Below are 56264 nucleotides of genomic sequence, written 5' to 3'. Positions count from 1 at the left end.
AGCGTGATCAGGAGTCCGATCTGACTGCCGACGGCGAACAGGACGACGAAATCGAGCAGGGCGAAAAACGTGAAAAGCAACAGGAACGGCATGATGCCTCCGCGGATCAGAACTCCTGATTAAATGGTGATAAGCGATGCGATTTCAACCGCTATTTGCCCAATTGGTCGTGTTGGGCGCAGGGGTGTGTCGTGCTATATTTGACATGTTGCGGTGCACAACGCTGCTTGATATGGAACGAAACCCGAGGAACTGACATGCAGATGGACAAGGCGGTGATCGCCATCACGGGGGGAGCGCGCGGGTTGGGGCTTTCCATGGCGCGTCTACTGGGAAAGAAGGGAGCTCGCTTGGCGTTGTTGGATCTGGAGCGGGAATTGCTTGATGTTGCCATCGGCACCCTGTGTGATGAAGGCATCGAAGCCAGAGCCTATGCCACCGATGTTGCCGACGAGGCATCGGTCGCTCAGGCCTTCGCTGACATCGCCGCAGAGATGGGGTCGGTCACTGGCCTGGTCAATAATGCCGGTATTACTCGCGATGGCCTGCTGGTCAAGGTCAAGGAGGGCAAGATCGAGAAGACCATGTCGCTGGCCCAGTGGCAGCAGGTCGTCGACGTCAACCTGACCGGTGTGTTCCTGTGCGGCAGGGAAGCGGCCTGCCAGATGGTGGAATCCGGCCAGGGTGGTGTGATCGTCAATATTTCCAGTATTTCACGTGCTGGCAACATGGGACAGAGCAACTACGCGGCGACCAAGGCCGGTGTGGCGGCACTGACCGTCACTTGGGCCAAGGAACTGGCGCGCCATGGCGTGCGTGTGGGTGCGGTGGCGCCGGGTTTCATCGAGACCGAGATGACATCCGCCATGCGCCCCGAGGTATTGGAGAAGATCGCGCGCGGCATTCCCTTGGGGACGCTGGGTAAGCCGAACGATATCGCCGAGAGTGTGGCGTTCATTTTCGAGAACGACTACTTCACTGGGCGGGTGATCGAATGTGATGGTGGTCTGAGGATCTAAGGGTTTGTCTGAAAACAATCTGCACTAGGCGACTTTTCGGACAAACCCCAGGATTCAAGTATGCACCTGCCCAAGTGAAAACCGGGCTCCCGAACGGGAGCCCGGTATCATCAATACTCCACCTGGTCGCGTAGATTGGCCACGGTAGCTTCGCCAATGCCATTGACGCGAGTCAGGGCGTCGGCATCGGTGAAAGGACCGTTGGCGTCACGTTCATCGACGATTGCCTGGGCCTTGGCGCTACCGATGCCAGGCAGTTCAGCCAGTAGTTCGGCGTCAGCCGTATTGATGTTGATCGGGGCGACTTCCTGGGCCAGTGCCATGCTTGCGGTGCCGAGCAGCAGGCTCAATGCCAAGGCTTTGAGAAGTGTCTTCATGGTTCCCTCCGTAGAGTTGTCCTTTGGTTGTCGGTGCCCGCGATGGGCAATTACAAGTTATCACTAAAAAAGCAATTATTGGTTAAGAGATTGACCATGAAATGTGTAAGACATTGCCGACAAAAAGGCGACGACATCGGCTACATCCAAGGGGCAGGGAGCAGGCGGGGGCCTGTGATATACTGTGCTGACATTTTCCGCCGACAGGAACTTACTCGACCATGTCGACCGCATCACCCTTGATCGTTGCCCTCGACTACACTTCCATGGATGCCGCTCTGTGCTTGGCCGACCGTCTCGATCCGGCGCGTTGTCGTGTAAAGGTCGGCAAGGAGCTGTTCACCCGAGGTGGCCCCGATGTGCTAGAGGCCTTGCATGGGCGCGGCTTCGAGGTTTTCCTCGATCTCAAGTTTCACGATATCCCGAATACCGTGGCCGGGGCCGTGCAGGCGGCTGCCGAGCAAGGGGTGTGGATGGTCAATGTCCACGCCAGTGGCGGCAGCCGCATGATGGAGGCGGCACGCGAGCGCCTCGATCGCCATGGTTTCGACACTCTGCTGATCGCGGTTACGGTGCTGACCAGTCTGGGGGATGAGGACCTGGCCGAGATTGGACTGCCAGCATCGACCGCCGCCCAGGTCGAGCGTCTGGCACGTCTGGCGCACAAGAGTGGCATGCATGGCGTGGTGTGCTCGGCGCAGGAGTCGGCACGCTTGACCGAGATCTGCGGTAGTGACTTCCTCAAGGTCACGCCGGGGATCCGGCCAGCCTTTGCAGCGGCCGAGGATCAGCGTCGCGTTCGTACGCCCGGCGAGGCCATGGCCGCGGGCAGTTCTTATCTGGTGATCGGGCGGCCAGTGACGCAGGCCGAGGATCCCATGGTGGCGCTGGCGGCCATCGAGAAAGAGCTAGCTATCCTGTAGCGTCCGCTCTTAGGAATCGCTATCCCTTATTCCCCTTCGATACCGGTAATCGGTTTGGTCGTGCCCCAGCTACGACAACTGGGGCACCGCCAGTGGAGTTGGCTACCGGCAAAGCCACACCGTCGGCAGCGGTAGCGCGGCCTGGCTTCCAGCAAGGTATGCGTATGCCGCTTGAGGAGGTCGATGCGGGTGCGCTCCTCGCTATCGGCGCTTTGGCGGTACAAATCCATCAGATAGTCGACGCCACGCAAACTGGGCTCGGTGGCAAGCTGCTCACTGATGAACGCCATGGCTGCGTCATTGCCTTCCCTGTGTCGCAGTGTCTCGGCGAGCATGATCACTGCGCTGGTGAAGGGGGTGGGGTGAATCAGTTCGCGCAGCGACTTCTCGAGTCCATCTTCGTCGTCGAGCATCCGATAGGCATTGCGTAGCGGTTCCAGGATGATCGGGGCAAAGTCGCTGTCCTGCTGGGGAATCCGCTTGAGAATCCGAATCTCGGCCTTGTATTGGCCGGTATCGTGCTCCATCTTCGCCAGCAACCAGTTGGCGCGTACGCAGTGTTCGTCGATGGATAGGGCCTGTCGCAGGCGTTTGCGGGCCAGTGCGGGACTTGCCGACTGTCGGTCCTGCTCGGCGAGTTCGCACAGCCAATGAGCCGCGGCTCGACGAATGTCCTGGTATCGATTGATCAACGTCGGCTGGGCAACCTCAAGTGCCGCTTGCCACTCCTGTTCCTGCTCGAGCAGGTCGACCAGCAGGCGTTTGGCCGACTGTCGGATATCGTCGTCGTGGGTATCGCGGACCACACTCTGCAGCAGCCGTTCGGCGCGATCGAGCAGGCCCAGGTGCAGGAAGTCGCGCGACAGCTCGAGTTGGACCAGGCTGCTCTGGGCCGCACTCAGGGAAGGGCGAGCCAGCAGATTCTGGTGGATCTTCACTGCACGGTCGGCTTCTCCCCGCGATCGAAACAGGTTGCCCAAGGCAATGTGCGTTTCGATGGTATCGCTGTTGACCTCGAGGGCGGCCACGAAGGTCTCGATGGCTCGGTCGGGCTGCTCGTTGAGCAGGTAATTGAGGCCCACGAAGTAATCCCGCGACAGGGAGGGCTGCTGCGAAGCGGGAAGGTTTTGCCCTCTTTCGCGGCGGCCCAGCCACCAGCCGATGGCGACCGCTGCCAACAACAGGGCCAGCAGCAGGAGATCGGGCATTCAGGGGGTTTCCTTGAGCTCCTGGATCCGCAGGCGGTCGAGTTCCTTACGCTGTTGCTGGTTATGGCGCTGGGCTCTGGTCAGCATGGTACGTAGGCGCAGATAAACACCTGTCATGGCCAGCATGCCCAGCACGACACCGCACGCCAGGGCCGCCAGCAGCCAGACCGAGAGGGAAGCCGGAGGCAGTTCGACCCAGATCAGGTTGAGTGGCAGCGTCTGCTGGTTGTTGACGGCGAACAATATGCCGAGCAGTAGAACCGCCAGCAGGATGATGGCCAGGATCAGGCCTTTGAGCCAACGCATGATGGTTTCCTTTGTCGATACGGTGAAGCCCTACCTCAATAGCCGAGGGCGCGGCTGGCATTGACCTGTTCGCGCAGTTCCTTGCCCGGCTTGAAGTGTGGCACGAACTTGCCATTGAGTTCGACTGGGTCGCCTGTCTTCGGGTTGCGGCCGACTCGTGGCTCGCGATAGTGCAGGGAGAAACTCCCAAAACCACGGATTTCCACTCGTCCGCCATCCGCCAAGGCATCGGTGATGTCGTCAAGGATGATACGGACGGCGGCCTCGACTTCCTTGATCGACAGCTCTGGCTGTCGCATTGCAATCTGCTCGATCAACTCGGATTTGGTCATCGGCTTTCTCCATGCGGCGTTGCCTGACAGGTAACGGCAGTCCCGGTGTTGTTGTTTCCCCTCAGCATACTGTGTAAACCGTGATAAAACAACGCACTAGAACGACCTCCGCGTATCGATGCCGACACCGGATCGTGCGCGCCTGGATGCCTGGGGCCTGAAGCTCGGGTATACTGCGCCCACATCCACCGAGATTTCCCCCCGAGGTCAACGTTGAGCGAAGATATCTCAGCCGATGAGATTACCCGCAAGCGGCTCCATTGGCACTCCCGACGCGGCATGTGGGAGCTCGATCTGCTGCTGGTTCCCTTTCTCGAACATTGCTATGACGGGCTCGACTCCTCCGATCAGGCGGCCTATCGCGCCTTGCTCGACGAAGAGGATCAGGACCTGTTCATGTGGCTGATGCGCCGCCAATGGCCCGAGGACCCGACGCGCCGCCGGATCGTCAAGATGATCGTCGAATATGCCGAGAGCACCGGTAACGACCAATATCGTACCCTCTAGACTGGCGGGTGGCGTGCACCTCTGTGTGGCGCTGCTGATTTGCCTGTCGATGTCGTTCTACGCACCGCCGTGGCTTCTGGTCGCGGCGGTTTCGCTTCTGGCCTTCGTATTGTGGCGGCACCGGGAGCGGCCCTGGCAACTGCGGTGGGTGCCTCAGGCTGGTCGTACGGGACGCTGGCAGTACCGCGATGCCGCTATCGAACCCTGGCGCGACACGGACCTCGGGGTATCCTACCTGGGCCCTTGGCTGATCGCCTTGACGGTTGGCGATCGCCGCTGCTGGCTATGGCCGGATAGCGCCTCGCCGGAGGCATTGTATGACCTGCGGCGTATTATTCTGCTAAGTCATGCATCGCGCGATGACGCGCAATCGAGATAGCTGAACGACGGTCTTGCCGGCCCCGGGGCGTGTGCGGGGCAGTCGCGGTTGTAATGCAGGCCACGTGACTCGCGGCGTCGGCGGGCCGCGTCGACGGTGAGCTCCGCCAGGCGTGCCGCTCGCCAGATACTGGCCAATTCGTTGCTGGGGGCATGCTGTCGCCACAGATTACGACACTGCTCGACCAGTTGGTGCAAGGTGGTGGCGGCTTCTGCAAGGCCGGCATCATGGCGCACGATGCCGGCATTCCGGCTCATCTCCCCACGTATATGACGCAGTAGGTCGGCGACAATCTCAGGGTCGACCTGGCGGTTGTGCCGGGTGAAGGAAGGCGCTCGCAATGGAGCCGCGTCGTGTGGCTCGGCGGAGCGCAGTACCTGGGCGGCGGCACGGGCGAAGACCAGGCATTCCAGCAGCGAGTTGCTGGCCATGCGATTGGCACCATGCAGGCCGGTACAGGCGACTTCGCCGATGGCATATAGATGCGGGACATCGGTAGCGCCGTGATGATCGGTCGCCACGCCACCACAGCTGTAGTGAGCGGCGGGCACTACCGGAATGGGTTCGCGAGTGATGTCCAATCCCCGGGCCAGGCAGTGCGCGTGGATGGTAGGAAACAGTTCGCGCAGTGTGTCGGCTGACAGATGTGTCATGTCGAGCAGCACATGAGTGCTGTGGCTGTGCTGCATTTCGGCATCGATGGCTCGGGCGACGATGTCGCGTGGGGCCAGCTCCGCCCGAGGGTCGATCGCCGGCATGAAGCGTTGGCCGTCAAGATTCCTGAGAATTCCGCCTTCGCCGCGCAGGGCCTCGCTGATCAGGAAAGGGCTGCCCGTGGGGTCGTAGAGACAAGTGGGATGAAACTGCTGGAATTCCAGGTTCATCAGGGCGGCGCCTAGCTCGGCGGCCATGATCATGCCTTCGCCACAGGCGGGTATCGGGGTGGTGGTATGTTGGAATAACCCACTGGCGCCGCCGGTTGCCAGGACCGTGTCGTTCGCCAGCAGGGTCTCGAATTCGCCGTCGACGGTCAGACCGTAGGCGCCGCGGCAGTTTCCGCTCGCGTCGGCGATCAGTTCGATGGCGTTGACGTCCTGGCGCAGAGCGATCGCCGGGTGCCGCGTGACATGAGTGAGCAGGGTGTCGATCAGCGCGCGTCCGGTGGCGTCGGCGGCATGGATCACGCGCCGTGCCCCGTGTCCCCCTTCACGAGTGAGGTGGAAGGGGTAGGTCGCGTGGGGGCTGGGATCCGGTGTAAAAGGCACTCCCAGTCCCACCAGCCACTCGATGGCTGCAGGCCCCTGAGTGACGGTAAAGCGCACGGTCTCCTCATCGCACAGTCCGTCGCCAGCGTCCAAGGTGTCTTCCACATGGGCCTGGATATCGTCATGCGGCGAGAGTACCGCTGCGATTCCGCCCTGGGCCCAGCGACTGGCGCCATGGTCGTCGCTGGCAGGTCGCAACAAGGTGACGCGGCGGCTGTCGGCCAGTTCCAGGGCCAGGGTCAGGCCGGCAACGCCGCCACCGATGATCAGCACATCATGTTCGCTGGATGTCACGGCCACCCTCCTTCAGTTCGTCCTGGTCTTTGCCGATACCGTCCTGGGCCTTGCTGACCAAGGTGTGTCGTGCGGCACGACGGCGCAAGCGCTTGCTGGGCAGGCGACGCAGGCTGCCCAGCCGCCCGACCAGCTCCCCGGTCAGCCTTGCCAGTTCGCGATTGAGCCACAGATATCCTCCGGGACTGAACAGAGTACGTCCATCCTCGGCACGAGCTCCCTCGATCTTGCCCGCATAACGCTGGAGATCGAATGGACTCGCCTCGACATCGATGGGTTGGCCGGTGCGTACCTGGAAGGCCAAGGTGCCAAGTGTACGTGCTAGTTGGTGTTGCTGGTCACGTAACCCTTCCAGGGATTCGATGCGCTCGTGGCCGGCGCGGGTCGTCCAGTGGGTCTCCAGTAGCAGCTCGACGGTGGATAGCATGCGTCGCTGCAGGGAGATGATGTCATCGAGTTCGTCGCGCCGCAGGCGCCGTTCGCGATGAATGGCATCGATCAGGCCGCGTTGCTTGACCAGTAGAGTGCTGGTGGCTTTCAGTAGCTCCCGAGCATCGATGCTCAGTCCCGATGAGGAAGACGTGTGGGCATGGTAGAGCCGGGCTAGTTTGTCGAGGTTCTCGGCGAGCAGGAAGCGCAGGATATCGGTAGCCTTCTGCGGCAGGACCAGCATGGTCACCGAGATCCCCACCAAGGTTCCGAGTAACACGTCGAAGGAGCGCCACAAGGCGACGGACAAATCCTGATGACCGCCGCCGACTACCAGCAAGAGGCTGATGCTGAACATCAGGCCGCTATAGCCATGGCGATTGGCGAAGGTCACATAGTTGGCCACGGCAATACCGGCCAGGGTGCCCAGCGGTATCAGGCCGGGCAATGGCACTGGAAGCAGAATCAGCAGGATCCCCCAACTCGCGCCGAGCAATGTGCCCAGCAGTCGCTGACTGGCCTTATCGAGTACCCCGCCGATATGTGGCAGGTTACCCATCACCATGATGGTGCTGACCAGCGCCCAGCCGCTATGGGGAATGGGGAACAGGTGAATGATGCTGAAGGTGATTGCCAGCGCCAGGGTGATGCGCAGGACGTACAGCTTGTGGCGATGCCGGTAGTTGAAGTAAGGATCGCGCAGACGCGGCAGTTTCATGAAGGAACGTCCTGGTTAGAGGCCAGGAAAGCCGCCGATTGGATTGGTGCCCGGAGCCGGGCTCGAACCGGCACGGTGTTGCCACCGAGAGATTTTAAGTCTCTTGCGTCTACCAATTTCGCCATCCGGGCGGAGTTCGAACGGGCAAGAAAAGGGGAGTGTCAATGGAGGCTGGAGTCGGAATCGAACCGGCGTACACGGAGTTGCAGTCCGCTGCATAACCACTCTGCCATCCAGCCTCATCGAGTCGTTTTTCCATAGGAATGGAGCGGGAAACGAGATTCGAACTCGCGACCCTCGCCTTGGCAAGGCGATGCTCTACCACTGAGCTATTCCCGCTCGACTCGAGAGCGCATTATACGGATAAGTGCGTATCTGTCAATTGGTTATTGACCTGGTTGGCTGGCTTTACATCGAACGGCTCAGGTGTGGCCAGGCCGCATTCAAGTACTGGAACATCGACCACAGCGTCAGCACGGCGGCAATGAACAGGGTGACCACTCCAAGATGGGCGATGAGGGTGCCCGGCGCAAATCCCAGCAGCAGGAAGATCGACACCATCTGCAACGTCGTCTTGATCTTGCCGATCCACGAGACGGCGACACTGCTGCGCTTGCCCATCTCGGCCATCCATTCGCGCAGGGCGGAAATCACGATTTCGCGTCCGATGATCACCAATGCCGGCAGTGTCAGCCAAATGGCTTCGTAGCGTTCGATCAGCAGTGCCAGTGCCACGGCAACCATCAGCTTGTCGGCCACCGGGTCGAGAAAGGCGCCGAACGGGGTGCTCTGGTCCCAGCGCCGGGCCAGATAGCCGTCGAGCCAGTCGGTGATGGCTGCCAGTGCGAACAGCAGGGCGGCCAGGAGCATGCTCCAGGAGAAAGGCAGATAAAAGACCAGCACTAGCAACGGTATGAAAGCGATCCGCGCCAGGGTCAGAATGTTGGGGATGTTCATGGGTGTACCGCTTGTCCTTGCCGGTGGTCGAGAGGGGCTATTCTATCCCCCTTGAGCGCGATCATCCATGCAGTGCCTGGTGGATCGCCGTTGCCAGGTTGGCGCTGATGCCGGGGACGCGGGCGAGTTCCTCGCGTGTGGCTTGTCGTACGCCTTGCAGGCCGCCGAAGAAACGCAGCAGTTCGCGGCGGCGCTTGGGGCCGACACCGGGGATGTCCTGCAGGCTCGATGTCCGGCGTTGCTTGTCGCGTCGAGCGCGGTGGCCAGTGATGGCGAAGCGATGAGCTTCGTCGCGGATATGTTGGACCAGATGCAGTGCCGGAGAGCCGCTGTCCAGGTTCAGACTGCGATCGACGGTTTCGACGAACAGTGTTTCCAGGCCGGGCTTGCGAGTGGTGCCCTTGGCGACCCCAAGTAGCTGCACGTCGCTGACGCCGAGCTCGACGAAGACCTCGCGTGCCATGTTGAGCTGGCCCTTGCCGCCATCGACCAGCAGGATGTCGGGACGCTTGCCTTCTCCGCTTGCCAACCGCTTGAAGCGACGGGTCAGTGCCTGGCGCATGGCGCCGTAGTCGTCGCCGGCGGCGACGCCCTCGATGTTGAAGCGGCGATAGTCCGACTTGACCGGCCCTTGCTGGTCGAAGACCACGCAGGAGGCTACCGTGGCTTCACCGTGGCTATGACTGATGTCGAAGCACTCCAGGCGCTCGGGTGTTTCCTCGAGAGCCAGGGCTTCGCGCAATGCCTCGAAACGTCGCGACAGTTGCGTCTGGTTGGCAAGCTGGCTCGCCAGGTACTGCTCGGCATTGGTGCGTGCGAGTTGTAGCCACTGGGCGCGGTGGCCACGCACCTGGTGTGCCACGCGGATGCGCTTGCCGGCCTGCTCCGACAAGGCGGCCTGCAGTAGGGTGGCGTCGGGCAGGGGGTGGGAGGTGAGCACCTCCTGGGGTGGTTCGCGGCCCTGGCCGAGATAGAACTGGCTGACGAATTCTCCCAGCAGAGCTTCGGAGCCCAGGTCGAGTTCGTTGTCGGGGCTGTGATGACGGGCGCCCAGCATGCGGCCCTGGCGCACCGTGACTACCGAGATGCATAGGCCTCCCGGGCGTTCGGCCAGAGCGAAGAGGTCGGCGTCGCCGGCATCGGTGTCGACGATCTGTCGCTCCTGCAGGCGGCGAAGTTGTTGGATCTGGTCGCGCAGCCTGGCGGCTTCCTCGAACTCGAGAGCCTGGCTGGCGGCTTCCATCCGCTCTGTGAGCTGGGAGGTGACCTGCTCGCTCTTGCCTTCCAGACACATCACCGCGTGCTCTACGTCGCGTCGGTAATCCTCTTGGCTGATATAGCCGACACAGGGCGCGCTGCAACGCTGGATCTGATACTGCAGACACGGGCGCGAGCGATTGGCGAAGACGCTGTCCTCGCAATTGCGAATACGGAAAATCTTCTGCATCAGCGACAGACTCTCGCGCACCGCGCCACTACTGGGGTAGGGGCCAAGGTAGCGACCATCGTCGCGTCTGCTGCGGGCGCGTTTGTGTTCCAGGGCCGGGTAGGGATGGCGGTCGCTGACGAATACGAACGGGTATGACTTGTCGTCGCGCAGCAGGATGTTATAAGGCGGTCGCAGCTCCTTGATCAGCGCCTGCTCCATCAATAGCGCTTCGGTCTCGCTACGGGTAACCGTGACCTCGATATCGGCAATACGTGCCACCAGGGCCTGGGTCTTGGTGTTCAGTGCACCGCGAAAGTAGCTGGCAAGGCGGGCCTTGAGGCGCTTGGCCTTGCCAATGTAGAGCGTATCGCCCTGGTCGTCGAGCATGCGATATACGCCGGGCGCCGCGCTTACGGTCTTGAGAAAATGCTTGGCGTCGAAAGTCATGGATGATCAGGCTTCTTCACTTCGATAGCCGTCCACCAGTCCATGGCGCAATCCCAGATGGGTCAGCTCGACGTCGGAATGTACGCCAAGCTTTTCGAAAATACGGTAACGGTAAGTATTGATTGTCTTCGTGCTCAGGAACAGGTGGTCGGAAATTTCGCTGACCGTGAGACAGTTGACGATCATCAGGGCGACTTGCAGTTCCCGGTGCGACAATACGTTGAATGGGTTTTCCTGGGAGTCCACCTTGGCCAGCACCACTCGCTGGGCGATCTCGGGACTGATATAACGCTGCCCGTCGAATACGGCGCGAAGCGCGGACACCATGACCCCAAGCTCCGTGCCCTTGCTGATGAAACCGCTGGCACCGGCATTGAGCAGGCGTTCAGCAAAGTTCTCCTCGAGAAACGCCGTCAGCACCACGACCTTGATATCGGCCATGCCTCGGGTGATCTTGCGAGTCGCCTCCAGGCCGCTGACACCGGGCATGCGGATATCCATCAGCACGATATCGGGACGGTGCTTGCGTGCCATGGCAATGGCTTCCTCACCGTCGGCGGCTTCGCCGACGACGGAAAAACCGTCTTCAGCGTCCAGCATGCGAGCGATGCTGGTGCGCACCAAGTGATGGTCATCTGCGATAAGGACCTTGATCAAGGGTGCTCCCGGTTAGGCTTTCATTACATTAGGTATAAATGACCTAAGCCGTTAAGCTTAGCGTCGATTGCCCCCTCTAATCCAGCATTGGCATGGTTACGACATTTTCCTATGCTCGTGGCGCAATGCAAGTACTTGACCTGGTGAATAATGTTGCGTATATTGCGCTTCGTCTTCGGGGCGGCACATGCCCTGAAGAGTGTGGCAACATGCCGTCGTTACCGACATGTGGCATGGTCGTGGGGCCTTAGCTCAGCTGGGAGAGCGCAACACTGGCAGTGTTGAGGTCAGCGGTTCGATCCCGCTAGGCTCCACCAACAAGTTTAGTGGAATCAGCCGCCTGGAGTCTTCACTCGGGCGGCTTTTTCGTGTGGCGCCGAGAAGCTCATGGAGCCTCAGAAGGTAGGGTTGTCGTCAGTGGCGAGATGTATAGGCACGCGGCGGCGTCCCCAGTGCCCGGGCGGGCCTGCGAATACACCGGCGCAGCGAGTACCGCATTGCCGGCAATGGTCGTCTTCGGTGAGGTTCCACTCCGACAGGGCGTGCCAATCCCGCTTGATCAAGCGCTCCCCGCAGTGGTGGCAATAGGTACTGCCGCCGGTGGGGTCGTGCACATTGCCGGTGAAGGCGTAGCGCACTCCGTTGGCCATGGCGATTTCCCGTGCCCGGCTCAACGTGGCGATTGGAGTGCACGGTTTGTCGCGCATCTTCCAGTCCGGATGAAAGGCTGTGAAATGCAGCGGCACGTCCGGGCCAAGCCGGTCCGTCACCCAGCGGCTCAATGCCTCGATTTCTTGTGGGGAATCGTTTTCACCCGGGATCAGCAGAGTGGTGATTTCGAACCAGACGTCGGTCTCGTGACGCAGGTACTCCAGGGTTTCCAGCACCGGTCCCAGGCTGCCGCCGCAGATATTGCGGTAGAAGCCTTCGGTGAATGCCTTCAGATCGACATTGGCCGCGTCCATATGGGCAAAGAATTCCCGTCGGGGCGCGTCACAGATATAGCCCGCAGTGACGGCCACCGAGCGTACGCCGCGCTCGCGACAGGCATCGGCCACATCCATGGCGTACTCCAGGAAGATCACCGGATCGTTGTAGGTATAGGCGACACTATGGGCACCCCAGGCCACGGCGGCCTCCGCCAGCGTCCCGGGGCTTGCGGCGTCGGCCAGGGTGTCCATCTCCCGGGACTTGCTCATGTCCCAGTTCTGACAGAATTTGCATGCGAGATTGCAACCCGCAGTACCGAAGGAGAGTACCGCGGTTCCGGGAAGGAAGTGGTTGAGTGGCTTCTTCTCGATGGGGTCGATGCAGAATCCGCTCGAGCGCCCATAAGTGGTGAGTACGACCTGATCGCCTTCGCGGGCGCGAACGAAGCACAGTCCTCGCTGGCCTTCGCGCAACTTGCAAGCGCGCGGGCAAACGTCGCACTGGATACGCCCATCGTCAAGCGTGTGCCAGTATTGCGTCGGAACGACCGAACTTTCGAATCCGATTGCCATGATCGTTGACGGGCAGTACCCGCTTTTCCGGCAATTGGGCCCCGCGGCACCATGCACGCGGGGTGAAGACTAGCTTCCGCTTTCAGGCTGCGCGTACGCTTGGCGCCTGTCAAGCACACTCATCAAGCGTCGACGCGTCCCAACAGCAGGAATTCCAGCAGTGCCTTCTGGGCATGCAAACGGTTGCCTGCTCCTCTTCCTTTCCTTGCCCATCGAGGCCCACACGTCGGTCGTGATCAGGTCGGCACCGCTTGCCGCTTGCCTCTTGCCGCTTGCCGCTTGCCGCTTGCCGCGGTATCGCTTATCGGATTGAGATATTTTCTTGAACTCATTTTTCATAAATATTCTTGTGTGGCCCAGCGTGTTCTTTATTAGTCTGAAAAAAGAAAATGAGAAGCTGATGGGGTCATTAATTGGTGCGGCGTTTCTTTCTGCTTGCGAATGAAATAAATATGCCGTGAAGCGGAAATAATATTTCTGTCATACCCGATCATAGTGAAGTGAGTGTGTCGTAGTGTGTTTCGTTGACATTATCAAGTGGTGCCCGGTGTCATTGTTCCGGTACATGGCATGATTTGGTCCCGGGGGCCCGGTTTTTCAACACCATTGCGCTTGAAACGTGTCTCGCCAGGTTAAGGCGAACCCAATCCTCGACTGATGATGGGGGCCAACAGTAAGGAGAAAGGCTTTTCAGTCTCCGTCCATGAAAGTTTGATAATTGTCGCCGGGATTTTCCGAGCTGTAGAAAAATCGTCGTGATCTGGCAACAGGAGTCTTGGCGAGAAGGCCTTGCCGCGTCAGTTGCCCAATTGTCATGTAAAGGGTGGCCCAGATATTTCCCCAAGTTCACACGAACTGGGCACTAGTGGTGCACAACGGAGGTCCCGATGGACGAAATCAAGCTCAAGCGAGGCAGTCGCGACGTCATTTTCCGGAAGTTGCCCCACCACTTTGCCGTCCGGCTCAAGCAAGGCAAGGCCTCCAGCGATGCCGCCCTGGAATCAGCCTGCGGTGCGCCCAAGGCCGAAACCCACCATATCGATTCGGCGACTGTCGAGAAAATGGATGTCTTTGCCGTGCGGGATGCCAATCAGTTGGAAGGCACCATGGACGAGCTGCGCAAGGCTCCGCTCAGCGATGTCGTGACCCACCTTTACGCGCTGGACGACACCCCCGGTGGTGGGGCGATTCCCACTGGCACCATGACGCTTCAATTCAAATCCGACGTGAGCCGGGAAGAGCGGGAGAGGGTTCTGGAGACATTCGGCCTGGAAGTCCTGGAGGAGCTGGATTTCTTGCCCAATGGCTATACGGTGAGGCTCACGGACGCTTCCACCGAGAACCCCCTCAAGATCGCCGCCAAGCTCCAGTCACGCCCGGAGATCGAGGTGGCTGAGCCGGATCTCAGCGTTCAGATCTCCTTCAAGCATATACCCGCCGACACCTTGTATCCCCAGCAATGGCATCTCAAGAACCGGGGTGACCGCATAGGGTTGACCGCAGGTGCTGATGTCAAGGCGGAGGAGGCCTGGGACCATACCCGAGGGAGTCGAGATATCGTCATCTGCATCATGGACGATGGCTTCGACCTCGAGCACTCCGATTTTCAGGTATCTGGCAAGATCGTGGCGCCCCGCGACTTCGGTGATGAGGATTTCGACCCGAGCCCGGGACTCGAGGACGACAATCACGGTACCGCCTGTGCCGGCGTGGCTATTGCCGAAGAGAACGGGGGCGGGGTAGTGGGACTGGCGCCGCGTTGCGCGTTCATGCCGATACGCACTTCCAGGTGGATTTCGGATGAGTCCATCAAGACGCTCTTTCAGTATGCCATCGACCACCACGCCGATGTGATCAGCTGCAGCTGGTCGGCGGGGGCCTGGAATTTTCCCCTGTCGGCCAAGATGCACGGCATCATCCGCAAGGCGGCCACCCAGGGCAGGCGAAATGGCCGAGGGTGCGTGGTCCTGTTTGCGGCCGGCAACGAGAGTCGGCCGCTGGACGGGGAGAAGGACGGCCAGGTGTCCCATCAGGGGTTCGCCATGCATCCCAACGTGATGGCGGTGGGAGCCTCTAACAGTCTGGATAAGCACTCCTCGTACAGTAACTTCGGACCGGAACTTGCCTTCTGTGCTCCCTCCAGTGGCTCTCCCGGACGGCGGATCGTGACCACCGATCGTCGCGGCGTCAGGGGCTATTCTGCCGACGATTACACCCTCGGGTTTGGCGGCACGTCGAGTGCCACTCCCCTGGCGGCAGGCCTGGCTGGCTTGATCCTCGCACTGGACCCCGACCTTGGCTCAGCCGAGGTCAAGCGGATCATGATGGACACGGCCGACAAGATCGATGAATCGAACGGCGATTACACCGAGGGGCACTCCCCCCTTTACGGGCACGGTCGCATCAATGCCGGGCGGGCGGTGGGCCTGGTCACTGGCGAGAGCGAGGCAAGACTGCCTCGGGTGCTGTATATGGAGCATCGGGTCAACCGGTCCATTCCCGATCAAGGGGAGATAGACGACATCATCACCTTTCCCCTGGAGGTTGACTGCCGGGAGTTGGAAGTCAATGTGCAGATCCGCCATACCTGGCGCGGTGACCTGAGGGTACTCCTGATGTCCCCCCAGGGCGCGGAGATCCTCCTGGTCGACCGGACAGGGGGAAGTCAGGACGACATCACCCTCAGCCTTCGCTCCAGCGACGACCCCGGATTGTTCAGTACCGTCCTTGGGGCATCGGCGAGTGGTGAATGGCGGCTGAGAGTCATGGATATGGCCCGACAGGATGTGGGGGTTCTGGCCAGGTGGGGATTGGCGGTGACCTATGGCTAGACAGGCGCGAAATATGTTGGCCCCGTGCGACCTGAGGACCGGCTCATGTCATTGAAGCTTCCGTTCTTATCATTATCACCAGGGGCATTATTCGGTATCGGCCTCTGTGCGCTCCTGTCGTTAACGGCGGCACCGTCCCGAGCGGATTATGAGCCACTGGGATTGCATGAGTTGTTCGGGCAATCCGAGCTTATCGTCCGTGGAACCATCGAGGAAGTGAAAGACAAGACGTTCTTGCTCGGGGAGTTTGAGGTGTTGCATGGACCAAACCCCGATAAGCCACTGGAGATCAAGCGTTTCATCGACTGGAGCGGCAACTCGCGTTGGAGCGGGTACCGGGTGGGGCAAGAGGTGCTGCTCTTTCTCGCCGGGCCAGAGGACGCTTCCAATGCTGACTCACCCCCATGGAATATTCGCGGATATGGAGGGGAGGGGGAAATGCCGGTGGAGCATGGATTCGTTTACCTTCATGGACTCTTCCTGGAAGGGTTCCAGCGCCAACGCTTCACGGTTCAGCATGGGACTCTGGATGGTTACCGTTTTCACCTTGATGCCTTCCTCGCGGCCTTGAAGGGATACAACCGTTGCTTTCGGTTCGCGGAAGGACCGCAGACTGAGCGCTCCCCCTCCATCGTACAACAATGTGACGATGAAACACTGGCGATCTTTTGCCGGCAATCGGCCCTGAATCGCTACCTGGTCGAACTAACCCTCCAGGACATTCAGACCCGGTCATGACATGCATCGAGAACGGCGTCTTGGAGCCGATCAACTTCCACCACCGTGGTGAGGGTGGTCAACAACGGAGACCTCCATCATGACAGCAAGCATTGGTCGACCGAAAAGGAGAAGGGTGGCAGCTCTTCCCGTTCGGTATCTTCTGGGTGGGCTGAGTGGGTGTTTCGTTCTGCTTTGGGGAAGCATGGAGCCGGCGAACGCGGCAGTCGTCAACTGTCAGGCCAATCGGCCAGACGCCGGTAACGTGATCTACCTCTACTATCCGACGACAAGTGACAGCAACTTTCCGGACGATGTGGGGGGTATAGGAGAAACGACGTCGCCACTGGCGCCATTCGATGTTTCCGACCTGGATTCGGGGATAGGAACGACCGCCGAACTACGCTCGGCGATCACCGAGCGCGTGAAGACCGATTACTGCGAGTTCGATGTGCGGATCGTTCAATCCACCAACGATAATGGCACAACCAACCCCACGCCAACGGATCCTCGTTGGCAGGTCATCGGGATCGGTTCGGACGGCAACAACGGGCTTTTCGGCATCGCCGATGATGTCGACATCGGGGACAACGATCTCACTGACTTCGCAAGGGTGTGGGCGGATAGCTTCGGCAATCAATACGGCGGATCCGGTCAGGCCCTCGGCGGTGCGAACTCGACGTTCGAGCGGTGGACGAATGCGATTGCCGGCACGGTGTCTCACGAGGCCGGGCACAATTACGGTGTGGCGCACAACGACTCCGCCTCGCAACCTACGGAAGACCCTCAGAGCAATCACCTGCTGGCGACCGGCAGCACCGGCTTGACCGGGGATGACCGGGTCGAGGATCGCCACTTCAGCGATACCAGCTTCGAGGTCCTGGCGGCGAATATTGGACTATTCGAACAGACGGTCAGCAACTGGGATTTCATCAACCCGAATGACGGCTCGGCTGACGGCTTCCGGATCACCGTGCTGGTCCTGCCATCCGACGGTGCGCCCAGCAAGGCATCGATGTATACCGGTGGTTTGAGCCCATGGTCAGATGTGGACATCTCCGACGACGGGTCCGAGACGTTCAAGGGTACGAACTATAATCGCTACACGATCGATTTCATCAGTCCCAAGAGCTGGAACAACGGTCCCGATGGTCAGGTGCCGGCAGGGGAGGAGTTCCATGTCGGGGTGGGGCTGACGACCGACTATCTCGTGCGTGACACCTCGCTGAGTTCGGGGGGCAGTACGCTGGAACTCAACCCCAGGGTGGTGGGTTATACCACGGGAGGATCCTTCGACCCGGGGAGTGGTGATTTCCATGTCACCTTCACCAACCCGCAGCCCGAAGAGGGGCCGCTGGTGCTGTCGGACTTTCGGATTCGCTATATCCCGCGCACGATCGACATCAACGAGATGGTGCCAGGAGGCAAGCTGCAAGGCATCGATGGACTGCCCGTGGAACCCTGGGATGTACGCGAAACGGAACAGGAAACCTTCCAGGTCGTCGACACGACGGATGTCACCGTTGGCAATCTGGCCGAGGATCGGGCGGTCAATTACATCCACGAACTGGATCCTCAATGCGAGCGAGGGATCACCGGGCCCCCGCCTATCGGCGATATCGATGCGCCTTTCGCCATCGAATACTGTCCCGAAGGGCACGTACTGGGGCTCTTTCCCGCGACGCGGGTCTATTTCGAGGCGACCCTGACCGACCCCGAAGCGCGGTATTTCGACAAGGACCTTCAAAGGTTCGTCGAGGGGCCGTTGAAGTCTCGTATCTTTGTGCAACTGCCGGGCGTAAAGCCCGACCTAAATGACAACGGCATCGATGACGCCATCGATATCGATACCGGCGAGTGCGAGGATGTCAATCGGAACGGGGTTTGCGACAACGTGGAGCCGAAGTTCAAGTATTCGGCAAAACTGATCTGCGGCGTCCAGAAGGATCCCGAGGGCATGCGGCTGGCGCAGGGGCAGTACGCGACTGCGATCAACATCCTGAATCCTGGCGACCGCAAGGCGATCCTGACCAAGAAGCTGTCCTTGACCTTCCCGCCTGAGGAACAAGGTCCGGGTGAGGTGTTGCCGATCGGCAGGGATACGCTGGGACCGGACGAAGCGCTCGAGGTGGATTGTCTCGATGTGCGTCGTCGCCTGTTTCCTGACGGGTTCCAGACCTCATATATCAAGGGGTTCGTGGTGTTGAGGAGTAACGAGAGCCTGGATGTCACCGCGGTATATACGGTCAAGGGGGTTGAGCGCGAGCAGGATCACCACCGCCGTTCCGGGAGGCATGACGGTTGCAAGCAGGAACATGGCAACGATCCTTGCCATGGAATGGGGCATCGTGACAGGAATGGGGCCAAGTGTCCCGAAGACCGACCTCGGGACTGCGAAGTCGTTGAGCCCCCTGTGCCCGTCAGCATCGATGTTGAGGTCGTTCCCGAGCGAAGGATTGCCGTTCAGGAACCGCCGGTGAAGCAGTGCCCGGATCTCGTCGTGCGTGAGATCGGGCGCCCCTCGGTACGTTGTCCAGGCGGAAGTGGCAACTGCAGAACCACGGTGCGGGTGGTGGTGGCAAATATCGGCGACGCTGATGCCGGTCCCTTCGAGGTGCAATCGGTACTCGATCCATCACAATCGGTTGCCGTCACGCGTCAGGTGTCGGATGGGCTACAGGTTGGGGAGGAGCGGACTCTGCCCGTCGTGACGCCCCCGGGCGGCAACTGCTTCGATCCTGACTGCACGATCAGCGTACGGGTCGATAGCGGCCAATCCGTGAGGGAGTGTGACGAGGGCAACAACGAGAGCAGTGAAACGACACCCGGCTAATGGAAGCGTCACCGTCTTCTTGCTGCATGAATCCCCCACGCCAGCCTCCAGGGGTTGGCGTGGGGCGAGAGTATCGGTGGCGTGACTGTCCGCTTCGTGACGTGATGGCGCTCAACCGTCGACGCGGCCCAGTAACAGGAATTCCAGCAGTGCCTTCTGGGCATGCAGGCGGTTGCCGGCTTCCTGCCAGACCACGGCGCGCGAGTCGTCGAGCAGGGTTTCGCTGATCTCCTCGCCACGATGTGCCGGCAGGCAGTGCAGGAACAGGACGTCCTTGGCTGCCTGGTCGAGCAATGCCTCGGTGACCTGGAAACCGGCGAAGTCTGCCTCGCGCTTGGCCTGCTCCTCTTCCTGGCCCATCGAGGCCCACACGTCGGTCGTGATCAGGTCGGCACCGCGTGCCGCCTGCTGCGGGTCGCGCAGGATCGTGACGCGATCGCCAGCTGCGGCGGCGATGGCAGGATCGGGGTCATAGCCTTCCGGGCAGCAGATGCGCAGTTGGAAGTCGAACTGGCGAGCGGCATTGATCCACGAATGGCACATGTTGTTGCCGTCGCCGATCCATACCGCGGTCTTGCCGCGTACGCTGCCGCGGCACTCGGTCCAGGTCATGACGTCCGCCAGCAACTGGCAGGGGTGATAGTCGTCGGAGAGGGCGTTGATCACCGGCACCGAACTGGCAGCGGCGAATTCCTCCAGGCCAGCATGTGAGAAGGTGCGGATCATCACCGCATCGACCATCTCCGACAGCACGCGAGCGGTATCGCCGATGGGTTCGCCGCGGCCGAGTTGCGTGTCCCGAGGAGACAGGAACAGCGCATGGCCACCGAACTGGGCCATGGCGGTCTCGAAGGAGACACGGGTTCGGGTCGATGACTTCTCGAAGATCATCGCCAGGGTGCGGTTGGAGAATGGCGTATAGGTCGGACCGTGGGTCTTCAGGCCGTTCTTGATGGTGATGGCCCGGCGAATCAGGTAGGCCAGCTCGTCCGGCGAAAGGTCCAGCAGGGTCAGGAAATGGCGAGTCGCCATGATGTCACTCCGCACGCAAAAACCCACATCCTAGCCAGCCGCTCAAAGTTGCGCAATGCACACAGTCCAGGTCGGGCCATTCTTCGGGGGCTGTTTTCGATGCGCCGGCATCAGTAGAATGGGGGCAACTTCAAGCGTCACGCCATAAGGATTTCATCATGAGCACTACGACCGAGACCATCCAGAAGCAGATCCGGGAGAACCCGATCCTGATCTACATGAAGGGTACGCCACAGTTGCCGCAGTGCGGTTTCTCCGCCCAGACGGTCCAGGCCCTGATGGCCTGCGGGGAGCGCTTCGCCTTCGTCAACGTTCTCGACAACCCGGATATCCGTGCCGAACTGCCCAAGGTCGCCAACTGGCCGACATTCCCGCAGCTTTGGGTCGAAGGTGAGCTGGTCGGCGGCTGCGATATCGTCGTCGAGATGTACCAGAACGGCGAACTCGAGCCTCTGATCAAAGACGCCGCCGCCCGCGCCCAGGCAAGTGACGAGCAGAGCGATAGCTGAGGCGGACGAGATTCAAGAAGAAAAAGACATAAGCAAGAAGAAGAAAGCAGACAAGGGGTGCAGCCTCTTGTGACTTTGGGCCCTTGCGGCGGCAAGCCGCAAGGGCCTTTTCATGTCCGCTTGTCCTGAGAGTCGTGGCGATCGTCAGTCCTCTTCCAGCCCCTGTTCGCGTTGGGCCAGGTTCCAGCCCCCCAGGTCCTTGAAGCGGTTGACGATGGAACAGAACAGCTCGGCGGTACGTTCGGTATCGTAGCGTGCCGAATGGGCCGAGGAGTTGTCGAATTCGATGCCGGCGGCACGACAGGCGCGAGCCAGCACCGTCTGGCCATAGACCAAGCCTGAGAGAGTAGCGGTATCGAAGCTCGAAAAAGGGTGAAAGGGATTGCGCTTGATACCGCAACGGTTCACCGCAGCGTTGAGAAAGCCATGGTCGAAGGCGGCGTTGTGGCCGACCAGAATCGCTCGCGTACAGTTGTTGGCCTTGATTGCCTTGCGCACTGGGCGAAAGATCTCGCCCAGCGCTTCGGCCTCGGAGAGAGCGACTTTCTTGCGCAGTGGATCGTCGAGCTTGATCCCCGTGAAGTCCAGCGCCGACTGCTCGATGTTGGCGCCTTCGAACGGTTCGAGATGGTAGGCGTAGGTGGCGTCCGGTATCAGGTTGCCTTCCGGATCCATGCTCAGTGTCACCGCCGCGATCTCCAGGATCGCATCCTGCTGGGCATCGAACCCTCCGGTTTCCATGTCCACCACCACCGGTAGGTAGCTGCGAAAGCGTTGGGCCATCAGATCGCGGGCGCTCGCCTCGCTCATGCACCTCTCCCTTGTCATTGGATCATATGTTTCCTGGCGGTTGCTGCCCGCGCTGAGTGCACGAGAGTTTAGCATCTTTGTCCCGCGCCCGTCCTGAGGTGGCGGTATTCGCCAGGCATCAACGGCGCTATAATGATGGGCTATCGAATTGCTTTTCGACGTGCGGCCAAGGCCGCCGTACTTTCCATAGCGTCATCTAGCGAAGGAGCCCAGAATGTCCGATGTCAAGAAGGTCGTTCTCGCCTATTCCGGCGGCCTGGACACGTCCGTTATCGTCAAGTGGTTGCAGGAAACCTACGACTGCGAGGTGGTGACCTTCACGGCCGACATCGGTCAGGGCGAGGAAGTCGAGCCGGCCCGGGCCAAGGCACAGGCGTTGGGTGTCAAGGAAATCTACATCGAGGACCTGCGCGAAGAGTTCGTGCGCGACTACGTCTATCCGATGTTCCGCGCCAACACCATCTATGAAGGCGAATACCTGCTGGGCACCTCCATCGCGCGTCCGCTGATCGCCAAGCGTCTGATCGAGATCGCCAACGAGACCGGTGCCGACGCCATCTCGCACGGCGCCACAGGCAAGGGCAACGACCAGGTACGCTTCGAACTCGGTGCCTATGCGCTCAAGCCCGGGGTCAAGGTCATCGCCCCGTGGCGCGAGTGGGACCTGACCTCGCGCGAGAAACTGATGGCCTACTGCGAAAAGCACGAGATTCCCGTCGACTTCTCCAAGAGCAAGAAGAAGTCGCCGTACTCCATGGACGCCAATCTGCTGCACATTTCCTACGAGGGCGGCATTCTCGAGGATCCTTGGGCCGAGGCCGAGGAAGACATGTGGCGCTGGAGCGTATCGCCGGAAGCCGCGCCGGACGAGCCGACCTATGTCGAGCTGACCTTCGAGCAAGGCGATATCGTCGCCATCGACGGCGAGGCCTTGAAGCCCCATGAGGTGCTAACCAAGCTCAACAAGCTGGGTGGCGACAATGGCATCGGCCGTCTCGACATCGTCGAGAACCGCTACGTGGGCATGAAGTCGCGTGGCTGCTACGAGACGCCGGGGGGCACCATCATGCTGCGCGCCCACCGTGCCATCGAGTCGATCACCCTGGATCGCGAGTCCGCCCACCTCAAGGATTCGCTGATGCCCAAGTATGCCGAGGTGATCTACAACGGCTACTGGTGGAGCCCGGAGCGCAAGGTGCTGCAGGCCGCTATCGACGAGACCCAGAAGCATGTCTCCGGGGTGGTGCGCATGAAGCTGTACAAGGGCAGTGCCACCGTGGTCGGCCGCAAGTCCGAACAGTCACTCTTCGACGAGTCCATCGCCACCTTCGAGGACGATGCCGGCGCCTACGATCAGAAGGATGCCGAAGGCTTCATCAAGCTCAACGCGTTGCGCCTGCGGATTGCCGCCAGCAAGGGGCGCAATGCCAGCTGAGGAGGCGCCATGCTGAAGAAACTGTTTTCCGGCCTGTTCGGTGGCGGCGATGACCGATCAGCGTCCCGCGAAGCCGACCCGGTGGATTACAAGGGCTATCTGATCATCTCCGACCCGCAGGATGTGGGCGGCCAGTACCGCGTCAGCGGTTGGATCCGCAAGCCGGTGGAGGGGGGCGAGATGCTCGAGCACCGTTTCGAGCGCTCCGACGTGGTATCCGGTCGCGAGGCGTGCGACGAGTTGATGGTCAGCAAGGCCCAACGATTCATCGACGACTTGGGAGATGACATCTTCAAGAAATGAGTCGATGTGGGATGGATGGTGATGGAACGGCGCCCGAGAGGCGCCGTTCGTCTATACACCTTTTGCCAAGCGGCTGGGCACGCCTGGAGCGCTACACTTCAGGGATGACTTATTGAGGATCCCCGATGCGATTGTTGCACCGTGCCTCGCCCTGGCGCGATCTTTTCACCAACGATTCTCTTGCCGATACCCGGTCGTGGCCGACGCTGCTCGCCCCCTTGGCGGATGCCTTCGAGAGGCTGGGGCCAACACCGAACCTGGCCGAAGCCAAGGCATGGCAGGTGACGCTGGTCGAGGCCTTGCAACGCCTCGATCTTCCCGCCTGGCGCATCAGCCAACTTCTCAGTGACCATAACGACTGGATCTATCGCCGTGCCATCGTCGACTCGCTCAACGACATGCAAGGCACGGGGTGGGGCAAACCGCCGGTGGGATTCTGCGTGTTGATGCTGGGATCGGGGGCGCGTCACGAAAGCTTGCTGGGCCCCGATCAGGACAATGCCATGATCGTCGAGGAGTATCCGGATGCTCGGCATCGCGAGATCGATGGTTACTTCCAGGCCTTGGGCGAGCGCTTCACGGCGCGCCTCGATACGGCCGGGATTCCCCTGTGCCAAGGGCATGTGATGGCGCGTTGGCCAATGTGGCGCAAGCGATTATCGGAGTGGTGCGAACAATTGCGGCTATGGACGGCCGATCGGCGCGTCAAGCGCGTGCAGCAATCGAATATCCTGCTCGACTTCTCGCCGGTCTATGGCGATGCGACCCTGGCCGAGGCACTGCGTGACGAAGTAGCCAGCCTGATGCCCCGGGCCGGGCTGTTTCTCGACGAAATGGCGGCCTTACTCGATGAAGCACCGGTAGCTCTCGACCGACGGGGGCGGCTGAGAGGCGATGACGAGGGCGCACCCCACGAACGGGCCATCAACCTGAAACGGCAGGGGGTGATGCCACTCGTCGCTGCCACTCGACTGCTGTCGCTGACTCAGGGAGTGCGCAGTGTCGATACCCGCTCACGACTGGCCGAACTGGTCGGCGCTGGTAGCCTGGACGCGTCACATGCTCAGGCCTTGAGCGCGGCCCTGGACCGATTGCAAGCGATCATCCTCGACTCCCAGCTCGCAAGTCTGGCCGCCGGTCGCGCTGCCGATGGCTGGGTCGATGTTGCGGCCCTCGACGAGGGCAGCCGTTTATTGCTGCGCCATGATCTGCAGACGATCCATGCCTTGGTCAAGCTGGCAAAATCCGCCTCTTCGAGGAAGTAAGCAAGAAGCTTGAAGAGCGGCGCTCCGCGGCTGGAAGTCATAAGCTAGAAGCTTGAAGAGCGGCGCTCCGCGCCTGGAAGCTTGAAGAAAAACCTTGGCTAGATTCCGGCAAGGGCCGAGCCTTGGCTTCGAGCTTCGAGCTTCGAGCTTCGAGCTTCGAGCTTCGAGCTTCGAGCTTCGAGCTTCGAGCTTCGAGCTTCGAGCTTCGAGCTTCGAGCTTCGAGCTTCGAGCTTCGAGCTTCCAGCTTACCGCTCCGGCGGTGTCTTGTTCGCCTTCGCCACTTCCTGTCGTTCGCTGTCGGCGGGCGCCACCGGCAGTTCCATCACCAGACAGGCTCCGCCCAGGGTGGGGGCATTCTCGACCCACAGCCGCCCACCCAGGTGAGCGACGATGCCGCGGCTGATAGGCAGGCCCAGGCCGCTACCACGCGGTCGCCTGCGGGTCTGGCCACTGCTGGCACCATGCTGCTCGATCTGGTGGAATTTCTCGAACACCTGCTCGCGCTCTTCCTCGCCGATGCCGGGGCCGTTGTCCTCGACACTGAGGCGATAGTGCCCCTTGTGGTGTTCGAGGCGTAGTAGGACCCGCGGATCCTCGTCGGCGGCGAACTTGCCGGCGTTGTCGAGCAGGTTGATGATCACCTGTTCGAGTCGGTCCGGATCACCGATCACCGGTGCCTCGTCGGCTGTGATCTCGACGTCCAGCGCCACCCCGCGATCCTCCTGGACGCGATGCACGGCATCCACGCTGTGACGAGCCAGCGCAGCCAGGTTCAGGCGCTGGGGATGAAGTGTCAGGCGGCCGCTTTCCAACCGCGCCAGGTCGAGGATCTCCTCGATCAGGCGCGACAGTCGCTGACTTTCCAGTACCACAACATCGAGGAAGTGGCGCTGCTTGTCTTCGGGCAGATCGCGGGAATCTCGCAGGATTTCGGCGAAGGCGCGAATCGAGGTCAGGGGGGTACGCAGCTCGTGGCTGACCATGGCCACGAATTCGTCCTTCAGGCGGTCGAGTTCGCGCAGACGTTCGTTGGCACTGCGCAGCTCTTCGCCGATTTCTGCCAGTTCCCGGGATTTCTGCTCCAGTTGGCGGTTGTATTCGAGCATCTGGGAAGTGGTGTCGAGGATGCTGAGTACTGCCTCCAGATCCAGCGCCTCGCCACGCACCACCGAATTGATCAGGACCCGCGCCGAGGCATTGCCCAAAGCGCCCGCCAGGGCCTGTTCGGCGCGGGCGATGACTTCCGGAGGTACGGCCTGGTCCTTGCTCGCTTGCCGCTCCAGGCCGGCAAAGACCCGTGCCGTGGCGGGCGCGCCCAGGTAACGATTGAGCAGCGCTTCCAGCTCGCCGCGAGTGGTCTGGCCTTGCCACAGCGAGGGATATACCAGCGAGGTGTGTAGGGCTTCGGTGAATAGCGCCGCCTGGGTCTGCTCGAGCCGGCTCTGGCGTGTGAACAGCGAGACGCCAACCAGGGTGCCGACGTTTGCCAGTTGGCTCCACAGCAGCGAGTGGCTGTAGATGTCCCAGCCCTCGAGGCCGAATAGGGCATAGGGACGTAGCCACGCAAGCCCCATTGGGCCATGTGTCAGAAAAGCATCGTCGAGCCAACCGGATTGGGCAAAGCCCGGCAACAGAAGGGTATAGACCCATACCGAGAATCCCGCGATCAGCCCTAGACTGGCACCGACTCGGGTGGCACCGCGCCAGTACAGGCCGAGCAGCAGCGCCGGGGCGAACTGGGTGGCGGCGGCGAACGACACCAGGCCGATGGTCACCAGGCTGTAGGAGTCGCCGATCAGGGCGTGGTAGAGATAGCCCAACAGCAGGATCATCACGATCGCCACGCGCCGGATGCCCAGCAGCCAGCCCGACAGATCGCCTCGCGAGCCCAAGTGCAGACGTGGCGAGCGCAGCAGCAACGGCATCACCAGATGGTTGCTGACCATGGTCGACAGTGCGATGGTTTCGACGATGACCATACCAGTGGCCGCCGACAGTCCGCCGATGAATACCAGCAGCGGCAGCCCCTCGAGACCGGCGGACAGCGGCAGGGTCAGCACGAAGCTATCGGGGTCGCCGCCGGGGTCGCCGAGCAATACGCCGGCCAAAGCGATCGGTATCACGAACAGGTTGATCGCCAGCAGGTACAGCGGGAACAGCCAGCTAGCGCGTTTGATATGGCGTTCGTCGACGTTCTCAACCACCAGCACCTGGAACTGGCGGGGCAGGGAAAGAAAGGCCAAAAAGGCCAGTACCAGGGTACCGACCCAGCCCACCCCGCCGCCTGGCACGGCCTCGAGACTCAACGCGCCGTTCAGTTGGGGATGGGCAGCGGCACGGGCGAACAGGTCGCCGGGACCGTTGAACAGCACGAACACCGTGAACACCCCCACCGCCAGGAAGGCGAACAGCTTGACCAGCGACTCGAAGGCGATGGCGGCGACCATGCCCTCGTGACGTTCGCTGGCGTCGAGGTAGCGGGTGCCGAACAGGATGATGAACACCGCCAATACCAGCGCCACCCAGAACGACTTGTCGTCCCAGAAGGCTTCCTCGACCAGGCGTAGGCCCGGCGGCTCGGGATAGTTCATCAGTACCGCATGGCTCAAGGTGATGGCCTTGAGCTGCAGCGCGATATAGGGGGTGATGCCGATCAGCGCGATCAATGCCACCAGGGCGCCCAGGCCGCCGCTCTTGCCATATCGAGCACTGATGAAATCGGCGATCGAGGTAATGCGCTGGGCACGGGCGATGCGCACCATCTTGCGGATCACGAACGGGCTGGCAAGCATCGCCAGCGTCGGGCCCAGGTAGATAAGCAGGAAGCTGGGGCCGTATTCGGCAGCACGGCCGACACTGCCGTAGAATGTCCAGGCGGTGCAGTAGACGGCGATGGACAACGCGTAGACAGTCGGCGAGCCGATAACCGAGCGCCCCTGCTCGGCACGCCGGTCGCCCCAGGCGGCGATCACGAACAACAGTGCCAGATAGCCGAAGGCTATCCCGAGGACCATAAGATCAGTCCTCATGCTCCCCCCTGGTCGTCATGTCGGTGTTCCATCAGCCAGGCGGCCAACGCGATCACCACCCCCCAGGCGAGGAACAGGTAGAGCGGCAGCCACGACAGGCCACCGTTCGTTGCACGGTCGAACGGCAGGATCAGCGGTGGCGAGAACAGCAGGACTGCTAGCACGATCAAGGCGACCAGGCGCTCGCCAAGGCGGGGTGTCTTCATGCGCTGGCATCCTCCCAGTCGAAGGCGCCGGCCTGCAGCGTGAGGAGTTCTTCCAGGGTCGTGATGCCACGCGCCTCCAGGCGCGGCAACAGGGTCAGCCACAGCTCGGCGGTGAGCCGCGCATCGCCCAGCGCGGTATGCCGGGCGCCGTCGGGGATGGTCAGGTCATAACGGTCGGCCAGCGTGTCGAGGTTGTGGCCGTCGAGGCCTTCGTCCAGGGCTCGCGAAATCAGCAGGGTGTCGAGCACTGGCATTCGGAACTCGATGCCGGCGCCCGGCGGTTGCAGGGCCAGAAGGTCGAAGGCGGCATTGTGGGCCAGCAGCACCGCCTCGCCGATATAGTCGCGAAAGCGTGGCAGCACCACCGGCAACGGCGGTGCGCCGGCCACGTCATTGTCGGTCAGGCCGTGGATGGCGGTGCTGGCGGGAGGGATGGGACGTCCCGGGTCGATCCGCTGGTCGAAGGTATCGTCAGCCAGCAGCCGCGCATTGACGATACGGCAGGCACCGATGCTGATCACGCTGTCGCCACGGCGCAGTTCGAGGCCGGTGGTTTCAGTATCGAAGACGACGACTTCGAGCTGACGTAACGGGCAAGCGGCCAACTCGGCATCCGGTGGCGGCAGGTCGGCGATGCCGAAATCGTGGAACTCCGGGCGTGGTGCTGGACGCGACGGTGGCGCTCCGACGCGCTCTTCCGCCGGTAGCGGCAAGCGCAGTCGAGCGTGGTGGCCATCGGCATCGGCCAGGCTCCAGACATCGCTGGCGTGCTGGCGCAGCAAGTCGCCGACGCAGGGCGATAACGGCAAGGCTTCCAAGCGCTGCTCGCACCACTGGGCCAACTGGTGTTGTCGCAGCGGTGTTCCGGGCCAGATCAGATCGAGATAGACGCGTTTGTTGCCGAGCAGGATTTCGCCCTCGAAGCACTGTGTGCCGCTATGCTCGGCCAGGCGCTCGACCAGGGTCTCCAGCATGGTCAGCAGGGCCGGAGCATCTCCCTTCAGCCAGGCCGGCATGCCGATGGGCACCAAGTGTAGGGAGACCGAGGCCAGGCGCTCGTTGAGGGCCTGGAAGAGGTCGTTGGACCACATTGGTACCAACCGCTCGCCCTGGCGCTGCATGTCATCGAGCAGGTTGCCCAGTTGGGTGATGCCATCGCCCATGGCCTGACTTTCCTCGGCGATCACGGCCTCGAGCCGCTCGCGCAGGGCGTCGTGATCCGGGGTCGTATCGCTGATGCTGCTCAAGGCCTCGGCGGCGCTGGTCAAACTCGCGCCATGGCGACGCAGGCTGGGCAGCACGTCGACGAGGTTGGCACGGGCGCCCATCTCACTGGTCCAGGCTGCGGTGGCGTCGGTCAAGGTCAGCAGGGTTTCGCCATGGCTGCGCGGTACGCGGCGCAGTACACAATGCAGCCAGCGATCGTCGTAGGGCAATAGCAGTTCGCGGGGCGAGCCGTCGTTCGGAACGCGCCGCAAGGCCTCCCTCAGGCTGCTGGCGCTCAGCAGGGCTTCCAGGCGTTTGCCCAGCCCCAAACCCGGGTGTCCCTCGAACAGCGTCTCAGCGGCATGGTTGAATAGCATCAGCCGATGGTGATGGTCGCATAGCAACAAGGGGGTATCGAGGACCTGCAGCAGGGCTTCCAGTTCCTGGCGAATACGCGCAGCACTGCGCGCTCCTTCGGTATGCGCGGTGGCGAGTCGCTCGCGATCGGCGCGCCAGCCGTCACGAATGCGGTCGAGATCCGGGCCTAGGTCACGCAGCCAACCTTCCGGGGGATAGTCGGCGCGGGCATCGGGGCTGCCGGCGAGGCGGGCAAGCAGTACATGCAGGTGGCGCAAGGGGGCGAACAGGCGCCGGGCGAGCACGGCACCAAGCCCGAAGGTCAGCACGCTGGCGGACAGGCAGGCAAGCCAAATGGCGAGCCGCGCGGCGCCGCTGGGTGACAGTTCGGCTTCCAGCCACAATGCCAACAAGGCACCACCGAAGAAGGTGACACCGCCGATCGCAAGCCACAGCCCGATCAGACGTTGTCGCTTGGGTAAGGCACCGCGTGCCATCTAGCTCGCCTCGTCCAGCAGTGTCCGGACCTTGTCGACTAGTGCCTGGGTGGAAAATGGCTTGGTGACATAGTCGTCGGCACCCAAGGCCATGCCTTTCTCGCGCTCCACCTCGCGACCATGGGCGGTCAGCATGATGATTGGCAACCGCGCCCTGGCCGGGTCGGCGCGCAACTGCTCGAGGACATCGAAACCGCTGATGTCGGGCAGGCTGATATCCAGCAGCACCAGGTCGGGCGCTTGTTCGGCGACGCGCGCTAACGCCTGCTCGCCGTCTTCGGCGGTCACTACCTCGAAGCCCGCCTGCTGCATCAGGAACTCCAGAGACAGGACGATGTTGGGTTCGTCGTCCACCACCAGTACCCTGGCCATCCGCGTCTCCTTTATCTTTGTTAACTGGAAGTCTAGCGGTGTCGGTCGAGAGGGGAAAAGACGACCTTGGCAGAAGAGGGGGAAGAAGCACTTGCCGTAGCAGCCACTTATTTCACAAAAGAATATGCTATTTCATATTGATTCTTCGCGAATATATTGAAGTCGCCACACTGGACCGCATAATACTGCCTCAAATACCCGAGTAAAGAGGTCAAGATTATGTTCAAGGCACTGATCATGACAGTGGGGCTATTGGCATTGGCCTCGCGCGCCGTTGCCGCCGACCCGACGCCGCTGGTCGAGGCCAAGTGGCTGAACGACCATCTGGGTGACGACGACCTGGTGGTACTCGATGTGCGCTCGGGCATCGATGACGGTGGCGATCGCGACAGCTTCGAGCAGGCCCGTATCCCGGGTAGTATCTACAGCAGCTACACAGACGATGGCTGGCGCGAAACCCGCGACGACGTGGTCGGCTTGCTGCCGCCGGTGGAAGATCTCGAGCAACTGATCGGTGGGCTGGGGATCGGCAACGACGATACGGTGGTGATCGTGCCCGCCGGCACCGGCCCCACCGACTTCGGTAGTGCCGCCCGGGTCTACTGGACTTTCAAGGTGCTCGGCCATGACCAAGTGGCGATCCTCAATGGCGGCTTCGCCGGTTGGCAGCAGCAGGGCTACGAGGTTGCCAGCGGGACACCGGCGCCCCGCGATGCGGTCGATTTCGAGGCCAGCCTGCGCGAGGAGCTGATCGCCACCACCGACGAGGTCGAAGCGGCTCGCGAGTCCCAGGCCCAACTGGTGGATGCCCGTCCCGTGGACTACTTCCGCGGCGACACCAAGTCACCGGTCGTGCGAGTGGCCGGGACCATTCCTGGATCGATCAACCTGCCGCACCATACGTTGCTGCAGGATCGCAACAATGCCTTCTATCTGGATAGCGAAGGCTTGCAGTCGCGCATCAACGAAGCCGAACTGGACCCCAGTGCCCGTACCGTATCGTTCTGCAACACCGCGCATTGGGCGGCGACCGACTGGTTCGTGCTCAGCGAAATCGCCGGTTTCGACAATGTGACCCTATACGATGGCTCCATGGCCGAGTGGACCATCAGTGACAGCCGTCCGGTCGAGACGGTCAAGCGTGGGCTGGGTCGCCTGCTGGACTTCTTCAATTAATATCGCACTAGCATCGTTCGCCCCTGCCTCCACTTGCGTGAGTGGCAGGGGCGGTGCACCTTCCATAGTGATGACTAATGGGAAAACAGCATGAGCCAAGCAAGTACGCTGCAGGCACCTGAACGTGCCTGGGGCATCGACCGCTTTGTGGTCGGTGTCGCACTGGCAGGGTTGGCGATACTCGGTGCCTTGATCTGGCTGGAGACTGCCCCCTTCCTGCTGGCGCTTTTCGGCGTCGGGACCCTGCTGGGGGGGGCGCTCTACCATGGCGCCTTCGGCTTCACAGCCGGTTGGCGTAATCTGGTGACCAAGAAACGCGGCGCGGCCATGCGTGCCCAGTTGTTGCTGTTCGCCCTGACCTCGCTGCTGATCGTGCCGATCCTGGGCAGTGGTCAGGAGGGCCTGATCGGTGCGGTGGCCCCAGTCGGAACGTCACTGGTGGTCGGTGCCTTCCTGTTCGGGGTCGGTATGCAGCTCGGTGGTGGGTGCGGGTCCGGCACATTGTTCACCGTGGGGGCGGGCAACCTGCGTATGGTGGTCACGTTGATCTTCTTCATCGTCGGTAGCGTGATCGGTACGCTGCATCTGCCATGGTGGCTGGATCGGCCCGGGGTCGACCCCGTCAGCCTGATCGAGGGTTTCGGCGTCCCCGGGGCCATCCTGCTGCAATTCGCCGCGCTGGGTGTCATCGCCTTGTGGATCGATCGTGTCGAGCGCAAGGCACACGGCCAGGTCGAGCGCGACGAATGGAAGATACGCAATGGCGACAAGGGCATCCTGCGTACCTTGTTGACTGGTCGCTGGCCGTTCACCTGGGCCATCGTGGCGTTGGCGGTGGGCAGTGTCCTGACCCTGGTGATCGGTGGGACTACGTGGGGCATCACTTTCGCCTTCGCACTATGGGGTGCCAAGGCGCTGCAGGCGGTGGGCGTCGACATGAGCCAGTTCGAGTTCTGGACCTGGGACTACCCGGCCATGGCGCTGGCCGATTCGGTGCTGGTCAACGTCACCTCGGTGATGAACTTCGGCTTGCTGCTGGGAGCCATGCTTGCCGCTGGCCTGGCCAATCGCTTCAACGAAGCGAGCCGCAAGCGCCCCGAAGGGCGCCAGTTGCTGGCGGCGGTGATCGGTGGTCTGCTGCTCGGTTACGGCGCGCGGCTGGCATTCGGTTGCAATATCGGCGCATTGTTCTCGGGCATCGCCTCGGCCAGTCTGCATGGCTGGATCTGGTTCGCCGCGGCCTTCGTAGGCTCGTTGCTTGGTGTGTGGTTGCGTCCGTGGTTCCGATTACCCAATTGAGCGGAGGAAACGCATGCAGGCCGCCTACAAACGCAGCAGCGTCATTCTCGTGATGCTGGCGATCCTGGCACTGATTCTTGCCGATCACCTGCACAGCCCGACGTTCGCTTTCAACATGGGGCAGGGCAATGTCGAAACCACGCTGATGCAGCGAGACGGCGCCGCTTGTGCGCCCTGTGGCGCGCCTTGTCCTTCCTCTCGCGACTGATCGACGAGCGCCCCCACCCCTAACGCCGCGAAAATCTCGCGGCGTTCGTGTCTCTAGCCGGGACACGGGTGACCCGCTCTTCACTCCTTGCTGCGGCGAAACCTGAGGTTGGAGCGGCCCAGCCACAGCCAGATCAGAAGCACGACCAGTGCCGGCAGCAGCCAGTTCGGCGCATTGGCGATCCATGTCAATGCCTGATGGATGAAGAACGCCATGATACCGGCCACCACACCCAGCAACGGGAACATGAAAGGACGCTCGTGCCCCGGCTTGTCACTCAAACGGAACAACAAGCCGGTAAAGGCGCCGAAGATGGCGGCCATGCCCAGCGGTAACCAGAACCCTTGCATATGGCCTCGACTGTACGATGTCATGAAAAGGATAGCCGGTTGGCAGCATATCCGCGCCGCCTGGTGACTCGTATCTCTCGACTTTTGATGTGCGTGGGACGGAAAATATCCACTGCCCACCATGAAGCTGGTGATGTGGATTGCATGGCGTCCGTCAGCTGAGAAAATGACTGGCAGGGATGGGGTCGCACAAAGCCAGTCACTCCGAAGATAGGATTCTAATGAAAGGTTTGTTGTTATCGGCCTATGCCGCTGTCAGCCATCGGCATTGGGCACAAGGGATCTGTCGCCATGTCGACGCCATTGACTGGCAGGTCCTGGAGCTGCCGCCGCGCCATTTCAGTTGGCGGATTCGCGGCAACCCGTTGACCTGGATGCTCGAGGCATCCGAGGTGCTGGAACGGCACTACGATGTGGTTCTTGCCACCTCGATGGTGGATCTGGCGACGTTGGTAGGGCTCCATCCGCACTTGGGGCGTGCCCGCAAGATCATTTACTTCCATGAAAACCAATTCGCCTACCCGCTTTCCGTCGAACGGAAATCCGCGGTCGAGGCGCAGATGGTCAATCTTTATTCGGCCTTGACGGCGGACAGGGTGGTATTCAACACCGCCTATAACCGCGACAGTTTTCTCGACGGCGTTCGCCGTTTTCTCAAGCGCATGCCGGAGAAGGTGCGCATCGAGGCCACGCTGGAGAGGCTGGCGCGCGACGCCCAAGTATTGCCGGTGCCCATCGACCCGGCGGCCGACGAGTTGCCACCCCGGTGCGGGCGACGCATCGTCTGGAACCACCGCTGGGAATACGACAAGAACCCCGAGGACTTCTTTCAGGCCTTGCACGGACTGAAGACGCGTGGCATCGACTTCGAAGTGGCGGTGATGGGGCAGCGCTTCCGCCAGCAACCCGAGATCTTCGAAGAAGCCCGCGTCTGGCTGAATGGACACCTGCTGTGCTGGGGGCCTCAGCCCGAAGCCACCTATCGGGAGATACTCGAGGGCGCCGATATCGTGGTTTCCACCACGTTCCACGAGTTCCAGGGGCTGTCGATCATGGAAGCCGTGCAGCGGGGTTGTGTGCCATTGGTACCCGACCGGTTGTGCTTTCCCGAACTCTACCCGTCGGAGTATCGCTATGACGGAACACGAGAGAACCTGGAAGCGCGCCTGGAACGCTGGCTGACGAGGCCCGATACCCGCCCGGCACCGCCCGATGCCAGTGCCTGGGAATGGCCGAATCTGAGCAGGGCGTATCGTCGGTTGTTCATGGAGTGAAAACTCGACAGGGCGGGGGCAGGCATTTATTCAGCGTCTTCCGAGCGGAAGAGCGTGTTGCGTAGCTCATATACCCCTCGCCCCAGCCACTCATGCAGCGCCTGGCTGCTATGGCGCAGGTGGTAGGCTCGGGGCAGCCAGGCATGCAGGCCCGGCGGGGGAGAGCTGGCGAATTCGGTGGGGGCGGGTATCACTTCGAGCCCGGCACGTGTGAACTCCGGCATGGCGCGTGGCAGGTGCCATGCCTGGGAAACCAGAGCCACTCGCTGGAGCCCTTCGCCCTGCAGGATATTGGCACTGTAGCGGGCATTCTCGGCGGTGGTGCGGCTCTGTCCCTCTTGCCAGGCAACCGGGACGTCGAAAACCTCGCGCAACGCTGCGGCCATCAGTTCGGCTTCAGGGACATTCTCGTCATGCAACCGCCCGCCACTGACCAGAATCGGCAGGCCACTGTCGCGATGCAGTTTGGCGCCGTAAGCCAGGCGTCGCCAGGTGGCATTGTTGGGGGCATCGCCCCAGCCGAATTCCGGGGCCTCGAAATCTCGCCCGCCGCCCAGGATCACGATCGCTTCGGCCTGCTGCAATTCGGCGGTGTCGATCGGCCGCTGGGGCTCCAGTCCCTGGCGTAGCCAATAGCTCGCCGTCGGCGTGGCCAGTACCAGCAGCCCAACCACTCCCACGATTACCAACAGGCCGCCAAGCCAAGGCATGTGTCGCCACAGCAACGCACCGAGCAATGCCAGCAGTACATTGACCAGAGGGGGGAGCAGCAGGTACTTGAGCCAGTTCATGGTCAGGCGATATCCACCTTGTCGGGATACTCGCACAGATCCTCGATGACGCAGCTACCGCAGCGCGGCTTGCGCGCCACGCAGGTGTAGCGTCCGTGCAGGATCAGCCAATGGTGGGCATCCTGGCGGAATTCCTTGGGCACGTGACGCATCAATTTCTGTTCGACTTCGATCACGTTCTTGCCCGGGGCGAGGCGCGTGCGATTGGAGACACGAAAGATATGCGTGTCCACGGCGATGGTCGGTTGGCCGAAGGCGGTATTGAGGATCACGTTGGCGGTCTTGCGACCCACGCCGGGCAGAGCCTCCAGAGCGGCCCGGCTCTGCGGCACTTCGCCATCGAACTGGTCGACCAGGATCTGACAAGTCCTCATTAGGTTCTCGGCCTTGGTGTTGTACAAGCCGATGGTCTTGATGTACTCCTTGAGACCGTCGAGACTGAGCTCGAGGATGCCTTGCGGGGTGTTGGCCACCGGGAAAAGTCGTGCGGTGGCTTTGTTGACACCGACATCGGTGGCCTGGGCGGAGAGCAACACGGCGGTCAGCAGCTCGAACGGCGTGCTCCAGTTGAGCTCGGTGGTTGGCTCGGGCATGTGATCTCGCAGTCGCGCGAAGATCTCGTAGCGTTTCTGGGCGTTCATCAAGGGTCCATGTCTGACAAGCAAAACAATATGATAGCCAACATCGCTTATCTGTGAAGTATGGCAGCTTACCGGGACGAGGACTCGGCCATCTCAGCGGTTCCTGCCGCCGTCTTGCCTATGACCGCTACAGCCCGACAGCGTTTACCGTATGGTGCCGGTCACGCGTACACGGCGGCTTTCTCGGGGTTGGTCGGCCTGGCGTAGCCGGCGGCGACGTTCCAGGCGATCGTCGATGACGTTCTTCAGCGCGATCAGCAGCCCGGTGGCGAAGAAGGCGCCGGGCGGCAGGATCAGGAACAGGAATTCGTAATTGGGGAACACCGTGATTTGCCATCCGGCGGCCACCGGGCCCAGCAACAGGTCCATGTCGGCGAATAGGGTGCCTTGGCCGAACAGCTCGCGCAGACTGCCCAGCACTACGAGCACGCCAGCGAATCCCAACCCCATCATCAGGCCATCAGTGGCCGAAGGCAGGATGGGATTGCGGGAGGCAAAGGCATCGGCGCGACCGAGGATCGCGCAATTGGTGACGATCAACGGAATGAAGATGCCGAGGATCTGGTGCAGCTCGAAGGTGTAGGCCTGCATCAACAGGTCGGCGCAGGTGACGAAGGCGGCGATGATCATCACGAAGGCCGGCAGGCGCACGTTGCTGGTGACATGGTGGCGAATCAGCGACACCGACATATTCGAGCCCATCAGCACCAGCAGGGTCGCCAGTCCCAGACCCAAGGCGTTGACCACACTGCTGGTCACCGCCAGCAGTGGGCACAGCCCCAACAACTGCACCAGGGCTGGGTTGTTGGCCCACAAGCCATTCCTGACGAGTTCGTTGAACTGGCTCATGGCTGGTCCTCCTGGTCGGCCTGAAACAGGCTATCACCCTCCGCCTCGACATATTCCAGGCTACGCTTGACCGCCCTGACTACTGCGCGGGGGGTGATGGTGGCGCCGGTAAACGCATCGAACTCGCCACCGTCCTTTGTCACCTCCCAACCTTCGGGAGCGGGATCTTCCAGCGAGCGGCCATTGAAATCGGTGATCCAATCGCTCTTGCGCCGCTCGATCTTGTCGCCAAGCCCCGGGGTTTCCTGATGGCGGGTCACCCGCACGCCGCTGACGCGGCCATCCTGGTCGACACCGACCAGCAAGTGAATGTCGCCGTTGTAGCCACCCGTGGCCACCACCGGCATGAGCAGCGCCGCATTATCGCCGCGCTTGACCCGCCAACCGCGGAAAGGTTGGTGCTGACCCATGGCCTCGCTGGCCGGCAGCATCACGGCATTGTCCAGCAGTGCCTCGATCGGTACATCACGCAGTGCTTCGGGGAGTACCTCTTTCAGCACGCGGTACTGACTGGCTTGGCGGTTGTCGGCGATGCGATCAAAGGTCAAAGTCCGAGTTCCCGCCACCACGCCGGCAGTGACGATGGCAAATAGCCCCAGGCTCAGCGCGGAGCGCAGGATGGCGCGGCCCATGGGGCGCTTGGGCGGTTGGGTGGGGGCTGTCATCGCGGTTCCTCCGTTTCATCCTCGAGCCGCTTGACCTTGATGCCACGGGTGGGTGCGTGGTGCCCATAAGTGCGGGGTTGGGTGTAGTAGTCGATGAACGGTACGGCGAAGTTCATCAGCAGCACTGCGAAGGCCACCGCGTCGGGGTAGGCGCCGGTGGTGCGGATCAGCATCACCAGCACGCCGACGCCGGCGCCATAGTAGAGCTTGCCCTTACGGCTGGTGGCGGCACTCACCGGGTCGGTGGCGATGAAGAAGGCGCCGAAGATGGCCGCTCCTCCCAGCAGGTGGAACAGCGGCGAACCGTAATGGCTGGGATCCACACCGTAGAGTAGTGCGGCGATCACGGCCATGGCCCCTAGCATGGCGACCGGGATGTGCCAACCGATCAGACGCTTGTAGAGCAGTAGGGCGCCCCCGACGAGCCAGGCCAGGGACACCGAGTGCCAGGCATTCATGGTGCCCTCCGGCAACGGCGACGAGGCCCAGAATTCGCTGGCCATCACCGCTTCGGGTTTGTGCTTGAAGGCGTCCAGCGGGGTGGCACCACTCATGCCATCGAGGGCTAGGGGATCGGTGAGCCCGGCCAGTAGGCGCAACGCATCCGGCAACGTGGTGGCCTCGGGGCCGAACAGACCATGCGGCGCTGCCCACTGGGTCATTGGCAGCGGAAAGGCGACCAGCAGTAGGGCATAGCCGACCATGGCAGGGTTAAAGGGGTTGTGACCCAAGCCGCCGAAGAGCTGCTTGGCGATGACGATGGCTGCCACCACGCCGACCAGGATCAGCCACCAACTCGAACCGGGTGGCAACGAGACCCCCAGCAGCACGCCGGTTACCAGGGCGCTGTTGTCACTCAGGGTGGCGGTGGGAGAACGGCCACGCAGCTTGAGCACCAGCGCCTCGAGCGCCACCGCGAAGGCGGTGGCGGCCAGCACGTTGGTCAGCACCCCCCAGCCGAAATACCAGGCGAGCGTGGCGATGCCAGGAAGCGTGGCCAGCAGCAGCCAGGCCATCACCCGGCCGGTGGAGGTCGGCAAGCGTGCCGGCTCGGCACTGGCATGCATCAGACTCATCGGCGTGTTTCTCCCTGCTGTTCGGCTTGCTGGGCGGCGGCCAGGCGTGCTTCGGTGGCTCGCAGATTCTCCTGGGCGGTGGCGACTTGTAGCTCGAGATCGTCGAGATCATCTTGGTCGGCCTCACCTGCCTCGCTGGCCCTGGCTAGCGCCTTCTCGGCCTTGCGCAGCGCCGCCTTGGCGGCGGCTTGAGCAATGCGCAACTGCTTGACCTGTTCCTTGGCCGCCGCCGCATCCTCGCCCTGGGCGGCCTCACGCGACGGTTGCGCGGTGCGTGTGGCGACGCGTGAGGCCGCCTGGGCACGGGCCTGGCGCTTGGCTTCCTTCTCGGCCGCCTCGCGGGCCAAGCGCGCCTGCCGGAACTCGAAGCGGTGCCGTGCATGTTCGGCCTTGTGGGCCTCGTGACGGCGCTCGCGAATCTCGCCCTTGGCGGCCTGGTAGTACTGCACCAGCGGGATGTGGCTGGGGCATACATAGTTGCAGGCGCCGCATTCAATGCAGTCGAACAGGTTGAACAGTTCCGCCTTGTCGTGCTCGCGGGATTTGGAGAACCAATAGAGCTGCTGGGGCAGCAGCGAGGCGGGACAGACCTGCTCACAAGCGCCACAGCGAATGCAGGGCTGTTCGGGAGGCGGGGCGGGCAGTTCACGCTCGGTGGCGGCGATCAAGCAGTTGGACTTCTTGACCAACGGCAACGCCGTGCTGTCCAGTGCCATCCCCATCATCGGTCCGCCCATTACCAGCCGCGCCAGTTCGTGTTCCTTCAGGCCGGCGGCGGTCAGCAGTTCATGCATGGACGTGCCCAGGCGCGCCTCGACGTTGCCGGGGTGGTCCAATGCCTCACCGGTCAAAGTGACGATACGCGAGATCAGTGGCTCGCCGTCGCGCACCGCGCGCAGTGCGGCACGCAGGGTGCCGGGGTTATGACACAGCACCCCGACATCGGCCGGCAGGCCATGGCTGGGCACTTCGCGGTTCAGCAAGCGCTTGATCAGTTGCTTCTCGCCACCGCTGGGGTAGCGCGTGGCGATGACCTTCAGCTCGAAGGGAGGCTCGCTCTGCGTGTCGCGAGTCACGACGTTGTCGATGGCCTGTTTCAGGGTGTCGATGGCTTCGGGCTTGTTGTCCTCGATACCGATCAGGATGCGTTCGGCTCTGCATAGGCGAGCGAATAGCCGGGCCCCTTCGAGAACGTCATCGGCGTAAGTGCGCAGTGTCAGGTCGTCGGCGGTGATATAGGGTTCGCACTCGGCGGCATTGACCAGCAACGTGTCGATGGCATGCAACTCGCGCACGCGCGCCTTGATCTGCGAGGGAAAGCCCGCTCCACCCAGGCCGACCACCCCGGAGTGCATGAGGCGCTCGAGCAGGGTGTCGTCATCGGCCTGACGCCAGTCGAGAGGCGGCATCAGGCACCATTCGTCGTCGCCGTCTGGCTCGCGTTCGATCACCACGCATAGCCGCTTGCCCTGGGAGGGGTGTGGCACGGGGCGCTCTTCGATAGCGGTGACGGTGCCAGTGATGCTGGCGTGGACATCCGCCGATATCAGGCCTTGGGCCAGGGCTACCCGCTCGCCGGTACGCACTCGCTGGCCGACCTCGACGCAGGGTTCGGCGGGGGTGCCGATATGCTGATCCATGGGCAGCACCACCCGCGTTGGCAGTGCGGCCTGAATCAAGGGGGTACGGGTTGAAAGCGTCTTGCGCTGTGGCGGGTGGATGCCGCCGGGAAAGTCGAAGGCCTTAGCCATGCCCCGCCTCCTGACCGACGGCCGGTGCGCGGTCGGTGGCGATCAGTGACGGGGTAACGGTAGCGGGACGGTGACCGGGGCCGTCGGGCAGCGGCCAATACCACTCATCCAAGCTGCGCTCGCGGGGCAGCATGTCGATGCAGTCCACCGGGCAGGGATCCACGCACAGGTCGCAGCCGGTGCACTCGGACTCGATCACCGTGTGCATGTGCCGGGCGGCGCCCAGGATGGCATCCACCGGGCAGGCCTGGATGCACTTGGTGCAGCCGATGCACTCATCTTCGCGGATATAGGCGACCTTGGGGACGTCCTGGGCCTCACCGTCGAGCGGCTTGACCTCGCGGCCCAACAAGTCGGCCAGGGCGGCGATGGTGGTTTCGCCACCGGGCGGGCACTTGTTGATTTCGTCGCCCTGGCTGATGGCCTCGGCGTAGGGGCGACAGCCTGGGTAGCCGCACTGGCCGCACTGGGTCTGCGGCAGCAGAGCGTCGATCTTTTCCACTACCGGGTCGCCTTCGACCTTGAAGCGCTCGCCAGCGAAGCCCAGCAGCGCGCCGAAGCTGGCCGCCAGGACCAGCAGTGCCACGATGGCGGCGAGAATCCCGTTGTCGGCGATCAATTCCAGCATCACGATCCTGCCCGTTGCCTATCCGGGTCGTTCATATTTGCACCAGGCCAGAGAAGCCCATGAAGGCCAGCGACATCAGGCTGGCGGTGATCATGGCGATGGCCGCGCCGCGAAACGGGCGAGGCACATCGGCCACCGCCAGGCGTTCACGCATGGCGGCGAACAGTACCAGTACCAGAGAAAAGCCCACCGCCGCACCGAAGCCATACAGCGTGGCCTCCATGAAGCTCGACTGGCGGTTCAGCGACAGCAGTGCTACCCCAAGTACTGCACAGTTGGTGGTGATCAGCGGCAGGAAGATGCCCAGCACCTGGTGGAGCAGTGGACTGGTCTTCCTGACCATCAGCTCGGTGAATTGGACCACGGCGGCGATCACCATGATAAAGGCGATGGTGCGCAGGTATTCCAGCCCCAGCGGCGCCAGCAGATAGTGGAAGACCAGATAGCTGGCAACCGACGACAGCGTCAGCACGAAAGTGGTGGCCATGGACATGCCCATCGCCGATTCCAGCTTGTTGGAAACGCCCATGAAGGGGCAAAGGCCAAGGAACTGCACCAGCACGAAATTGTTGACCAGTGCCGTGCTGACGAGAATCAGGAAATATTCGGTCATCGCGCGCCATTGTCGGATGAATCGGCCCGTTATTATACGCTGCCAGGCGGGCCTACGAATACCGCCGCTGCTCTGATCCTAGTGTTGGGAGTCGGTCTCGCGATTGCAAACGCGATTGCGGCCGGACTGCTTAGCGGCATACAGCACTTCGTCCGTTGCGCGCATCAGCACCGAGGGGGTCGCGGAACCTCCAGTTCGCCCGGGGGAACAGGCCTCCACCCCGATGCTGACGGTCACCGTCTTGGCTACGGGGGACATCGCATGCGGCAGTGCCAAGCGTTCGATGGCGGCGCGCAGCCTTTCTGCACGTTCGGTGGCGGCGTACAGCGACATCCCCGGCAGCAGGATACTGAACTCCTCACCTCCGGTCCTGGCCACCAACTGGTCGTGGGCGCTGAAGCATTGGTTCATGCAAGTGGCCAACTTTACCAGGCACTCGTCGCCAGCCTGATGCCCATAGTGGTCGTTGTAGGCCTTGAAATGGTCGACATCGACCATCAGCGTGGCCACGCTGGCACGTTTCCAGCGTGCCTCGTTGAGCGCCTGGCCGAGGCGTTCGTCGAACAGGCGCCGATTGGCCAGGCCGGTCAGGTGGTCGTGCTGCGACAGCTCCAGCAGCAGGTCCTGCTGATGCTGCTGGTGTTCCCGCAGGTGCTGGAATTCGCGCATCAGGGTGCCGATCTCGTCGCGGCGAGAGAGCAGGCCCCCGGGGGTGACACGATTGTCGTCGTGGTGCTGGAGCTGCTGCGTGAAGTGGGCGAACTGGCGCAAGGGGCCCAGCACCATTCGCTCGAGTAAGAACAGCACCACGATCAGCGTCACGATCAGCACGCCACTGGTCCAGTACAGCGCGAAACGAAAGGTCTCCTGGCTGGCCTGGTAACGTTGGCGTGGCAGGAGCGCTTCGAGTCGTAGGACATGACTGGGTGGAATGGCATCGAGAATGCGGCTTGCCTTCATCTGGCTGAGCGAAAGTCGCTCGAGGGTATCGGCGTGCGATGCAGCGTCGTCTTCCAATATGTTGAGGGACAGATCGATGCCGGAGGTTTCACGCAGTCCCATGAGCCACGCTTCCGAGAGTGGTTTAACCATGACCAGCCAGCCCTCCGGTGGAACCTCGTCCTGGCTCATGTAGATGGGCGACATGCCGACCATGGCGAGTAGGGGGTAGGTCATCAGCCAGGTGTGGGTGTCTTCGTCGCTGTGGTCGATCTTGCCTTGGATCAGGGCAATGATGTCGTTCGCCCAGTTGCACTCGTCTCCTTCGCCTCTGCACGAGGTAAAATCGCCATCGTCGTCGAATCCCGAGATCCAGTAGGGCTCGTTGTCGATGGTGAAGAATGCCATCAACTGCAGGTCGAGGGTCTCGAGCGATTCGTCGTAGAGATTGGAGTCGACGTATTCAGGTCGTTGGCCCTGCACGAACTCGTAGGAGTCGTCCCACCATGCCCAGTCCTCGACCAGGCGCCGCATATGGTCGAACTCACTCGCAAGCGCACGTTCGGCACGGTCGAGTTCCGCGCTGGCGTACTGGTCTTCGTTTTCCAGCAGGATAGGGGTGATCTGGTAACGGGCAATCAGCACCAGTGCCAGCAGTGCCAGACACAATACCCCGCAAAGCGCCAACAGGAATCGATTGCGCAGGGAAGAGATTGCTGCCGTCATCGTGCCTTTGCCATAGGATAACTCCCACCACGGTATCCAATGAATTTGTGGGACGAGTAGGGCTATCGGCGAGATGACGTGAGACTTTAGGAAAGCGTGGTATGAAGCAAGCGGAAATGGCTTGAAACGACCCAGGGCGCGGCATGCGCCGCGCCCTGGGTCGTGGATGGGCATCAGGTCACGCGCTGGCCCGGTTCCGCACCGGAGTGCGGCTCCAATAGGTAGATGCCACCTGACTTGTCGCCGGCAGCCAATACCATGCCTTCTGACACGCCAAAGCGCATCTTGCGCGGTGCCAGGTTGGCGACCATCACCGTCAGGTGGCCCTCCAGGGCTTCCGGGGCGTAGGCTGAACGGATGCCGGCGAACACGGTGCGCGTCTCGCCGCCCAGGTCGAGGGTCAGCTTGAGCAGCTTATCGGCACCCTCGACGTATTCCGCCTTGGCGATACGCGCGATGCGCAGGTCGACCTTGGCGAAGTCGTCGAACGAGATCTCTTCGGCAATGGGGTCCTCGCTCAGCGGGCCCTTGGCCGCATCTTTCATCTTCTGTTCCTCCGCCAAGTCTTCCTTGGAAGCCTCGATCATGGCGTCGATCTTGTCACGCTCGACGCGGGTCATCAGTGGCTTGAACTTGGCGATCTCGTGGTTCAGCAGCACGTCATGGCGGCTATGCCAGGCCAGCGAATCGAGCTGCATGAAGGCCTTGGCGTCGCCGGCCATCTTGGGGACCACCGGGGCCAGGTAAACCATCAACTGGCGGAACAGGTTGATGCCCACCGAGCAGATGTCCAGCACCTCCTGTTCGCGGCCTTCCTGCTTGGCCAGCACCCAGGGTTCCTTCTCGGCGATATAGGTGTTGGCCTCGTCGGCCAGTTCCATGATCTTGCGCATCGCACGGCCGAACTCGCGGCTTTCGTAATCCTTGGCGATCTCGTCGCCGGCGGCGATGAAACGAGCGACCAACTCGGGCTCCGCGCAGTGGCTGGAAAGCCGGCCATCGCCCAGTTTCTTGACGAAGCCGGCGCAGCGACTGGCGATATTGACCACCTTGCCCACCAGGTCGGAATTCACGCGGCTGGCAAAGTCCTCCAGATTGAGGTCGAGGTCGTCGACCCCGGCGGTCAGCTTGGCGGCGAAGTAATAGCGCAGATACTCCGGATTCAAGTACTCGGCGTAGGTCTCGGCCTTGATGAAGGTGCCGCGGGACTTGGACATCTTGGCGCCGTTGACCGTCACGAAGCCGTGGCAGTTGATGCCGGTCGGCGTGCGCAGGCCGGCGCCTTCCAGCATGGCCGGCCAGAACAGCGCGTGGAAGTAGACGATGTCCTTGCCGATGAAGTGATAGACCTCGGCTTCCGAGTTCGGCTTCCAGAAGCTGTCGAAGTCGATCCCTTCACGGTCGCAAAGGTTCTGGAAACTGGCCAGGTAACCGATCGGCGCATCCAGCCATACGTAGAAGAACTTGCCCGGGGCATCGGGAATCTCGAACCCGAAGTAGGGCGCGTCCCGGGAAATGTCCCACTCGTTCAGGCCCGACTCGAACCATTCCTGCAGCTTGTTGGCGATCTGCGACTGCACGTGGCCGGCGCGCGTCCAACGCTTCAGGAAGTCCTCGAAGTTGGGCAGCTTGAAGAAGTAGTGGGTGGAGCTTCTCACCTCCGGGGTGGCACCGGAGATCGCCGACACCGGGTCGATCAGCTCGGCCGGAGTGTAGGTGGCCCCGCAGGCCTCGCAGTTGTCGCCGTACTGGTCGTCGGTCTTGCACTTGGGGCAGGTGCCCTTGATAAAGCGGTCGGCCAGGAACAGCCCCTTGACCGGGTCGTACATCTGCTCGATGTCACGGGTGGCGATATGGCCGGCGTCGCGCAGCGCGGTATAGATCCGCTCGCTATGAACCCGGTTCTCCTCCGAGTGCGTGGAGTGATAGTTGTCGAAGGCCACGCCGAAGCGCGCGAAATCGCTCTGGTGCTCCTTGCTGACCCGCTCGATCAACTCTTCCGAGGTAATGCCTTCCATCTCGGCACGCAGCATGATGGCGGTGCCATGGGCATCGTCGGCACACACGTAGTGGCATTCGTTGCCACGGCTCTTCTGGAAGCGCACCCAGATATCGGTCTGGATATACTCCAGCAGATGGCCCAGGTGGATCGAGCCGTTGGCGTAGGGCAGGGCACTGGTGACCAGGATCTTGCGCGTAGCGCTTTCGGTATTCGACATATCGGCTCTGGAATTCCCCATGAAAATCAGCCCTCGATTGTATCCCTGTTGAGGCGCGACTGCATCCGCTGGCTTTGGGCTCGATCAGGGGCGGGTAGCCTTCCCGCTGCGACTAAGGTAGGATCCCGTTCGGACTCGGGCGCAGGTCGATTGGATTGACGTACAGTACCGGGTTCGCTCATCGCCGCCGACGGTCATGCATGGTTGAACAACGTTTGTTCTTAGAGGATGAATGACACCATGGCATTCCGTTTCCTGCTGCCCCTCACGGCAGCCGCTTTACTCGCAGGCTGCGCCAGCAGCGCCATTGCCCCGAAGTACGCCACCGACAACCCCGACATCATGCGTATCGGCAACGAGCGCCCCGCCAACCCCGAAGTCCAGGTCGAAAATCTCGGTTCCTACTGTGTCGAAGTCCGTGAAACCTGGAACGAACACGGCAAGACCCCCGACGGCCAGATCCTCTGGGCCAAGGACACCTCTCGCAAGGTCGTGCCCTGCGACTGATTGCAACAAGGTCCCATGGTTTCGTGGGAACGCACTTCAGTGCGCCATGGGGCCGGTGCGACGTCAGGCCGCCGGCCTGACGGCCGGATCGCTCAGCAGAGCTGCGCTCCCACCACTGCCGAGGATGGCACGGTGCTGTTGTGGGAGCGCAATTCATTGCGCGATGGGGCCGGTGCGACGTCAGGCCGCCGGCCTGACGGCCGGATCGCGCAGCAGAGCTGCGCTCCCACCACTGCCGAGGATGGTACGGTGCTGTTGTGGGAGCGCAATTCATTGCGCGATGGAGGCTGTCACGACGTCAGGCCAGCCGACCGGCCCTTGGCTATGAACTGGGCACGGGAATCTCATTGACCTTCTTCGGCACATGGTAGCCGCGCTGAACGGCGGGACGTTCGGCGATCTCCACATACCAGCGCTTCACGTTGGGGTAATCATCGAGATCGATTCGCTGCCACTCGTAGCGCGAGATCCACGGCCAGGTCGCCATGTCGGCAATCGTATAGTCATCGACGATATACTCTCGCTCCTCCAGGCGCTTGTCGAGCACGCCATACAAGCGTTGAGCCTCGGCGAAGAAGCGCTCCTCGGCATATGGCGCCTTGCCGGGGTTGAACTTCAGGAAATGGTGCGCCTGGCCAAGAAACGGGCCGATGCCACCCATCTGCCACATCAACCATTCCAGGGTACGGTAGCGGCCCTCCGAATCCGTGGGCAGGAACCGACCGGTCTTCTCCGCCAGGTAGATCATCATGGCGCCGGACTCCATCAGCGTCATGCCGGTCTCGTTGTCCACCATCGCCGGAATCTTGTTGTTGGGGCTGATCTTGAGGAACTCCGGCGCGAACTGCTCCTTGTTGGTGATATCGACGGCATGCACCCGATAGGGCAGGCCCAGCTCCTCGAGCATGATGGAAACCTTGCGGCCATTGGGGGTAGTCCAGGTCCAAAGATCGATCATGGCAGCTCCTTGTGGAATAGGACGTATATGCCTGAGTACAGGCTCTCACACAGGTATGACAATGTCATACGAGCAAAGGGGAAACGCTGTTCGGAAAAGTGTTGACGCTAAAGTGCAGAAGCCTGCAAGAGTGCGCCTTGCGACTGACCTTTACATGGCTGGGCGAATTGCCCGGCTCTTTGTTGGAGCGGCTTCAGCCGCGATGAAAACGCCACCGACCTTGAATCACGCACCCCAGCCTGCGTAGGAGCGGCCGTGGCCGCGATCCGGCCGCCAGGCCGGCTGATACTGCACATGGATTGCCTCTCCGGCCTAGTGTTCCTGGCTCCGGGCTTTTTCATGCCCCCACGTAGCCGTTATCCAAATTACGACTCTTTGCTAAAGCTGCTACTTGTTCAAGTCGATAGTTTCCTTAGCAAGCTAAAATGTCAATCGATGTATCTGTAGCGTAAGTATGGTGTTGCCAAAAGGTGGAAGTGAGTGGGCGCTGCGCCAGGCCTGCCTCCAGGGCCGGCAATGGTTGGAGGCTGGCCTGAGCTTCGGCTTCATCGCCCCCAACCTTGCCACTTCCCCGCCGATAGTAAACAGGCAACCTTTCCGCCTCAGCCCGCTACGACTTTTTTCTCACGCTTCGACTGCGCATTCCTAAGCATTCTTGAGTAAGCTCAGGTAAGAGGGTGTTTCTTCTTGGTACGCCGGCGTCTCTACAAGGAGACGAATGGCGCTCCATACGGCCAGGATGGCGAAGCTCACGCGGCATCGTCCCGGCGGTAGCGTGGGCGGAGGGAAATTCCAACGCATTGTGAATCCAAGCATCGACTCCATTGCCATGACCCAACTGACCGAAACCGACATTCAGCACCTGCGTACCTGTTTCGACATCGCTAGGGCCGCCAAGCAGCGCGGCGACACGCCTTTCGGTGCCTGCCTGGTCGATCAGAATGGAAAGGTGCTGCTGGAAGCTGGCAATGCCACGGTCACCAACCAGGACGTCACCGTGCATGCGGAGATCGAAGTTGTCCGCGCCGCTTCCAAGCACTACTCACCTGAAGAGCTCGATAAAATGACGCTCTTCTCCAGCGCCGAACCCTGCGCCATGTGCGCCGGCGCTATCGCCTGGAGCGGCATCGGCCGAATCGTCTTCGCCCTTGGCTCCGAGCGCGTAGAGAAACTCGACCAGCCCGAGCCGCATATCCCCACGGTTTCAGGACGAGTGATAATGAAAACGGCAGTTGGGGCACCGGTGGTAATAGGCCCCGTGTTGGAAGACGAGGCAGAAGATGTTTTCTCAGGATAAAGCCATAGCGGTTGGTGAGTAAACGCTTCAGTTTTCCGATGATGTGAACGATATCTAGCATATCGTGGTCACTGTCAAGAAACAGAAAAGTAAGTTTGTAATGGAAAACGCATATTTTATATGGAGGATGTGAGAGCGGTCAGAAAGGATGCGTCATTTAAAAGGAGGGGTTGATGGAGCCCAAATCAAGGGACCCTATTAGTGGTGTCGCTGCCGAGATCATGATATCGGATGCGCACTCCCCAGATCGTATTCTGAAGCGAATGCTATCCGTGATTCGCGAGCACATGGAAATGGATGTGGCATTCATATCCGAGTTCACGAATGGACAAAGGATCTTCCGCTATGTGGATTCGCCATATCCTGATCAACCCATTCAAGAGGGTGGGGGAAACCCACTTGAAGATACCTATTGTCAGCGGGTTATCGATGGTCGATTGCCAGAGCTTATTCCCGATGCGAATCTGAATAACGAAGCGAAAGAGATACCCGCCACGGCGGCCGTGCCTGTTGGAGCTCATCTAAGCGTTCCCATCAAGCTGAGCGATGGTAGCGTTTACGGGACACTTTGCTGCTTCAGCTTCGAACCCAACGTCTCACTAAATGAGCGCGATCTTGGCATGATGCGCGCATTTTCCGTGATCGCAGCCGATCAGCTCGAGAGGGATATCAAGAAAAGACAGAAAAGAAGTGAGGTTACAGCACGTATCAACTCTGTTCTCTCCAGCGATTCCATTTCAATGGTCTATCAGCCAATCTACAATGTGGCGAAAGGCGCTGTCGTTGGATTCGAGTCGTTAGCTCGATTTTCGATGACGCCTACCCGTACTCCGGATGTCTGGTTTAACGAGGCCAGTCAAGTCGGTCTGGATGCTCCGCTTGAAATAAAGACCATCAAACTGGCACTGCCACTGATCGAGCGTCTGCCGACCGACTGTTATCTCTCGGTGAATATGTCGCCAAAATTACTTCTTGATGGTGATATAAAAAGTGTTTTGGAAGAGTGGCCGGCGGAGAGGATAATAATCGAGCTGACAGAACATTCCATCATCGAACGCTATGAAGATATTGTGGAAGCTTTAAAGCCGTTACGAGATCAAGGAATACGGCTCGCGGTGGACGATGTCGGTGCAGGATATGCAAGCTTTCGTCATATCCTCTCTCTATCTCCTGACATCATTAAGCTCGATATGAGCATTACACGAAACATCGATACCGATCATCGGCGTCGAGCGCTTGCGGCTGGTTTGATCGCATTTGCAGAAGCGACCGATACCAAGATCATCGCCGAAGGTGTGGAAACAGAGGCTGAACTAGCCATGCTGCGCAAGCTGGGGGTAAACAAGGCGCAGGGTTACTACCTTGGCAGGCCCATGACGTCACAGCAGCTCAAGGAATACGGTTTCTGACACATGAGCCAATATTGGAGCGGATGTATCCGCGATGGGCAGGACGGAGTCGACCCTGCTGGCCAAATGGCAGGATAAGTGTAGGAGCAGCCGTGGCCGCGATGATCATGTCGCTATGCTCGAATTCAGGCACCCCCTGTTGGAGCGGCTGTAGCCGCGATTTATAGGCCGGAATCGATCCTACTGGCCAAATGGCAGGATAAGTGTAGGAGCGGCCGTGGCCGCGATGATCATGTCGCTATGCTCGAATTCAGCCACACCTCCCTGTGGGAGCGGCTGTAGCCGCGATTATAGGCCAGAATCGGCCCTAGCAGCTGGCGGACAAGCAGAGTTGGCGAATCAAGGCATCAGTGGCATCCGGGTTCGGAGCGAGGTGGAACCTGCGCCACGCCGTCACCGGCACGCCATGGTTCGGCGACTCCTTCGATAACCCGGCCAAGGCATGATGCAGTGTCTCGTCGAGAAACGACGCATTGGTGGTCTCGTCCACCAGCAGCACGCAGCGTGAGTAGGGCACCTCGGCGACCAGGTGGCGAATCTCGTGCACGCAGCCGGCGTTATCAGCCGAGAAATTGCGCAGGTCCATCAGGACCAGGTCCCCTTCCTCGACCAGCCGGGGCAAGACCGCCTGCCACGAATCCGCATGGCAGAAGAAGTTGTTGATGCGAAAGCGCCCGTCCGGATCCGGCGCGGTGTCACGTGCGGCAATAGCACGCTCCAGCGATGCGTGGTCGCTGACGAACTGTTGGTGCAGCTTGCCGGCAAGGAAGTCGAGGAACTGATGCGGTTGCACGGTGCTGCGCGCCAGGTCAGGGCCGGTGATCAGCTGGATGCCGCCGACATATCGCCAGGGCTGGGCCACCTTTTCCAGCAGTGTTTCGGTACGTCGCCCCAGGGAGAATACGCGCAGAAAGGTCAGGCCCACGGGGTGGAGCGTCCGGTCTTGCGTGAAGCCTGCCGCCACGTACCAGGTCAGCTTGTAAGCGACGAAGGCCAGCGGCGCGCTCGCCAGCCACAGCAGGCCGCCACCCACCAGCCACAGACTGTAGGTGCTCGCGAACAGCAGCCAGAGAGCATCCAGCAGCAGTGACTGGTCGCTGACCCGGCCATGTTGGTAGCGATGCGCGATCCAGCGTATCAGCCCCCACCCCAACCACACGAAAACGAGTAGCGACAACAGTGCAATCGCTCTAAGGAGCCAGTAGATCGGCACGTCCAGCATGATGGCCAGGGCAATCGCCGTGTCCGCTCCACGTGGTGAAAACACTGCCAGGTACGTGGCCAGCAGGCCAACGACCGCAGCCGTGACCAGCGCGAGGACCAGCGGCACGACTGCTCGGATCCAGCGATTGAGGCACAGCAGCATCAACACGGTCGGTGCGGCGTTGACGATCAGCCACAACCTGGCCATGGTCTCCGGCGTGACGTTGGAGCGGGACGGCACCACGATTTCCCCGACATGATACGCCGGGATGTTATGGATCGTGCTGGCCCAGGCGCTCAACAGGGCATACATGACGACGTAGGCCAGAAAGCCTGCAACCCAATGGCGTTTCTTCAACGGCACGATCAGCGGCAGTGCGAGGAACACCGGCCATAGATAGAGCCACAGGGCGATCAGGAATCCAGGGAGCCCGAGCCCGGAGGGGAACACTATCTGTGCCGTACTCGCGAACACCAGCGCAAACGCCAGCCCTGCTGCCACGTAGCGTGTGGCGTTGAGCCAGGGGCGTCGGATGGCGCAGCTCAATAGGGTGGCATCGCTGTGCCCGGCGTCCTGGGCGAGGGGGAACGGACGCGTCTCGCCGATGCGGTTGGTTAACCGTTCTGGGGTATCTACCGGTGCATATCCGCTGGCCCGTTTCATCGCGCGATGGACGGCCTTGCGATAGCGCCACAGCAACAACAGGGAAAGTACCAACGTCAGAGCCGGCGCCACGACGAGGATCAACAGCATCGTGGCCATCACGACCTGCGATGTGAGTTCCTCGATCATGGCGGGAACCGTGATGACCTGGAGGACAGCGAGCGCGGATCAATTGCCATGACGCTCGGCACGCCATTCACTTTCGAGCAGCACCTTGCCCTTCCAGTCCTTTATGAGAAGCGTGCAGGTGCGGGTGTCACGGTTCGGGAAATGGCAGCGGCTACGATAATTGATATCCCATCCCGCTGGATTCTCCCACTCCATGACGCGCTGACGGGCATTCCATTTGCCCGGGGGCAGATAGAGGTAAGAGCCAGTGGACGAGAAGATCCAGAAAGGGTAGCCGTCAGCCTGTGCATCGTAGGTGCCGAAGATGATGTCCTGCGAGCCATCGTCCTTACGCCCGGTCTCGCCGCGTATGAACTGTCCATCCAGAACCCAGGTATAGGTTTCGCTGTACCGGCTCGTCGAGGGCTCCGGGCGCAGGGTGTCGACGTATACGTCCCATTGCCCGACGAAAAGCTCGAGCACGTTTCTATCGCCGTTGGCCGGCAGTATGACCAGGCCCAGCACGATGGCCGCGGCAGCGGCCGCCGTGTCGAGCCCTTTCCTGCGACGCATCGTCGTCACCCCGGTGAGGTTGCTAGTCGCTCGGTTGATTTCAGAATAGCGCTATTTTCTCCCGCCGATGATGCCGATGGCGGTGCGCTGTCGAGCGAGAGGCGACGTTGAATATCGTTTCAGCCCTCCTTTCCGGACATTCGCAACAGCGGCGAAGATCATTTCAAGCCTTGATCGACGGGACTTTAAAAGGGCCGTCTTATCCCGCGCATTGACTTGAGCGCGCCGGGCCCATATCGCACTTCATGACATCTCCTTGAGTGGATGCCGGATCACATCGCGCGCTACAAGGGCACCCACAATGACAGTGGCGGAGAGAGCCACCAGGGTGGGGGGGAGAGACCAGATCAGAACCACGGGAATCAAGAGTGCGAATGCAGCGGCAGCCCCAAATCGTGCCAATAATGAACTGCGCTGGCGATCTCCGGCGACCACGCACAGTAGTACGAAGAACAATGCCAGAGAAGCGAGATATAGCGTGGCGTAAATAGGATTCATATGGCCGCTCAATACCGACTGAAAGAGTTTGCTCTTGGCCACTGCCGAGGTGATGAGTACCAGACCTAGCGGGAGGTGTGCGAATATCCAGGGGACCGGATTGTCCTCGCATACCGTTTCCTCGGCTGCGTTTTCTCCGTCGATAGCGGTGAAATAAAGCCACCACAGACCAAAGAAAGTGATGATGGCTGGTGCGGAAAACAGTGCGGCATCCAGGGACAGCGCAGGGGCCGGGGTGACGGTGNGGTGACGGTGATGCTCTTGATGAACGTCTCGCCCAGCACCAGGATGATCAAGGTACCGAAGCGCTCTACCAGATGATGAATATGTACCGGAAAGGCTTTCATGAGTTCGAGAAAGCGCGGTGCCAGCGCGCTATAGGCTTCCCACAGGAAGGTGATCACCCAGACCACCGGCCGGATCTCCGGGGATAGCAGGAGTGACAGCGCCCATAACACTGCGCCGGGCAGATGGAAATGGGTAATGTGCCGAATCAACAGTTCACGCTGTTCCGGGGCGTGGTGTAACGAACGTGCGTACATGGCGATCATGGTGATGCGGAAACCGATATAGCACAGTACGAACTGCGTGCTGTGTTCTCCGAACGCATCCGGCACGCTCAGGCCCATCCATGAGATGAAGAATATTTGCACCAGGAGCAGCAGGCGGTGGGGGACGTCGTCGACATCGAAACGGTTCATGTACCAGGCGATGTTGGCCCACACCCACCACAATGGGGCGAACAGCACCAGGACCCTGAGGAAACCGTAAGCGCTGATGTCGTGGCTCAACATATCGCCGACCTGGATGAAGACGGCGACGAAGACGAGGTCATAGAAGAGCTCGAGCCAGGTGGGCTTGGCTGCTTCGTGTTCCGGCAATTGGTGTCGACTACGCGGTGGTAGCAGAATACGGGACATCAGGACCTCCATTTCTCTGCATCGGTGCCAGCGTAGAACAGCATGTGGAGTCCCGTAGAAAGAGCTTCAGGTTCAGTAGGTCTTCTTCAGGAACGTAAGGCTCGATACTTCCTCCATGCCCATACGGCTGCCAGTGCAGGAACGCCGAACAGGAACAGGTGCACCAGCAGCTCCTCGGCCAACGCGTAGCCCGCGGCTAGTCCCATGCCGAGGTTGACGGCACTGACTGTCAGCCATACAGCGATGAAGCCCAAGGCCACGTGTGCGCGCCACCTGGGGCGGCTGACGACCAGGACCGCGCCCAGAATGGCCAGGCCGATAACGATGAAGATAAGCGTACGCATGGTCGTGAGTCCTTGTTTTCGTGGTAATTCGCTCGTCACATTTGTAAACATCCCCTCAGTGTATGCAGGAATCCTGTTGCCTGTTCAGAAAGGGCGGAAGCTATCCGCCCCGGAGGCTGAGCAGCCCTCAGCGTGTGGTGTAGCCGCCGTTAGCGAAGATTGTCTGACCGGTGATCCACCAGCCGTCGGTGGCGAGGAAGCGCACGATGGGCTCGATATCCTCGATTTTGGTCAGATCGCCATTCATGGCCTGCGACTTGTGGAACTCGACGCGCTCGGGCGTCTCCTGGCCATAGAAGAACGGGGTGTCCATGGGGCCTGGACCTATAGCGGTCACGGAGATGCCACGGGCTCCGAACTCCTTCGCGGCGGCGCGGGTGAAGTGCTCGACCGGAGACTTGCCACCGGCATAGGTGGAGTAGCCATCGGTGAAGGCGGCCAATAGGGAAGTGACGATGGTGATGATCTTGCCATTATCGTTGAGGGTTCGACCGGCCTCCTTGATGAAGAAGTACGCTGCCTTGGCATTGATGTCGAACATTGAGTCGTACTCTTCCTCAGTGGTCTCCACGATCGGCTTGCGCAAGACTTTGCCCACCGTATTGACGGCGATGTCGACACCGCCGAAGCGGCTCTTGGCCTCCTCGAACAGGGCCGTGACATTGGCAGGTTTGGTCAGGTCTCCCTGAATGGTAAAGGCATCACTCCCGACGTCCTTGATCGCTTGAACCGTGGCCTCTGCATCGGCCTGGGTAGCGTTGCCATGGTAGTGAACGACAACCTTGGCGCCGGCTTCTCCCATCTTGCGGCTGATGAGACCGCCGAGGTTCTTCGCCCCGGCACCGACAACCACCACTTTTCCCTCAAGTGTGTGTGCAGTCATGGTGATTCCCCCTGTTGTGTGATCGGCTAGTCACTGGATCCAGTGCATCGGGCGTGGTGACCCGTGCATGCGGTAGTCCGGCGCACGCCTTGAGGGAGTATGGAGGGTGTGAACTCAAGGATAATCGGTCGCTCTCTGACAGCACTGTTCAGAAAACACGAACAATGAGGGGGATGAAGCTGTCCAGCCGACCGGAAGCGGAAGTTTAGGGTTGCTGCTTGGCGTGCTGAGACGAGAGCCCGCAAATTTCCTTGCTGAACAAAACCTCGACCCAGGAGATGAAGACGTGAAGCAGGCGTGAGCGATGGTGTCGATGGGGGTAGAGGATCGTAAGCGGCATGGGGGTAGCCTGCTTGTCTGCCAGCACCTCGATCAGGCTCCCCTCCCGTAGATGATGCTGGACATCATAGGCCGGTACCTGTATCAGGCCGAGTCCTGCCAGGCAGCAGGCGATGTAACTCTCCGCACTGTCCACGGTGACTCTTCCCTGCATTGGCAGGGTTCGCACCTTGCCCCCTTCCCTATATTCCCAATCTTCAGCAACGCTGCCGAAAGGGGAGGCATAGTGGATGGCCAGGTGGTGGTGCAGGTCAGCGATGCTCTCCGGGACACCATGACGGGCCAGATAGCCGGGGCTGGCGCAGTTGACGACGGGCAGGAGACCGAGGGAGCGAGCAATCAGGCTCGACTCGCTGAGCTCTCCCACCCTAATGGCGCAGTCGACTCCTCCTTCCACCAGGTTGACGGGGCGATCGCTGGCACCGATCTCGAGTTCGATGCCGGGATAGCGGGAGAAGAAATCGGGGAGGGCCGGCACGATGATGAGCCTTGCAATGCGGCCGGGCGCTTCCACACGTAACTTGCCACTGAGCTGGGAGTCATCGTCCTGGAACAATCCCTCGAGTTCCTCCAGCTCTGTCAGCAATCGCAAGGATCTGTCATAGAAAGCTTCACCATCATGCGTCAGGGTGACATGGCGCGTCGTACGGTTCAGCAGTCTCGTCCCCAACCGGGCTTCCAGTTCACGGATGGCCGTCGAGACGGTGGAGCGTGGCATCTGCAGGCAAACCGCGGCCTTGGTGAAACTACGCATTTCGGCGACGCGCACGAAGATGCGGAGGGCATCAATACGATCCATGGCGTGATCCTTGGTGAGTACGGATACCAAAGGGCATCGCCTATAGCGTGCCAGACTCGCTCATACGGTGGAAAGCCGCCATTGGCAGACAACGCATGTCGCGGTTTACTTTGAGAAACGAATTTTGGTAATAATTTCGAGGCACGAGCGTTTCACAAATATGTCTCTTGCTATTGGTGAGGGTTGACATGAATGTCTGGAGACGACCCAGAGCGGTCCTTCCGGCAAATGCAGCGCGCGTGTTTATTGGGGATAGGCTGCCGAGGTATGCTTAATATCTAAGTGCTTAATCAAAAGTAATCCTGTACTCACTTCCGTAGTTACTGAGCACTTTGATAACCTCGCTGCATAGCGTGGCGAAGTCTCGATAGGCGGTCAGAGGCAGCCAGCGATATTTGATCTGCC

Annotated in this window: 54 protein-coding genes and 4 tRNA genes (1 of these 58 running past the window's edge); 19 read left to right on the top strand and 39 right to left on the bottom strand. The window is 61.1% G+C overall.

Annotation, left to right across the window (positions count from 1 at the left end; all coding sequences use genetic code 11):
* Positions 1-92 carry the 5' end (the start) of an FxsA family protein gene (locus IE093_RS19405; RefSeq protein ID WP_189472118.1) on the bottom strand. 418 nt of this gene lie to the left of the window's left edge, so the window shows 92 of its 510 coding nt (coding positions 1-92); its start codon is at positions 90-92; the stop codon falls past the left edge of the window.
* Positions 93-257: 165 nt separating this feature from the next.
* On the opposite strand from IE093_RS19405, the gene IE093_RS19400 reads away from it, so the two are divergent.
* Positions 258-1019 carry an SDR family oxidoreductase gene (locus IE093_RS19400; RefSeq protein ID WP_189472116.1) on the top strand — a complete coding sequence of 254 codons (762 nt, stop codon included), beginning with the start codon at positions 258-260 and terminating at the stop codon, positions 1017-1019.
* A 110-nt stretch (positions 1020-1129) separates the two neighbouring features.
* On the opposite strand, the gene IE093_RS19395 is transcribed toward IE093_RS19400, so the two are convergent.
* The gene (locus IE093_RS19395) at positions 1130-1396 is read right to left on the bottom strand and encodes a ComEA family DNA-binding protein (RefSeq protein WP_189472115.1); all 267 of its coding nucleotides are present in this window, start codon (positions 1394-1396) and stop codon (positions 1130-1132) included.
* 221 nt (positions 1397-1617) lie between these two features.
* Here IE093_RS19395 and pyrF point away from each other — a divergent pair, with 221 nt between their 5' ends.
* Positions 1618-2319, top strand: a complete 702-nt coding sequence (gene pyrF, locus IE093_RS19390) for an orotidine-5'-phosphate decarboxylase (protein ID WP_189472113.1) — start codon at positions 1618-1620, stop codon at positions 2317-2319.
* A 26-nt stretch (positions 2320-2345) separates the two neighbouring features.
* On the opposite strand, the gene lapB is transcribed toward pyrF, so the two are convergent.
* Genes lapB through IE093_RS19375 form a run of 3 tightly spaced genes read right to left on the bottom strand, consistent with a single transcriptional unit; the run spans position 2346 to position 4165 of the window.
* Complete coding sequence (lapB, locus tag IE093_RS19385; RefSeq protein WP_189472111.1) at positions 2346-3527, bottom strand: lipopolysaccharide assembly protein LapB; 1182 nt, start codon at positions 3525-3527, stop codon at positions 2346-2348.
* A complete protein-coding gene (locus IE093_RS19380) occupies positions 3528-3833 on the bottom strand; it encodes a LapA family protein (RefSeq protein WP_189472109.1) in 306 nt (101 codons plus the stop codon). It lies immediately after the preceding gene.
* A gap of 35 nt (positions 3834-3868) precedes the next feature.
* Positions 3869-4165, bottom strand: a complete 297-nt coding sequence (locus IE093_RS19375; RefSeq protein ID WP_016415515.1) for an integration host factor subunit beta — start codon at positions 4163-4165, stop codon at positions 3869-3871.
* A gap of 213 nt (positions 4166-4378) precedes the next feature.
* On the opposite strand from IE093_RS19375, the gene IE093_RS19370 reads away from it, so the two are divergent.
* Positions 4379-4672 carry an FAD assembly factor SdhE gene (locus tag IE093_RS19370; protein WP_189472107.1) on the top strand — a complete coding sequence of 98 codons (294 nt, stop codon included), beginning with the start codon at positions 4379-4381 and terminating at the stop codon, positions 4670-4672.
* Positions 4632-5051 (top strand): protein YgfX, encoded by a 420-nt coding sequence (locus IE093_RS19365; RefSeq protein ID WP_189472105.1) that lies wholly within the window; start codon positions 4632-4634, stop codon positions 5049-5051. Before IE093_RS19370 ends, IE093_RS19365 begins: the two co-directional genes overlap by 41 nt.
* Here the strand turns inward: IE093_RS19365 and nadB are convergent.
* The 8 genes from nadB to IE093_RS19325 form a co-directional block, all read right to left on the bottom strand.
* Entirely contained in the window at positions 5018-6610 is a 1593-nt protein-coding gene (nadB, locus tag IE093_RS19360) for an L-aspartate oxidase (protein ID WP_189472103.1), read from the bottom strand. The genes IE093_RS19365 and nadB overlap by 34 nt on opposite strands.
* Positions 6591-7757, bottom strand: a complete 1167-nt coding sequence (locus IE093_RS19355; protein ID WP_189472101.1) for an FUSC family protein — start codon at positions 7755-7757, stop codon at positions 6591-6593. The genes nadB and IE093_RS19355 overlap by 20 nt, the downstream gene beginning before the upstream one ends.
* A 44-nt stretch (positions 7758-7801) precedes the next feature.
* Positions 7802-7888: transfer RNA gene (locus IE093_RS19350), tRNA-Leu, on the bottom strand.
* Positions 7889-7922: 34 nt separating this feature from the next.
* Positions 7923-7996, bottom strand: a tRNA-Cys gene (locus IE093_RS19345).
* 25 nt (positions 7997-8021) lie between these two features.
* Positions 8022-8096, bottom strand: a tRNA-Gly gene (locus IE093_RS19340).
* Positions 8097-8165: 69 nt separating this feature from the next.
* Entirely contained in the window at positions 8166-8714 is a 549-nt protein-coding gene (gene pgsA / locus IE093_RS19335; protein ID WP_189472099.1) for a CDP-diacylglycerol--glycerol-3-phosphate 3-phosphatidyltransferase, read from the bottom strand.
* A gap of 61 nt (positions 8715-8775) precedes the next feature.
* Positions 8776-10590, bottom strand: coding sequence for an excinuclease ABC subunit UvrC (uvrC, locus tag IE093_RS19330; protein WP_189472097.1), 1815 nt, complete (start codon positions 10588-10590; stop codon positions 8776-8778).
* Positions 10591-10596: 6 nt separating this feature from the next.
* Entirely contained in the window at positions 10597-11247 is a 651-nt protein-coding gene (locus IE093_RS19325) for a response regulator (RefSeq protein WP_189472095.1), read from the bottom strand.
* A gap of 241 nt (positions 11248-11488) precedes the next feature.
* Here IE093_RS19325 and IE093_RS19320 point away from each other — a divergent pair.
* Positions 11489-11564, top strand: a tRNA-Ala gene (locus IE093_RS19320).
* A gap of 78 nt (positions 11565-11642) precedes the next feature.
* Here IE093_RS19320 and amrS read toward each other — a convergent pair.
* Positions 11643-12749 carry an AmmeMemoRadiSam system radical SAM enzyme gene (gene amrS, locus IE093_RS19315; protein WP_189472092.1) on the bottom strand — a complete coding sequence of 369 codons (1107 nt, stop codon included), beginning with the start codon at positions 12747-12749 and terminating at the stop codon, positions 11643-11645.
* An 887-nt stretch (positions 12750-13636) separates the two neighbouring features.
* On the opposite strand from amrS, the gene IE093_RS19310 reads away from it, so the two are divergent.
* The 3 genes from IE093_RS19310 to IE093_RS19300 all read left to right on the top strand — a co-directional run bounded on the left by IE093_RS19310 (position 13637) and on the right by IE093_RS19300 (position 19130).
* Positions 13637-15580: a S8 family serine peptidase gene (locus IE093_RS19310; RefSeq protein ID WP_189472090.1), complete on the top strand. Its 1944-nt coding sequence runs from the start codon at positions 13637-13639 to the stop codon at positions 15578-15580.
* Between the two features lie 45 nt (positions 15581-15625).
* Complete coding sequence (locus IE093_RS19305; protein ID WP_189472088.1) at positions 15626-16318, top strand: hypothetical protein; 693 nt, start codon at positions 15626-15628, stop codon at positions 16316-16318.
* A 184-nt stretch (positions 16319-16502) separates the two neighbouring features.
* Complete coding sequence (locus tag IE093_RS19300; RefSeq protein WP_189472086.1) at positions 16503-19130, top strand: CARDB domain-containing protein; 2628 nt, start codon at positions 16503-16505, stop codon at positions 19128-19130.
* A 111-nt stretch (positions 19131-19241) separates the two neighbouring features.
* On the opposite strand, the gene argF is transcribed toward IE093_RS19300, so the two are convergent.
* Positions 19242-20162, bottom strand: coding sequence for an ornithine carbamoyltransferase (argF, locus tag IE093_RS19295; RefSeq protein ID WP_189472084.1), 921 nt, complete (start codon positions 20160-20162; stop codon positions 19242-19244).
* Positions 20163-20320: 158 nt separating this feature from the next.
* On the opposite strand from argF, the gene grxD reads away from it, so the two are divergent.
* Positions 20321-20671, top strand: a complete 351-nt coding sequence (gene grxD, locus IE093_RS19290) for a Grx4 family monothiol glutaredoxin (RefSeq protein WP_189472082.1) — start codon at positions 20321-20323, stop codon at positions 20669-20671.
* Positions 20672-20815: 144 nt separating this feature from the next.
* Here grxD and rnt read toward each other — a convergent pair whose 3' ends face one another.
* Positions 20816-21481, bottom strand: coding sequence for a ribonuclease T (gene rnt, locus IE093_RS19285; protein ID WP_189472080.1), 666 nt, complete (start codon positions 21479-21481; stop codon positions 20816-20818).
* A 214-nt stretch (positions 21482-21695) separates the two neighbouring features.
* Here rnt and IE093_RS19280 point away from each other — a divergent pair, with 214 nt between their 5' ends.
* From IE093_RS19280 to IE093_RS19270, 3 genes are all read left to right on the top strand, one after another.
* Positions 21696-22916, top strand: coding sequence for an argininosuccinate synthase (locus IE093_RS19280; protein WP_189472078.1), 1221 nt, complete (start codon positions 21696-21698; stop codon positions 22914-22916).
* Positions 22917-22925: 9 nt separating this feature from the next.
* A complete protein-coding gene (locus IE093_RS19275; RefSeq protein ID WP_189472076.1) occupies positions 22926-23219 on the top strand; it encodes an HlyU family transcriptional regulator in 294 nt (97 codons plus the stop codon).
* Between the two features lie 125 nt (positions 23220-23344).
* Positions 23345-24484 carry a DUF294 nucleotidyltransferase-like domain-containing protein gene (locus IE093_RS19270; RefSeq protein WP_189472074.1) on the top strand — a complete coding sequence of 380 codons (1140 nt, stop codon included), beginning with the start codon at positions 23345-23347 and terminating at the stop codon, positions 24482-24484.
* 246 nt (positions 24485-24730) lie between these two features.
* On the opposite strand, the gene IE093_RS19265 is transcribed toward IE093_RS19270, so the two are convergent.
* Genes IE093_RS19265 through IE093_RS19250 form a run of 4 tightly spaced genes read right to left on the bottom strand, consistent with a single transcriptional unit; the run spans position 24731 to position 30152 of the window.
* Positions 24731-27514 carry a sensor histidine kinase gene (locus IE093_RS19265; RefSeq protein ID WP_189472072.1) on the bottom strand — a complete coding sequence of 928 codons (2784 nt, stop codon included), beginning with the start codon at positions 27512-27514 and terminating at the stop codon, positions 24731-24733.
* Positions 27511-27720, bottom strand: coding sequence for a hypothetical protein (locus IE093_RS19260; RefSeq protein ID WP_189472070.1), 210 nt, complete (start codon positions 27718-27720; stop codon positions 27511-27513). The genes IE093_RS19265 and IE093_RS19260 overlap by 4 nt, the downstream gene beginning before the upstream one ends.
* Entirely contained in the window at positions 27717-29780 is a 2064-nt protein-coding gene (locus IE093_RS19255) for a 3'-5' exonuclease (protein WP_189472069.1), read from the bottom strand. The genes IE093_RS19260 and IE093_RS19255 overlap by 4 nt, the downstream gene beginning before the upstream one ends.
* Positions 29781-30152, bottom strand: a complete 372-nt coding sequence (locus IE093_RS19250) for a response regulator transcription factor (protein ID WP_189472067.1) — start codon at positions 30150-30152, stop codon at positions 29781-29783.
* 219 nt (positions 30153-30371) lie between these two features.
* Between IE093_RS19250 and IE093_RS19245 the strand changes: the two genes are divergently transcribed.
* From IE093_RS19245 to IE093_RS19235, 3 genes are all read left to right on the top strand, one after another.
* On the top strand, positions 30372-31328 hold the full coding sequence (locus IE093_RS19245) for a sulfurtransferase (protein ID WP_189472065.1): 957 nt from the start codon (positions 30372-30374) through the stop codon (positions 31326-31328).
* A gap of 90 nt (positions 31329-31418) precedes the next feature.
* Positions 31419-32627 carry a YeeE/YedE family protein gene (locus IE093_RS19240; protein ID WP_189472064.1) on the top strand — a complete coding sequence of 403 codons (1209 nt, stop codon included), beginning with the start codon at positions 31419-31421 and terminating at the stop codon, positions 32625-32627.
* 13 nt (positions 32628-32640) lie between these two features.
* Positions 32641-32835, top strand: a complete 195-nt coding sequence (locus IE093_RS19235; RefSeq protein WP_189472062.1) for a hypothetical protein — start codon at positions 32641-32643, stop codon at positions 32833-32835.
* 80 nt (positions 32836-32915) lie between these two features.
* Here IE093_RS19235 and IE093_RS19230 read toward each other — a convergent pair whose 3' ends face one another.
* Positions 32916-33185, bottom strand: a complete 270-nt coding sequence (locus tag IE093_RS19230; protein ID WP_189472060.1) for a hypothetical protein — start codon at positions 33183-33185, stop codon at positions 32916-32918.
* Positions 33186-33406: 221 nt separating this feature from the next.
* On the opposite strand from IE093_RS19230, the gene IE093_RS19225 reads away from it, so the two are divergent.
* The gene (locus IE093_RS19225; protein ID WP_189472058.1) at positions 33407-34459 is read left to right on the top strand and encodes a tRNA-queuosine alpha-mannosyltransferase domain-containing protein; all 1053 of its coding nucleotides are present in this window, start codon (positions 33407-33409) and stop codon (positions 34457-34459) included.
* 26 nt (positions 34460-34485) lie between these two features.
* Here the strand turns inward: IE093_RS19225 and IE093_RS19220 are convergent, their stop codons facing one another.
* The 10 genes from IE093_RS19220 to metG all read right to left on the bottom strand — a co-directional run bounded on the left by IE093_RS19220 (position 34486) and on the right by metG (position 45357).
* Complete coding sequence (locus IE093_RS19220; protein WP_189472056.1) at positions 34486-35250, bottom strand: YdcF family protein; 765 nt, start codon at positions 35248-35250, stop codon at positions 34486-34488.
* A 2-nt stretch (positions 35251-35252) separates the two neighbouring features.
* Complete coding sequence (gene nth, locus IE093_RS19215; RefSeq protein ID WP_189472054.1) at positions 35253-35891, bottom strand: endonuclease III; 639 nt, start codon at positions 35889-35891, stop codon at positions 35253-35255.
* 144 nt (positions 35892-36035) lie between these two features.
* Positions 36036-36740 carry an electron transport complex subunit E gene (locus IE093_RS19210; RefSeq protein ID WP_189472052.1) on the bottom strand — a complete coding sequence of 235 codons (705 nt, stop codon included), beginning with the start codon at positions 36738-36740 and terminating at the stop codon, positions 36036-36038.
* Positions 36737-37405, bottom strand: a complete 669-nt coding sequence (gene rsxG / locus IE093_RS19205; protein WP_229803766.1) for an electron transport complex subunit RsxG — start codon at positions 37403-37405, stop codon at positions 36737-36739. Before rsxG ends, IE093_RS19210 begins: the two co-directional genes overlap by 4 nt.
* Positions 37402-38481: an RnfABCDGE type electron transport complex subunit D gene (locus tag IE093_RS19200; RefSeq protein WP_189472050.1), complete on the bottom strand. Its 1080-nt coding sequence runs from the start codon at positions 38479-38481 to the stop codon at positions 37402-37404. Before IE093_RS19200 ends, rsxG begins: the two co-directional genes overlap by 4 nt.
* Entirely contained in the window at positions 38478-40232 is a 1755-nt protein-coding gene (rsxC, locus tag IE093_RS19195; RefSeq protein ID WP_189472048.1) for an electron transport complex subunit RsxC, read from the bottom strand. The genes IE093_RS19200 and rsxC overlap by 4 nt, the downstream gene beginning before the upstream one ends.
* On the bottom strand, positions 40225-40860 hold the full coding sequence (gene rsxB, locus IE093_RS19190) for an electron transport complex subunit RsxB (protein ID WP_189472045.1): 636 nt from the start codon (positions 40858-40860) through the stop codon (positions 40225-40227). The genes rsxC and rsxB overlap by 8 nt, the downstream gene beginning before the upstream one ends.
* Before the next feature lie 31 nt (positions 40861-40891).
* A complete protein-coding gene (gene rsxA / locus IE093_RS19185; protein ID WP_189472044.1) occupies positions 40892-41473 on the bottom strand; it encodes an electron transport complex subunit RsxA in 582 nt (193 codons plus the stop codon).
* 78 nt (positions 41474-41551) lie between these two features.
* Entirely contained in the window at positions 41552-43138 is a 1587-nt protein-coding gene (locus tag IE093_RS19180) for a sensor domain-containing diguanylate cyclase (RefSeq protein WP_189472041.1), read from the bottom strand.
* Between the two features lie 173 nt (positions 43139-43311).
* Positions 43312-45357 carry a methionine--tRNA ligase gene (gene metG, locus IE093_RS19175; RefSeq protein ID WP_189472039.1) on the bottom strand — a complete coding sequence of 682 codons (2046 nt, stop codon included), beginning with the start codon at positions 45355-45357 and terminating at the stop codon, positions 43312-43314.
* 240 nt (positions 45358-45597) lie between these two features.
* Between metG and IE093_RS19170 the strand changes: the two genes are divergently transcribed.
* A complete protein-coding gene (locus IE093_RS19170; RefSeq protein ID WP_189472037.1) occupies positions 45598-45864 on the top strand; it encodes a hypothetical protein in 267 nt (88 codons plus the stop codon).
* Between the two features lie 322 nt (positions 45865-46186).
* On the opposite strand, the gene IE093_RS19165 is transcribed toward IE093_RS19170, so the two are convergent.
* Positions 46187-46822 (bottom strand): glutathione S-transferase family protein, encoded by a 636-nt coding sequence (locus IE093_RS19165; RefSeq protein WP_189472036.1) that lies wholly within the window; start codon positions 46820-46822, stop codon positions 46187-46189.
* Positions 46823-47540: 718 nt separating this feature from the next.
* On the opposite strand from IE093_RS19165, the gene IE093_RS19160 reads away from it, so the two are divergent.
* Entirely contained in the window at positions 47541-48119 is a 579-nt protein-coding gene (locus IE093_RS19160; protein ID WP_189472034.1) for a nucleoside deaminase, read from the top strand.
* A gap of 173 nt (positions 48120-48292) precedes the next feature.
* The gene (locus IE093_RS19155; protein ID WP_189472032.1) at positions 48293-49528 is read left to right on the top strand and encodes a sensor domain-containing phosphodiesterase; all 1236 of its coding nucleotides are present in this window, start codon (positions 48293-48295) and stop codon (positions 49526-49528) included.
* 307 nt (positions 49529-49835) lie between these two features.
* On the opposite strand, the gene IE093_RS19150 is transcribed toward IE093_RS19155, so the two are convergent.
* The 7 genes from IE093_RS19150 to IE093_RS19125 form a co-directional block, all read right to left on the bottom strand.
* Positions 49836-51524: a hypothetical protein gene (locus IE093_RS19150; RefSeq protein ID WP_189472030.1), complete on the bottom strand. Its 1689-nt coding sequence runs from the start codon at positions 51522-51524 to the stop codon at positions 49836-49838.
* 39 nt (positions 51525-51563) lie between these two features.
* Positions 51564-52076: a DUF1579 family protein gene (locus tag IE093_RS19145; RefSeq protein WP_189472028.1), complete on the bottom strand. Its 513-nt coding sequence runs from the start codon at positions 52074-52076 to the stop codon at positions 51564-51566.
* Positions 52077-52319: 243 nt separating this feature from the next.
* A complete protein-coding gene (locus tag IE093_RS22945; protein ID WP_422731001.1) occupies positions 52320-52742 on the bottom strand; it encodes a low temperature requirement protein A in 423 nt (140 codons plus the stop codon).
* Positions 52640-53494, bottom strand: a complete 855-nt coding sequence (locus IE093_RS22690; protein WP_189472025.1) for a low temperature requirement protein A — start codon at positions 53492-53494, stop codon at positions 52640-52642. Before IE093_RS22690 ends, IE093_RS22945 begins: the two co-directional genes overlap by 103 nt.
* A gap of 86 nt (positions 53495-53580) precedes the next feature.
* Positions 53581-53838: a hypothetical protein gene (locus tag IE093_RS19135; protein ID WP_189472024.1), complete on the bottom strand. Its 258-nt coding sequence runs from the start codon at positions 53836-53838 to the stop codon at positions 53581-53583.
* A gap of 127 nt (positions 53839-53965) precedes the next feature.
* Entirely contained in the window at positions 53966-54721 is a 756-nt protein-coding gene (locus tag IE093_RS19130; protein WP_189472022.1) for an SDR family oxidoreductase, read from the bottom strand.
* 205 nt (positions 54722-54926) lie between these two features.
* On the bottom strand, positions 54927-55859 hold the full coding sequence (locus IE093_RS19125; protein WP_189472020.1) for a LysR family transcriptional regulator: 933 nt from the start codon (positions 55857-55859) through the stop codon (positions 54927-54929).
* Between the last annotated feature and the right edge of the window lie 405 nt (positions 55860-56264).

The sequence above is a fragment of the Litchfieldella qijiaojingensis genome, assembly GCF_014651875.1.
Lineage (GTDB): Bacteria > Pseudomonadota > Gammaproteobacteria > Pseudomonadales > Halomonadaceae > Litchfieldella > Litchfieldella qijiaojingensis.
Note: the sequence above shows the minus strand (reverse complement) of the source record. Positions and strands in the feature narration are given on the sequence as shown.

Coding starts and splice junctions, on each gene's coding strand:
- pgsA (WP_189472099.1), bottom strand. CDS start 8,714: ATGAACATCCCCAACATTCTGACCCTGGCGCGGATCGCTTTCATACCG.
- pyrF (WP_189472113.1), top strand. CDS start 1,618: ATGTCGACCGCATCACCCTTGATCGTTGCCCTCGACTACACTTCCATG.
- IE093_RS19200 (WP_189472050.1), bottom strand. CDS start 38,481: ATGAGTCTGATGCATGCCAGTGCCGAGCCGGCACGCTTGCCGACCTCC.
- IE093_RS19160 (WP_189472034.1), top strand. CDS start 47,541: ATGGCGCTCCATACGGCCAGGATGGCGAAGCTCACGCGGCATCGTCCC.
- IE093_RS19300 (WP_189472086.1), top strand. CDS start 16,503: ATGGAGCCGGCGAACGCGGCAGTCGTCAACTGTCAGGCCAATCGGCCA.
- IE093_RS19380 (WP_189472109.1), bottom strand. CDS start 3,833: ATGCGTTGGCTCAAAGGCCTGATCCTGGCCATCATCCTGCTGGCGGTT.
- IE093_RS19250 (WP_189472067.1), bottom strand. CDS start 30,152: ATGGCCAGGGTACTGGTGGTGGACGACGAACCCAACATCGTCCTGTCT.
- IE093_RS19400 (WP_189472116.1), top strand. CDS start 258: ATGCAGATGGACAAGGCGGTGATCGCCATCACGGGGGGAGCGCGCGGG.
- rnt (WP_189472080.1), bottom strand. CDS start 21,481: ATGAGCGAGGCGAGCGCCCGCGATCTGATGGCCCAACGCTTTCGCAGC.
- IE093_RS19155 (WP_189472032.1), top strand. CDS start 48,293: ATGGAGCCCAAATCAAGGGACCCTATTAGTGGTGTCGCTGCCGAGATC.
- grxD (WP_189472082.1), top strand. CDS start 20,321: ATGAGCACTACGACCGAGACCATCCAGAAGCAGATCCGGGAGAACCCG.
- amrS (WP_189472092.1), bottom strand. CDS start 12,749: ATGGCAATCGGATTCGAAAGTTCGGTCGTTCCGACGCAATACTGGCAC.
- IE093_RS19225 (WP_189472058.1), top strand. CDS start 33,407: ATGAAAGGTTTGTTGTTATCGGCCTATGCCGCTGTCAGCCATCGGCAT.
- IE093_RS19375 (WP_016415515.1), bottom strand. CDS start 4,165: ATGACCAAATCCGAGTTGATCGAGCAGATTGCAATGCGACAGCCAGAG.
- IE093_RS19270 (WP_189472074.1), top strand. CDS start 23,345: ATGCGATTGTTGCACCGTGCCTCGCCCTGGCGCGATCTTTTCACCAAC.
- IE093_RS19220 (WP_189472056.1), bottom strand. CDS start 35,250: ATGAACTGGCTCAAGTACCTGCTGCTCCCCCCTCTGGTCAATGTACTG.
- IE093_RS19130 (WP_189472022.1), bottom strand. CDS start 54,721: ATGACTGCACACACACTTGAGGGAAAAGTGGTGGTTGTCGGTGCCGGG.
- rsxA (WP_189472044.1), bottom strand. CDS start 41,473: ATGACCGAATATTTCCTGATTCTCGTCAGCACGGCACTGGTCAACAAT.
- IE093_RS19365 (WP_189472105.1), top strand. CDS start 4,632: ATGCCGAGAGCACCGGTAACGACCAATATCGTACCCTCTAGACTGGCG.
- argF (WP_189472084.1), bottom strand. CDS start 20,162: ATGGCGACTCGCCATTTCCTGACCCTGCTGGACCTTTCGCCGGACGAG.
- IE093_RS19245 (WP_189472065.1), top strand. CDS start 30,372: ATGTTCAAGGCACTGATCATGACAGTGGGGCTATTGGCATTGGCCTCG.
- rsxB (WP_189472045.1), bottom strand. CDS start 40,860: ATGCTGGAATTGATCGCCGACAACGGGATTCTCGCCGCCATCGTGGCA.
- nth (WP_189472054.1), bottom strand. CDS start 35,891: ATGAACGCCCAGAAACGCTACGAGATCTTCGCGCGACTGCGAGATCAC.
- rsxC (WP_189472048.1), bottom strand. CDS start 40,232: ATGGCTAAGGCCTTCGACTTTCCCGGCGGCATCCACCCGCCACAGCGC.
- uvrC (WP_189472097.1), bottom strand. CDS start 10,590: ATGACTTTCGACGCCAAGCATTTTCTCAAGACCGTAAGCGCGGCGCCC.
- metG (WP_189472039.1), bottom strand. CDS start 45,357: ATGTCGAATACCGAAAGCGCTACGCGCAAGATCCTGGTCACCAGTGCC.
- IE093_RS19210 (WP_189472052.1), bottom strand. CDS start 36,740: ATGAGCCAGTTCAACGAACTCGTCAGGAATGGCTTGTGGGCCAACAAC.
- IE093_RS19165 (WP_189472036.1), bottom strand. CDS start 46,822: ATGATCGATCTTTGGACCTGGACTACCCCCAATGGCCGCAAGGTTTCC.
- IE093_RS19125 (WP_189472020.1), bottom strand. CDS start 55,859: ATGGATCGTATTGATGCCCTCCGCATCTTCGTGCGCGTCGCCGAAATG.
- IE093_RS19260 (WP_189472070.1), bottom strand. CDS start 27,720: ATGAAGACACCCCGCCTTGGCGAGCGCCTGGTCGCCTTGATCGTGCTA.
- IE093_RS19280 (WP_189472078.1), top strand. CDS start 21,696: ATGTCCGATGTCAAGAAGGTCGTTCTCGCCTATTCCGGCGGCCTGGAC.
- IE093_RS19145 (WP_189472028.1), bottom strand. CDS start 52,076: ATGCGTCGCAGGAAAGGGCTCGACACGGCGGCCGCTGCCGCGGCCATC.
- IE093_RS19135 (WP_189472024.1), bottom strand. CDS start 53,838: ATGCGTACGCTTATCTTCATCGTTATCGGCCTGGCCATTCTGGGCGCG.
- IE093_RS19230 (WP_189472060.1), bottom strand. CDS start 33,185: ATGCAAGGGTTCTGGTTACCGCTGGGCATGGCCGCCATCTTCGGCGCC.
- lapB (WP_189472111.1), bottom strand. CDS start 3,527: ATGCCCGATCTCCTGCTGCTGGCCCTGTTGTTGGCAGCGGTCGCCATC.
- IE093_RS19255 (WP_189472069.1), bottom strand. CDS start 29,780: ATGGCACGCGGTGCCTTACCCAAGCGACAACGTCTGATCGGGCTGTGG.
- IE093_RS19395 (WP_189472115.1), bottom strand. CDS start 1,396: ATGAAGACACTTCTCAAAGCCTTGGCATTGAGCCTGCTGCTCGGCACC.
- IE093_RS19355 (WP_189472101.1), bottom strand. CDS start 7,757: ATGAAACTGCCGCGTCTGCGCGATCCTTACTTCAACTACCGGCATCGC.
- IE093_RS19265 (WP_189472072.1), bottom strand. CDS start 27,514: ATGAGGACTGATCTTATGGTCCTCGGGATAGCCTTCGGCTATCTGGCA.
- IE093_RS19180 (WP_189472041.1), bottom strand. CDS start 43,138: ATGACGGCAGCAATCTCTTCCCTGCGCAATCGATTCCTGTTGGCGCTT.
- IE093_RS19235 (WP_189472062.1), top strand. CDS start 32,641: ATGCAGGCCGCCTACAAACGCAGCAGCGTCATTCTCGTGATGCTGGCG.
- IE093_RS19240 (WP_189472064.1), top strand. CDS start 31,419: ATGAGCCAAGCAAGTACGCTGCAGGCACCTGAACGTGCCTGGGGCATC.
- IE093_RS19150 (WP_189472030.1), bottom strand. CDS start 51,524: ATGATCGAGGAACTCACATCGCAGGTCGTGATGGCCACGATGCTGTTG.
- IE093_RS19305 (WP_189472088.1), top strand. CDS start 15,626: ATGTCATTGAAGCTTCCGTTCTTATCATTATCACCAGGGGCATTATTC.
- IE093_RS19275 (WP_189472076.1), top strand. CDS start 22,926: ATGCTGAAGAAACTGTTTTCCGGCCTGTTCGGTGGCGGCGATGACCGA.
- rsxG (WP_229803766.1), bottom strand. CDS start 37,405: ATGACAGCCCCCACCCAACCGCCCAAGCGCCCCATGGGCCGCGCCATC.
- IE093_RS19310 (WP_189472090.1), top strand. CDS start 13,637: ATGGACGAAATCAAGCTCAAGCGAGGCAGTCGCGACGTCATTTTCCGG.
- IE093_RS19170 (WP_189472037.1), top strand. CDS start 45,598: ATGGCATTCCGTTTCCTGCTGCCCCTCACGGCAGCCGCTTTACTCGCA.